Annotated in this window: 55 protein-coding genes (1 of these 55 only partly in view); 23 read left to right on the plus strand and 32 right to left on the minus strand. The window is 62.8% G+C overall.

Annotated elements, in window-relative coordinates; all coding sequences use genetic code 11:
* Positions 1–218 (minus strand): helix-turn-helix domain-containing protein (locus DPM35_RS25850; RefSeq protein WP_146767959.1); only part of this gene is annotated, 218 nt, incomplete at its 3' end.
* Between the two features lie 307 nt (positions 219–525).
* Here DPM35_RS25850 and DPM35_RS25855 point away from each other — a divergent pair.
* Positions 526–753, plus strand: coding sequence for a hypothetical protein (locus tag DPM35_RS25855; RefSeq protein WP_112130047.1), 228 nt, complete (start codon positions 526–528; stop codon positions 751–753).
* Positions 754–795: 42 nt separating this feature from the next.
* Here DPM35_RS25855 and DPM35_RS25860 read toward each other — a convergent pair whose 3' ends face one another.
* Entirely contained in the window at positions 796–1,434 is a 639-nt protein-coding gene (locus DPM35_RS25860; RefSeq protein WP_112130255.1) for a DNA-3-methyladenine glycosylase I, read from the minus strand.
* 218 nt (positions 1,435–1,652) lie between these two features.
* On the opposite strand from DPM35_RS25860, the gene DPM35_RS25865 reads away from it, so the two are divergent.
* Both DPM35_RS25865 and DPM35_RS25870 read left to right on the plus strand, forming a co-directional pair.
* Positions 1,653–2,393, plus strand: a complete 741-nt coding sequence (locus DPM35_RS25865) for a L,D-transpeptidase (RefSeq protein ID WP_112130048.1) — start codon at positions 1,653–1,655, stop codon at positions 2,391–2,393.
* Between the two features lie 470 nt (positions 2,394–2,863).
* Entirely contained in the window at positions 2,864–3,784 is a 921-nt protein-coding gene (locus DPM35_RS25870; protein WP_112130049.1) for a bifunctional 5,10-methylenetetrahydrofolate dehydrogenase/5,10-methenyltetrahydrofolate cyclohydrolase, read from the plus strand.
* 152 nt (positions 3,785–3,936) lie between these two features.
* Here the strand turns inward: DPM35_RS25870 and glcF are convergent, their stop codons facing one another.
* The 6 genes from glcF to DPM35_RS25900 all read right to left on the minus strand — a co-directional run bounded on the left by glcF (position 3,937) and on the right by DPM35_RS25900 (position 10,469).
* The gene (gene glcF, locus DPM35_RS25875; protein WP_112130050.1) at positions 3,937–5,262 is read right to left on the minus strand and encodes a glycolate oxidase subunit GlcF; all 1,326 of its coding nucleotides are present in this window, start codon (positions 5,260–5,262) and stop codon (positions 3,937–3,939) included.
* 10 nt (positions 5,263–5,272) lie between these two features.
* Positions 5,273–5,662, minus strand: a complete 390-nt coding sequence (locus DPM35_RS25880; protein ID WP_112130051.1) for a DUF4870 family protein — start codon at positions 5,660–5,662, stop codon at positions 5,273–5,275.
* Positions 5,659–6,915 carry a glycolate oxidase subunit GlcE gene (gene glcE / locus DPM35_RS25885; RefSeq protein WP_112130052.1) on the minus strand — a complete coding sequence of 419 codons (1,257 nt, stop codon included), beginning with the start codon at positions 6,913–6,915 and terminating at the stop codon, positions 5,659–5,661. The genes DPM35_RS25880 and glcE overlap by 4 nt, the downstream gene beginning before the upstream one ends.
* Positions 6,916–6,991: 76 nt before the next feature.
* On the minus strand, positions 6,992–7,456 hold the full coding sequence (locus tag DPM35_RS25890) for an endonuclease domain-containing protein (protein ID WP_245431642.1): 465 nt from the start codon (positions 7,454–7,456) through the stop codon (positions 6,992–6,994).
* Positions 7,457–7,506: 50 nt separating this feature from the next.
* Positions 7,507–9,003, minus strand: a complete 1,497-nt coding sequence (locus DPM35_RS25895; protein ID WP_112130256.1) for an FAD-linked oxidase C-terminal domain-containing protein — start codon at positions 9,001–9,003, stop codon at positions 7,507–7,509.
* 143 nt (positions 9,004–9,146) lie between these two features.
* Positions 9,147–10,469: a DUF3422 family protein gene (locus tag DPM35_RS25900; protein ID WP_112130257.1), complete on the minus strand. Its 1,323-nt coding sequence runs from the start codon at positions 10,467–10,469 to the stop codon at positions 9,147–9,149.
* Positions 10,470–10,676: 207 nt separating this feature from the next.
* Between DPM35_RS25900 and DPM35_RS25905 the strand changes: the two genes are divergently transcribed.
* From DPM35_RS25905 to DPM35_RS25915, 3 genes are all read left to right on the plus strand, one after another.
* Positions 10,677–11,486, plus strand: coding sequence for a FadR/GntR family transcriptional regulator (locus DPM35_RS25905; protein ID WP_112130054.1), 810 nt, complete (start codon positions 10,677–10,679; stop codon positions 11,484–11,486).
* 21 nt (positions 11,487–11,507) lie between these two features.
* A complete protein-coding gene (locus DPM35_RS25910; RefSeq protein WP_112130055.1) occupies positions 11,508–12,644 on the plus strand; it encodes an alpha-hydroxy acid oxidase in 1,137 nt (378 codons plus the stop codon).
* 63 nt (positions 12,645–12,707) lie between these two features.
* The gene (locus tag DPM35_RS25915; RefSeq protein ID WP_112130258.1) at positions 12,708–13,475 is read left to right on the plus strand and encodes a metallophosphoesterase; all 768 of its coding nucleotides are present in this window, start codon (positions 12,708–12,710) and stop codon (positions 13,473–13,475) included.
* 42 nt (positions 13,476–13,517) lie between these two features.
* Here DPM35_RS25915 and DPM35_RS33150 read toward each other — a convergent pair whose 3' ends face one another.
* Positions 13,518–13,649: a hypothetical protein gene (locus DPM35_RS33150; RefSeq protein ID WP_263481599.1), complete on the minus strand. Its 132-nt coding sequence runs from the start codon at positions 13,647–13,649 to the stop codon at positions 13,518–13,520.
* Positions 13,650–13,984: 335 nt separating this feature from the next.
* A complete protein-coding gene (locus DPM35_RS25925) occupies positions 13,985–14,683 on the minus strand; it encodes a type 1 glutamine amidotransferase (RefSeq protein ID WP_112130056.1) in 699 nt (232 codons plus the stop codon).
* An 87-nt stretch (positions 14,684–14,770) separates the two neighbouring features.
* Between DPM35_RS25925 and DPM35_RS25930 the strand changes: the two genes are divergently transcribed.
* The 4 genes from DPM35_RS25930 (at position 14,771) to DPM35_RS25945 (ending at position 18,878) form a co-directional block, all read left to right on the plus strand.
* Positions 14,771–15,418 carry a hypothetical protein gene (locus DPM35_RS25930; protein ID WP_112130057.1) on the plus strand — a complete coding sequence of 216 codons (648 nt, stop codon included), beginning with the start codon at positions 14,771–14,773 and terminating at the stop codon, positions 15,416–15,418.
* 31 nt (positions 15,419–15,449) lie between these two features.
* Complete coding sequence (locus tag DPM35_RS25935) at positions 15,450–16,184, plus strand: 16S rRNA (uracil(1498)-N(3))-methyltransferase (protein ID WP_112130058.1); 735 nt, start codon at positions 15,450–15,452, stop codon at positions 16,182–16,184.
* 205 nt (positions 16,185–16,389) lie between these two features.
* Positions 16,390–17,763: a glutamate--cysteine ligase gene (locus DPM35_RS25940; protein ID WP_112130059.1), complete on the plus strand. Its 1,374-nt coding sequence runs from the start codon at positions 16,390–16,392 to the stop codon at positions 17,761–17,763.
* 101 nt (positions 17,764–17,864) lie between these two features.
* The gene (locus DPM35_RS25945; RefSeq protein ID WP_112130060.1) at positions 17,865–18,878 is read left to right on the plus strand and encodes a DUF937 domain-containing protein; all 1,014 of its coding nucleotides are present in this window, start codon (positions 17,865–17,867) and stop codon (positions 18,876–18,878) included.
* A gap of 406 nt (positions 18,879–19,284) precedes the next feature.
* On the opposite strand, the gene DPM35_RS25950 is transcribed toward DPM35_RS25945, so the two are convergent.
* Positions 19,285–19,575, minus strand: a complete 291-nt coding sequence (locus DPM35_RS25950; protein WP_112130061.1) for a DUF1127 domain-containing protein — start codon at positions 19,573–19,575, stop codon at positions 19,285–19,287.
* Positions 19,576–19,757: 182 nt separating this feature from the next.
* Between DPM35_RS25950 and DPM35_RS25955 the strand changes: the two genes are divergently transcribed.
* Positions 19,758–20,714 (plus strand): LysR substrate-binding domain-containing protein, encoded by a 957-nt coding sequence (locus DPM35_RS25955; RefSeq protein ID WP_040990655.1) that lies wholly within the window; start codon positions 19,758–19,760, stop codon positions 20,712–20,714.
* 3 nt (positions 20,715–20,717) lie between these two features.
* On the opposite strand, the gene DPM35_RS25960 is transcribed toward DPM35_RS25955, so the two are convergent.
* A complete protein-coding gene (locus DPM35_RS25960; RefSeq protein WP_112130062.1) occupies positions 20,718–22,928 on the minus strand; it encodes a bifunctional diguanylate cyclase/phosphodiesterase in 2,211 nt (736 codons plus the stop codon).
* 119 nt (positions 22,929–23,047) lie between these two features.
* Between DPM35_RS25960 and xseA the strand changes: the two genes are divergently transcribed.
* Both xseA and DPM35_RS25970 read left to right on the plus strand, forming a co-directional pair.
* Positions 23,048–24,613, plus strand: coding sequence for an exodeoxyribonuclease VII large subunit (gene xseA / locus DPM35_RS25965; protein WP_112130063.1), 1,566 nt, complete (start codon positions 23,048–23,050; stop codon positions 24,611–24,613).
* A 7-nt stretch (positions 24,614–24,620) separates the two neighbouring features.
* Complete coding sequence (locus tag DPM35_RS25970) at positions 24,621–25,739, plus strand: DmpA family aminopeptidase (RefSeq protein ID WP_112130064.1); 1,119 nt, start codon at positions 24,621–24,623, stop codon at positions 25,737–25,739.
* Positions 25,740–25,771: 32 nt separating this feature from the next.
* On the opposite strand, the gene DPM35_RS25975 is transcribed toward DPM35_RS25970, so the two are convergent.
* The 3 genes from DPM35_RS25975 to DPM35_RS25985 all read right to left on the minus strand — a co-directional run bounded on the left by DPM35_RS25975 (position 25,772) and on the right by DPM35_RS25985 (position 28,392).
* Entirely contained in the window at positions 25,772–26,023 is a 252-nt protein-coding gene (locus tag DPM35_RS25975) for a DUF768 domain-containing protein (RefSeq protein WP_112130065.1), read from the minus strand.
* A 390-nt stretch (positions 26,024–26,413) separates the two neighbouring features.
* On the minus strand, positions 26,414–26,977 hold the full coding sequence (locus tag DPM35_RS25980) for a GNAT family N-acetyltransferase (RefSeq protein ID WP_181592145.1): 564 nt from the start codon (positions 26,975–26,977) through the stop codon (positions 26,414–26,416).
* A gap of 215 nt (positions 26,978–27,192) precedes the next feature.
* Positions 27,193–28,392 carry an NAD(P)-dependent oxidoreductase gene (locus DPM35_RS25985; RefSeq protein ID WP_245431643.1) on the minus strand — a complete coding sequence of 400 codons (1,200 nt, stop codon included), beginning with the start codon at positions 28,390–28,392 and terminating at the stop codon, positions 27,193–27,195.
* Positions 28,393–28,410: 18 nt separating this feature from the next.
* Between DPM35_RS25985 and DPM35_RS32895 the strand changes: the two genes are divergently transcribed.
* Positions 28,411–28,587 (plus strand): hypothetical protein, encoded by a 177-nt coding sequence (locus DPM35_RS32895; RefSeq protein WP_245431644.1) that lies wholly within the window; start codon positions 28,411–28,413, stop codon positions 28,585–28,587.
* 331 nt (positions 28,588–28,918) lie between these two features.
* Here the strand turns inward: DPM35_RS32895 and DPM35_RS25990 are convergent, their stop codons facing one another.
* Both DPM35_RS25990 and DPM35_RS25995 read right to left on the minus strand, forming a co-directional pair.
* A complete protein-coding gene (locus DPM35_RS25990) occupies positions 28,919–29,512 on the minus strand; it encodes a DJ-1/PfpI family protein (RefSeq protein WP_112130067.1) in 594 nt (197 codons plus the stop codon).
* A 15-nt stretch (positions 29,513–29,527) separates the two neighbouring features.
* Positions 29,528–30,226 carry a GntR family transcriptional regulator gene (locus tag DPM35_RS25995; protein ID WP_112130068.1) on the minus strand — a complete coding sequence of 233 codons (699 nt, stop codon included), beginning with the start codon at positions 30,224–30,226 and terminating at the stop codon, positions 29,528–29,530.
* 224 nt (positions 30,227–30,450) lie between these two features.
* Between DPM35_RS25995 and DPM35_RS26000 the strand changes: the two genes are divergently transcribed.
* From DPM35_RS26000 to DPM35_RS26010, 3 genes are all read left to right on the plus strand, one after another.
* Complete coding sequence (locus tag DPM35_RS26000) at positions 30,451–31,677, plus strand: iron-containing alcohol dehydrogenase (protein WP_112130069.1); 1,227 nt, start codon at positions 30,451–30,453, stop codon at positions 31,675–31,677.
* A 57-nt stretch (positions 31,678–31,734) separates the two neighbouring features.
* Positions 31,735–33,183, plus strand: a complete 1,449-nt coding sequence (locus tag DPM35_RS26005; RefSeq protein WP_425373417.1) for an NAD-dependent succinate-semialdehyde dehydrogenase — start codon at positions 31,735–31,737, stop codon at positions 33,181–33,183.
* A 110-nt stretch (positions 33,184–33,293) separates the two neighbouring features.
* Positions 33,294–34,007 (plus strand): alpha/beta hydrolase, encoded by a 714-nt coding sequence (locus tag DPM35_RS26010; protein ID WP_342633678.1) that lies wholly within the window; start codon positions 33,294–33,296, stop codon positions 34,005–34,007.
* Between the two features lie 182 nt (positions 34,008–34,189).
* Here the strand turns inward: DPM35_RS26010 and DPM35_RS32220 are convergent, their stop codons facing one another.
* Entirely contained in the window at positions 34,190–34,678 is a 489-nt protein-coding gene (locus DPM35_RS32220) for a hypothetical protein (protein ID WP_146767986.1), read from the minus strand.
* A gap of 133 nt (positions 34,679–34,811) precedes the next feature.
* Between DPM35_RS32220 and DPM35_RS26020 the strand changes: the two genes are divergently transcribed.
* The 4 genes from DPM35_RS26020 to DPM35_RS26030 all read left to right on the plus strand — a co-directional run bounded on the left by DPM35_RS26020 (position 34,812) and on the right by DPM35_RS26030 (position 38,712).
* Complete coding sequence (locus tag DPM35_RS26020; protein WP_112130072.1) at positions 34,812–35,477, plus strand: response regulator; 666 nt, start codon at positions 34,812–34,814, stop codon at positions 35,475–35,477.
* Positions 35,478–35,512: 35 nt separating this feature from the next.
* Positions 35,513–36,871, plus strand: coding sequence for a sensor histidine kinase (locus DPM35_RS26025; RefSeq protein ID WP_181592146.1), 1,359 nt, complete (start codon positions 35,513–35,515; stop codon positions 36,869–36,871).
* 235 nt (positions 36,872–37,106) lie between these two features.
* Positions 37,107–37,226 (plus strand): fumarylacetoacetate hydrolase family protein, encoded by a 120-nt coding sequence (locus DPM35_RS32900; RefSeq protein WP_146767987.1) that lies wholly within the window; start codon positions 37,107–37,109, stop codon positions 37,224–37,226.
* Positions 37,227–37,428: 202 nt separating this feature from the next.
* Positions 37,429–38,712, plus strand: a complete 1,284-nt coding sequence (locus DPM35_RS26030) for an AGE family epimerase/isomerase (RefSeq protein ID WP_112130074.1) — start codon at positions 37,429–37,431, stop codon at positions 38,710–38,712.
* Positions 38,713–39,379: 667 nt separating this feature from the next.
* Here DPM35_RS26030 and DPM35_RS26035 read toward each other — a convergent pair.
* Both DPM35_RS26035 and DPM35_RS26040 read right to left on the minus strand, forming a co-directional pair.
* Positions 39,380–41,113, minus strand: coding sequence for a UvrD-helicase domain-containing protein (locus tag DPM35_RS26035; protein ID WP_112130075.1), 1,734 nt, complete (start codon positions 41,111–41,113; stop codon positions 39,380–39,382).
* Entirely contained in the window at positions 41,106–43,214 is a 2,109-nt protein-coding gene (locus DPM35_RS26040) for an ATP-dependent nuclease (RefSeq protein ID WP_112130076.1), read from the minus strand. The genes DPM35_RS26035 and DPM35_RS26040 overlap by 8 nt, the downstream gene beginning before the upstream one ends.
* A 178-nt stretch (positions 43,215–43,392) precedes the next feature.
* On the opposite strand from DPM35_RS26040, the gene DPM35_RS26045 reads away from it, so the two are divergent.
* Together DPM35_RS26045 and DPM35_RS26050 are read left to right on the plus strand one after the other, a co-directional pair.
* Complete coding sequence (locus DPM35_RS26045; RefSeq protein ID WP_073986522.1) at positions 43,393–44,232, plus strand: competence protein CoiA; 840 nt, start codon at positions 43,393–43,395, stop codon at positions 44,230–44,232.
* A gap of 85 nt (positions 44,233–44,317) precedes the next feature.
* On the plus strand, positions 44,318–44,758 hold the full coding sequence (locus DPM35_RS26050) for a Ros/MucR family transcriptional regulator (protein ID WP_073986639.1): 441 nt from the start codon (positions 44,318–44,320) through the stop codon (positions 44,756–44,758).
* A gap of 114 nt (positions 44,759–44,872) precedes the next feature.
* On the opposite strand, the gene DPM35_RS26055 is transcribed toward DPM35_RS26050, so the two are convergent.
* The 12 genes from DPM35_RS26055 to DPM35_RS26110 all read right to left on the minus strand — a co-directional run.
* Positions 44,873–45,121, minus strand: a complete 249-nt coding sequence (locus tag DPM35_RS26055; protein ID WP_112130077.1) for a DUF2274 domain-containing protein — start codon at positions 45,119–45,121, stop codon at positions 44,873–44,875.
* A 12-nt stretch (positions 45,122–45,133) separates the two neighbouring features.
* The gene (locus tag DPM35_RS26060; RefSeq protein ID WP_112130078.1) at positions 45,134–46,351 is read right to left on the minus strand and encodes a TraB/TrbI/VirB10 family type IV secretion system protein; all 1,218 of its coding nucleotides are present in this window, start codon (positions 46,349–46,351) and stop codon (positions 45,134–45,136) included.
* A gap of 11 nt (positions 46,352–46,362) precedes the next feature.
* Positions 46,363–47,391: a P-type conjugative transfer protein TrbG gene (gene trbG, locus DPM35_RS26065; RefSeq protein ID WP_112130079.1), complete on the minus strand. Its 1,029-nt coding sequence runs from the start codon at positions 47,389–47,391 to the stop codon at positions 46,363–46,365.
* On the minus strand, positions 47,381–48,112 hold the full coding sequence (gene trbF / locus DPM35_RS26070; protein WP_112130080.1) for a conjugal transfer protein TrbF: 732 nt from the start codon (positions 48,110–48,112) through the stop codon (positions 47,381–47,383). Before trbF ends, trbG begins: the two co-directional genes overlap by 11 nt.
* A complete protein-coding gene (trbL, locus tag DPM35_RS26075) occupies positions 48,113–49,435 on the minus strand; it encodes a P-type conjugative transfer protein TrbL (protein ID WP_112130081.1) in 1,323 nt (440 codons plus the stop codon).
* A 35-nt stretch (positions 49,436–49,470) separates the two neighbouring features.
* Positions 49,471–50,196, minus strand: coding sequence for a P-type conjugative transfer protein TrbJ (gene trbJ / locus DPM35_RS26080; protein WP_112130082.1), 726 nt, complete (start codon positions 50,194–50,196; stop codon positions 49,471–49,473).
* On the minus strand, positions 50,193–52,643 hold the full coding sequence (gene trbE, locus DPM35_RS26085; RefSeq protein ID WP_112130083.1) for a conjugal transfer protein TrbE: 2,451 nt from the start codon (positions 52,641–52,643) through the stop codon (positions 50,193–50,195). Before trbE ends, trbJ begins: the two co-directional genes overlap by 4 nt.
* Positions 52,637–52,909 (minus strand): VirB3 family type IV secretion system protein, encoded by a 273-nt coding sequence (locus DPM35_RS26090; RefSeq protein WP_112130084.1) that lies wholly within the window; start codon positions 52,907–52,909, stop codon positions 52,637–52,639. The genes trbE and DPM35_RS26090 overlap by 7 nt, the downstream gene beginning before the upstream one ends.
* Positions 52,906–53,217 (minus strand): TrbC/VirB2 family type IV secretion system protein, encoded by a 312-nt coding sequence (locus DPM35_RS26095; RefSeq protein ID WP_112130085.1) that lies wholly within the window; start codon positions 53,215–53,217, stop codon positions 52,906–52,908. Before DPM35_RS26095 ends, DPM35_RS26090 begins: the two co-directional genes overlap by 4 nt.
* Positions 53,218–53,230: 13 nt before the next feature.
* A complete protein-coding gene (gene trbB / locus DPM35_RS26100; RefSeq protein ID WP_112130086.1) occupies positions 53,231–54,199 on the minus strand; it encodes a P-type conjugative transfer ATPase TrbB in 969 nt (322 codons plus the stop codon).
* Positions 54,196–54,609, minus strand: coding sequence for a CopG family transcriptional regulator (locus DPM35_RS26105; protein ID WP_112130087.1), 414 nt, complete (start codon positions 54,607–54,609; stop codon positions 54,196–54,198). Before DPM35_RS26105 ends, trbB begins: the two co-directional genes overlap by 4 nt.
* Positions 54,610–54,729: 120 nt before the next feature.
* On the minus strand, positions 54,730–56,742 hold the 3' portion of the coding sequence (locus tag DPM35_RS26110; RefSeq protein ID WP_112130088.1) for a conjugal transfer protein TraG. It continues 18 nt past the right edge of the window; 2,013 of the gene's 2,031 nt are visible here — the last part of the coding sequence; its start codon lies beyond the right edge, outside the window — the gene reads right to left on this strand; it ends in the stop codon at positions 54,730–54,732.

Raw genomic sequence — 56,742 nt, forward strand, 5'->3', positions numbered from 1 at the left:
AGCTCGGCTGCCGTTGCCCGGCCGTGATCGAGCGGCGCCCGCGGCCGGTCGTGCAGGCCTTCCGGGCCGGTCTCCCGGTAACGTCCAAGCCATTTGTAGCCGGTCTTGCGTGAGATCTCGAAGGCCGCGCAAAGCTGCGTCATCGTCTCCTCACCAGATAGGCACTCCACAACAAACCGAAGCCGTTCATCCATGATGCCAGTCTCTCGCCAAACCATCGCCGGTCCTCCCGGCTGGCGAGAAAACTGTCACCCATCTAATCGGTCCATTCTGTTACCTATCTATCCGGTTCGGACACAGCGTCCTTCTCCCCGTCACTATACGGGGAGAAGTGCCCGGCAGGGCGATGAGGGGCAGCGAGGAGCTAGCGAACATTAGCGTCGGTCTTGGCTTCGGGTGTTTTGAGGTTCCAGCCCATATCTCGAAACAAAACCACACTAAAACGAAACAATTCCGCCACCAGCGCGGCATGCTGCCGACACAATCGACGACCATAAAGCGCGCCGAAACAAGGGGTTCGGGGCCATGACGACGGCTGAAGACATCATCGAGAACGAGACCGCAAGGCTGAGGCCTGCCGGGGTTTCGGCGCTCAAGCCGGCGCAGCAGCCGGCCGGGCCGTTCGAGGTTGCGGCGGCCAAGCCGAGCGCGCGCGACGCGCTGGTGACCGGGCTTTTGGTGATCTACCCGGCTTTCGCGGCGGTGGCGGCGATCCTCGCTGGGTTGTTTTTGGCAGGTGCCAGCAGGGTTTGAGCTTCGCAACCTGACCTTCTCCCACAAGGGGGGAAGAGCGCCCTACTTCGGCCGCTTGAGCTTCTTGCGCTCTTTTTCCACCTCCGCGCGGCAGTAGCAGCCTTCGAGATGGTCGTTGACCAAGCCCATCGCCTGCATGAAAGCGTAGACCGTCGTTGGGCCGACAAAGCTCCAGCCTCGCTTCTTCAACTCCTTCGAGATCCTGACCGACACGGCCGTCGTCGGATTGGCGCGCAGATGCGCGAGGTCGACGATTTCCGGACGCTCGTCCGGGCCCGGTTCGAACTTCCAGAACCAGGCGGCCAAAGAGCCGAACTCGTCGACCATCTCGCGGGCGCGTTTGGCATTGTTGATGGTCGAGACGATCTTGCCGCGATGGCGGATGATGCCGGCATTGCCGAGCAGGCGCTCGACATCCTCCTCGGTGAACCCCGCCACCTTGTCGAAGTCGAAGCCGGCGAAGGCCTCACGGAAATTCTCGCGCTTGCGCAGGATGGTGAGCCACGACAGGCCCGACTGGAATCCCTCCAGGCAGATCTTTTCGAACAGCCGGCGATCATCCGTCACCGGGCGACCCCATTCATGGTCGTGATAGTGGAGATAGTCCGGCAGGTTGCCGTGCCAGAAGCAGCGCGCCTTGCCGTCGGGACCGTCGAGAATGCCGGTATTTTCCGTTGCCATTGTCAGCAGATCCATTCGTTAATGCGCCTCGGCGCCGCTTTTACCGTGGCTTTACCAGATTCCTGAACCGGCCGGTAACCACACCAAAAGGTTTACTGACAAAGCGGCATTTTACGCATTCCGATTCATGTTTTGCTTGCCGCTCCGCGCCAAGGATCGCGCAACCGAAGGGCGCCCTCCCGCTCTCGGCACGAGTTCGACGATCAAGGTGCGTTCCGATGAAGACAGCGTTCTGTTCCCTGCTTGGTGCCGCGGCGATCCTTGCCGCCGGCGCCACGACTACCCTTGCCAATGATCGCTATGCCGACATGCCTCCGGTGATGGTGAGCCCCGACCTTTCGGCGCCCTGGGTGCTGCAGCTTGGCCATGCCCCGGGCATCGTGCGCCCGACCCGGCAGGCGACGCAGCAGCCGCTGCAGCGCCTTTTCCAGACGCAGCCCGACAGGCAGCGCACGGCGGCCGTGCAGCAGCCGGCCAAGCGTATGGTGATGCGACCGCAGATCAACCCGATCTATCTGCCGCAGGAAGTCGCCTATGACGGGCCGGCGAAGCCGGGCACCATCGTCATCGATACGCACCAGAATTTCCTCTATCTGGTCGAGAAGAACGGCAAGGCGCGGCGTTACGGCGTCGGCACCGGCAAGCCCGGCTTCGAATGGTCGGGCACGCACAAGATCACCGACAAGAAGGTTTGGCCGGACTGGCGGCCGCCGGCGGAGATGATCAAGCGCGAGGCGGCCAAGGGCCGTTACCTGCCGACCTATCTCGCCGGCGGCATCGAGAACCCGCTTGGCGCGCGCGCGCTCTATCTCGGCACCACCGAATACCGCATCCACGGCACCAACCAGCCCTGGACAATCGGCGGCGCGGTGTCTTCCGGCTGCATCCGCATGCGCAATGAGGATGTCGTCGACCTTTACGAGCGCGTGAATGTCGGAACCACGGTCGAGGTGATTTAGCCGCAGCGAATTAGCCGGTCAGACAGCGCAGCACTTTTTGTCCGATGCTGTTGCCGTCAAGTCATAGTACGATTCTTCGGGATATGCTTAAGTCGGTAACAGAGTTTACGGGGGACGGGCCGTGTGGGGATACGGCCGGTCGCAAAAGGGCAGCGCGGGCAACCGCGCTGCCCTTTTCGTTTTTGCGTTTCTTTGACGCATGGCGCGCTAGAGCATGTCCCCCGAAAGTGGGAACCGGTTTCGGGATAAAGACATGCGTAAAACCAAAAACCTAAAGCGCATGGAGCGAATCTGAAAGATCGCGACGCGCTTTAGGTCGCCCCGAAAGCAGGCGGATTCGCTTTCGGGGCTGATTTCTCGGCGCTCCTCTGCTATTGCAGTGCACAAAATCTTGATAGTCACGCAATTCCGGACGCAACGCCGCTTACGCGTTTTTTCCTGAATTGCTTGAGAAGGCAGAGGTGCCAGCCATGACCCGGACCGACGACAGCCGCTATCTGAGAGGTGGCCCGGTCGCCCAGCGCATCATCGCTTCGGTGCGCGAAGATGCATTGATCGCGACGGCCGAAGGCTTCCCGCCGAAACTGGTTTCGATCACCGTCGGCGATACCGAAGCGGTCGACGTCTATGTGCGGAACCAGCGCGCCAAGGCTGAGCTTGCCGGCATCGGCTTCGAGGAGCGCCGCTTCGCCGCCGATATCACTGCGGGCGAACTAGAGGCGGCAATTCACGGCCTCAACGCCGATCCGCGCGTCACCGGCATCATCATCCAGCGGCCGGTTCCGGCCCATATCCCGATCAAGACGCTGCAGGCGGCGGTGCATCCGCTGAAGGATGTCGAGGGCATGCACCCGGCCTCGATCGGCAACATCGTCTACAACCAGCTCGATCTGGCGCCCTGCACGGCCGCTGCCTCGGTCGAACTGCTGAAGGAGACCGGCCTCGAGTTGAAAGGGCTGGAGGTTGTGGTCGTCGGCCATTCCGAGATCGTCGGCAAACCGATCGCCTTCCTGCTGATGAGCGAGGGCGCGACGGTGACGGTGTGCCACCACATGACGCGCTCGGTGGCGGCGCATGCACGGCGCGCCGACGCGCTGTTCGTCGCGGTCGGCAAGCCCAGGCTGATCAAGGCGGACATGGTGAAGCCGGGGGCTTGCGTCATCGACATCGGCATCAACTCGGAGGTCGGACCCGACGGCGAAACCCGTATCGTCGGCGACGTCGACACCGACAGCGTGAAGGAAGTGGCCGCCTGGATCACGCCGGTGCCGGGCGGCGTCGGCCCGCTGACGGTCGCGATCCTCTTGCGCAACACCATGGTGGCGCTCAACCGCCAGCGGGCGCTGTACCGCGCCACCTATGGCGTGGCGGACCAGCTCGCGGCGGAATAAGCCGGCACACGCCCCCTCAGCCAGCCTCCACTTCGCTCGGCTGACCTCTCCCGGTGGGGAGAGGAGATTGTCGGCGCCGGCGCTAACCTCTTCTCCCCGCCAGGGAGAAGGTGGGCGCGAAGCGGCGGATGAGGGGGCGCCGACGACGAGGATCACTCTGCCGCCGCAAGCCCTCGCTCGGAAACACCTTCCGGCTTTGGGCCGCCATAGGCCCAGTCGAGCAGCTTGATCGTGTGCACCACCGGCAGCTTGGCGGCGGACGCGATCTGAGTGATGCAGCCGATATTGCCGGTGGCGACAACAGAAGCGCCGGTCGCCTCGATGTTTTTCACTTTGCGGTCGCGGAGCTTGGCGGAAATGTCGGGCTGCAGGATGTTGTAGGTGCCGGCGGAGCCGCAGCACAGATGTCCCTCGCGCGGCTCGCGCACGACGAAGCCTGCCTTGGCGAGCAACTCCTTCGGCTGGCGCGTGATCTTCTGGCCATGCTGCATAGAGCAGGCGGAGTGATAGGCGACGACAGTGCCCGGCTTGCGCACCGGCTCGGGCAGGCCGAGAGCGGCGAGATATTCGGTGATGTCCTTGGCCAGCGACGATACCCGCGCCGCCTTTTCCGCATAGGCCGGATCGAGGCGCAGCATGAAGCCGTAATCCTTGATCGTGGTGCCGCAGCCTGACGCGGTGATGATGATGGCGTCGAGCCCGCCTTGCTCGATGGCGCGGGTCCAGGCGTCGACATTCCGCCTGGCCGAGGCAAGGGCCTGATCCTCGCGTCCCATATGGTGGACGAGCGCGCCGCAGCAGCCCTCGCCTTCCGGCACCACCACCTCGACGTCCAGCCTGGTCAGCAGCGAGATGGTGGTGTCGTTGATGGCGGGATCGAGCACCGATTGCGCGCAACCCGTGAGGATCGCGACGCGGCCGCGCTTTGCTCCCTGCCCGGCATGCACACCAGGCGAGGCCTTTGGCGACACAGGCGGAAGTGACGATGGCGCGAGCTTCAGCATGGCGGCGACCGGTTTCAGGGCCGGCAGTTTTTCGAACAGGCCGATGAAAGGCCGGCCGAGCCCGGCCAGCTTCAGCGCGGCGCGAAAACGGCTCGGGTAAGGCAGCACGAAGGCCAGCATGGCGCGTATCAGCCGGTCGAGCCGCGGCCGCTTGTAGGTCTCCTGGATATGGGCGCGGGCGTGGTCGACCAGATGCATGTAGTTCACGCCCGACGGACATGTCGTCATGCAGGCAAGGCAGGAGAGACACCGGTCGATATGGGTGACGATCTCCTTGTCCGCCGGGCGGCCGTTCTCCAGCATATCCTTGATGAGGTAGATGCGGCCGCGCGGCGAATCCAGTTCGTTGCCAAGCGTCACATAGGTCGGGCAAGTGGCGGTGCAGAAACCGCAATGCACGCATTTGCGCAGGATCTTTTCCGATTCCGCGACACGCGGATCGGCAAGCTGGGCAAGGGAGAAATTGGTCTGCACGCAAAAATCCTTACTGTCCCAGAAGCCAGCTTTGCGGGTTCCTGACGGGCTCGCCCCGTTGCAGCGCCTGGATGCCGAGAATGCAGCGGGCGATAAACCACACGGCGACGGCCAACATCAGCACGAAGCCGATCACAAGCATCATCAGGACCACCGAGATCAGCGCGTAGAGAAGGCCGATCCAGAACGTCCTGATCAGGAACGTATAGTGGCTTTCGACGAAACCGCCGGCCTTGCCGCGGTTGATGTAGGCAAGCACGATGCCGACAATGCCGGTGATGCCGATGACGAGGCCGGCGAGATAGAGGATGTAGATGACCAGCGCGTTGGTCTGGCCCGGCTCCAGCCAGCGATCGGTCTGGCGCGGCGCGCTGCTCGACCCTGGATCGGTATTGCTCATGATGCTGCTCCCTCCGTTGATTGGACGAGAGTAGCAGAGCCGGCGCCCGGCGCCATGCGGCCGGGGTTGAAGATATTCTTCGGATCGAATTCGGCCTTGAGCCGCGCCGAAAGCGCGGCCAGATGCGGCGGCTGCGGTTCGAACACCGGCAGCGCGGCACGATGCGGGGCGGAGGCGCGCACCAGCGTTGCGTGGCCGCCGCCATGCTTGCGGATCAAGCCGCGCAGAAGCTGGGCCTCCGGATCGTCCTCGCGCATGGATAGCCACGCCAGGCCACCCTGCCAGTCATAGAAGGCATCGACCGCTGCCTGCATGCGCAGCGCCATCACCATGTGGTGCGCCGCGGACGGCGTCATCGAGACGCGCCAGACCGGCCGCGTGCCGCCGTCGGCGAAAGGCCGGCAATCGCGGATGTCGCGCCAGATCGCCTTTGAGGCCTCGCCGGCGATCTCTTCCAGCGGCCCGGCCTTGCCGAGCAGTTGCTTAAGCGCTTCGACCCGATAGACGACCGAGGGGCCAAACCCCTCGACGCGCAGCAACGTTGCGGCATCGCTGCCATGCTTGCCACCGGCGACACGTGCGGCGATGCGCTCCGGCAGATGCGCCGCGCTCGACACTTCGGCGCTGGAGCCCAGCGCAAGCGCCATGGCGACGACGGCGGCCTCGTCGAGCAGGCCGCGGATGGCCAAAGTCACTTCCGTTTCCGCGGCTGGCAGCACCTTGAAGGTGACATCGGTCAGCACGGCCAGCGTGCCCCAACTGTTCGCCATCAGCTTGGACAGATCGTAGCCGGTGACGTTCTTGACGACGCGCCCGCCCGACTTGAAGGCCTCGCCACGGCCGGAGACCGCGGCGACGCCAAGGATGTGGTCGCGGGCTGCGCCGGCCTTGAGACGGCGCGGGCCGGAGAGGTTCGCAGCCAGCGCGCCGCCGATCGTCCCCCTGCCCGGTTCACCGCCGAGCAGCGGGCCATAGTCCATCGGCTCGAAGGCGAATTGCTGGCCGTTTTCCGCAAGCAGTCTTTCGATCTCGGCCAGCGGCGTACCGCCCTTGGCCGAGAGCACCAGCTCGGCGGGCTCATAGAGGGTGACGCCGGCGAGCTTGGAGAGGTCGAGCGTGTGCTCGGTCTGCAGCGGACGACCGATGCCACGCTTGGAGCCGTGGCCGAGGATTTCGAGGGGTGTTTCTTCTGCCGCCGCCCATTGGACGGTGGAGAGAGCTTCGGCGGAAGAGGATGGGGTGAAGGTGGTCATGGGTGCACCTTGTTCCTCGCCCCCGCAAAGCGGGGGAGAGGTGGCTCGGGCGAAGCCCGAGACGGAGAGGGGGCCGTCATAGAGCGCTGTCTCCCGTCTTCCTGGCTGCTAAAACAAACCTGAGGTCGGCAGCAACGACGTTTTCAGCAAGCCGCCCTTCCAGCGCGGCAAGGATCGTCTCGCAAACGCTCCTGGTGTTCTTCAAAACGTCGAAGCTCCAGAACCGCAGCACCGAGAAGCCTTCGCCGCGCATGAATTCGTCGCGTCGCCTGTCGTATGAGCTCTCCGCATGCTGACGGCCGTCCAGCTCCACGATCAGCTTTTGGCTTCTGCAGGCAAAATCCGCGAAATACGGACCGATGGGCATCTGGCGAACGAATTTGTAGCCGCCCAGCCTCTTTGCCTTCAGCTCGTTCCAGAGGGTCGCTTCCGCCTGATTATCACCGTGACGGAGCTCGCGCGCTCGGGCGATCTTTTCGGGCGAGCGGCGGCTCGGCTGATAGGGCGTCCCCCTCTCCGTCTCGGGCTTCGCCCGAGCCACCTCTCCCCCGCTTTGCGGGGGCGAGGAACCCAAGTTCTGAGATGCCCCCATCAAAACCTCGGAATATCCGGAAACGCCACCTGCCCGCGATGCACATGCATCCTTCCCAGCTCCGCGCAGCGGCGCAGCTGCGGAAACACCTTGCCGGGATTGAGCAGATGGTTGGGGTCGAAGGCGCATTTGACGCGCATCTGCTGGTCGAGGTCGATCTGGTTGAACATTTCCGGCATCAGGTCGCGCTTCTCGACGCCGACGCCGTGCTCGCCGGTCAGCACGCCGCCGACCTGGACACACAGGCGCAAAATGTCGGCACCGAAGCTTTCGGCCTTGTCGAGCTCGCCCGGCACATTGGCGTCGTAGAGGATCAGCGGATGCAGATTGCCGTCGCCGGCATGGAAGACATTGGCAACGCCCAGCCCGTATTTCTCGGAGAGATCGCGCATGCCGGCCAGGACCCGCGGCAGTTCCTTGCGCGGGATGGTGCCGTCCATGCAAAAGTAATCGGGCGAAATGCGGCCAACCGCCGGGAAGGCCGCCTTGCGGCCGGCCCAAAAACTCAGCCGCTCCTGTTCCGACTGGGAGATGCGGCAGGTGGTCGAGCCGTTGCGGTAGGCGATCGCCTCGACCAGGCCGATCAGGTGGTCGACCTCGACGCTCGGCCCGTCGAGTTCGACGATCAGCAGGGCCTCGACGTCCAGGGGATAGCCCACCTGGACGAAATCCTCGGCCGCGTGGATCGCCGGGCGGTCCATCATCTCCATGCCGCCCGGGATGATGCCGGCGCCGATGATGTCGGCGACGCACTGGCCGCCCAGTTCGCTTGTCGGGAAGCCGATCAGAAGCGCGCGCGCCGTTTCCGGCTTCTTCAGGATGCGCACGGTGACCTCGGTGACGACGCCGAGCAGGCCTTCCGAGCCGGTCATGACGCCGAGCAGGTCGTAGCCTTCCTGGTCGAGATGACTGCCGCCGAGCCTAACCACCTCACCATTCATCAGCACCATCTCGATGCCCAGCACATTGTTGGCGGTAAGCCCGTATTTCAGGCAATGCACGCCGCCGGAATTTTCCGCGACGTTGCCGCCGATCGAGCAGGCGATCTGGGAGGATGGATCGGGGGCGTAGTAAAAGCCCTCCTGCTCGACGGCGGTGGTGATGCCGAGATTGGTGACGCCCGGCTGGGCGACGACGGTGCGGTTGGGATAGTCGATCGCCAGGATGCGGTTGAAGCGGCTCATCACCAGCAGCACCGCATCTTCCAGCGGCAGCGCGCCGCCGGAGAGCGAGGTGCCGGAACCGCGCGGCACGACGCGGATGTTGCGCTCGTTGCAGTATTTGAGAACGCGTGAGACCTGCGCGACAGTCTCGGGCAGCACCACGACCAGCGGCAGTTGCCGGTAGGCGGTAAGGCCATCGCTTTCGAAGGCGCGCATTTCATTGGCCGCGTCGACGACCCCCTCGCCCGGCACGATGATGCGCATGTCGGCGGCGATCTCGGCGCGCCGACGCAGCGTTTCGGCATCTGGCTTGGGCATGGCTAGGCCGGACATCGTCATCTCGCTTGACTGGTCAAAATCTTTTACCAGCCTGATCGTTTTGTTGCAAACGCTGCTTTGGTCGCATCGGACGACGGGCGCAGTGCCCAGCTTCCGCAGCGGCAATCTGCCGCTGCTTCCTCGCATCGAGGGGGAGATTACTCGCCCGGATGTTTCGCCGGCTCGGAATGCATTTTGCGCACCCGGCGCACGCCCCACCAGACGAGCAGGATGGCGACCGGGACGGAAGCAGCGGTGACGACCTCCGGCGCGATGACGTGACCGAAGACCGAGGCGCCCTTGGCGACATAGCCGATGAGGCCGACGACATAATAGGACACGGCGGCCACGGACAGGCCTTCGACCGTCTGCTGCAGGCGCAGTTGCAGCCGGGCGCGGTTGTTCATCGACGCCAGCAGATCGCGGTTCTGCTTCTCGACATCGACATCGACCCAGGTGCGTAAGAGCGTGGTGGCGCGGGTAAGCTTCCGCGAGAGGTTGGCCTGCCGCTCCTCGACCGAGCGGCAGGTGCGCATGGCCGGCGCCATGCGCCGCAGCAGGAAACCCGCCCAGGTGTCAAAACCCTGCACCGGCTCTTCATCCAGCGCCTCCAGCCTTTCGGTGACGATGCCGTCATAGGCGCGGCTGGCGCCGAAGCGGTAGAGGCTGGATGCGGCGTCTGCCTCGAGTTCGGCGGCGAGCTCGGTGAGGTCGGCGAGCAGCGTCTGGCTGTCGCGGGTCTCGACAGCCTTCATTTCCAGCGTCGTCTGCGCCAGGCGGTCCTCGATACGGCGGGCACGGCCGGACAGCGTCAACGCCAGCGGCAGGCCGAGCATGGCGAGCGTGCGGTAGGTCTCGATGTCGATCAGCCGCTGCGACAAGGCGCCGGTGCTGGCCGGCGTCAAGCCGCGATCGAGCACCAGCATGCGAGTCAGGCCGTCGCCGTCCTGGCGGAAATCGGTGATGATGGCGGCGGCGCCGCGTTCGACCAGCGAATAGCACAGGCTGGTCGGATCGAAGCCGGCGATCAGCCTTTCGCTCGCCTGCGTCCATTTGCGGATTTCGAGGCGGATGCCGGAAATCACCGTGCCCGGGGGCGAGAAGCCGTTGCCGAAGGGCGAATCTTCCTGCCCTCGGCCATTCTCGGCCAGCGGCCCCTCCCACAGATAAGTCGAGAATTCCGTATGCCGCTCCCAACGCAGCGAGCCCTTGCCCCATTTCATGGCGTGGTGGCGCGCGTTGCGCTCGGGCGCGGCGATTCCCAGCCGCCGCGAAAGCTCCGAGAGCACGGCATGGTCGACCGCGGCGCCGCCCTCGGTCATGAAGGAAAGCTGGATCAGCACGCGCGGCTTTTCTATCAGCGGATGCGGACGGGCATGGACCTCGCCAATCGCGCCGGGCCGCCCCTCATGCGCCGGAAAGCCCATGACGCTGCCTTGGGTACGCGGCTGGAATTCGAGACTGGACATCTCGTCGGACACGGCTGGTCCCCCTGTTTTCGACCCTTCGTGCAACCCGGTCGTCTTGCGGCAATCGGCGAGACGCGTAAACAGCAAATATTGGCATCCGGCGATAGCGGCGCGCGGCATGCGATCCGACCAGATCGAGCGAATTGGATAAATAATTTGACCAGTTGGCGACAGACGCATTAATCTGGGCGACATACCTTCCGTTCTCCAGGCGCCCCTTTGAGCGACATTTTCTCCAGGATCGAGCATTCGCGTACCGCCGACGAGGTGGTTCAGCAGATCGAGAGCCTGATCCTCGAAGGCGTTCTGCGCACCGGCGACCGGCTGCCCGGCGAACGCGAGCTGGCGCGCCAGTTCGACGTGTCGCGGCCGATCCTGCGCGACGCGCTGAAGGCGCTGGAGGCACGCGGACTGCTGACGACGCGCCCCGGCGGCGGCACGCATGTCGCCGACGTCATTGGCCAGCTCTTCACCAAGCCGGTGACGGACCTCATTTCCACGCACCGCAAGGCGGTGACCGACTATCTGGAGTACCGGCGCGAGATCGAGGCGGTGGCGGCCGAATATGCGGCGCGACGGGCGACGCCGGAGGATCTCAAGCTGCTCGACCGCATCATGGCGCGCATGGAGGAGGCGCACCGGACCGGCGACTTCGACGACGAAGCGGAGATCGACGTCGAGTTCCATCACGCGGTGTGCGAATGCGCGCACAACATCATCCTGCTGCACACGCTGCGCTCCTGCTACCGGCTGCTGTCGGAAGGCGTTTTCCAGAACCGGCTTCTGGTGTTCGGCGTGCCCGGCGCGCGCGACGCGCTGCTCGATCAGCACCGGGCGATCCATACCGCGATCAAAGCCGGCGATCCGGCCGCCGCGCGCAAGGCTGCGATGGATCACATCACCTATGTCGAGCGCTCAATGGCGGAAGCCGAGCGCAGCGGCGACTGGCAGCGGGTGTCGAGGTTGCGCCTCAGGCAACGCTCGGATGCCGGCGATATCGAACCCACACGCAAACGCTCCCAAACATAGACAGTCAAGCGGGGACCCATCATGAGCGAAATCCTCACCATCGCCGACCTCAAGGACCTGGCGCGCCGCAGAGTGCCGAAAATGTTCTTCGACTACGCCGATTCCGGCGCCTGGACGGAGAGCACGTACCGCGCCAACGAAGAGGACTTCGGCAAGATCAAATTCCGCCAGCGCGTGCTGGTCGACATGAGCAACCGCTCGCTGGAATCGACCATGATCGGCCAGAAGGTGGCGATGCCGGTGGCGCTCGCGCCAACGGGGCTGACCGGCATGCAGCATGCCGACGGCGAGATGCTGGCCGCACAGGCGGCGGAAGAGTTCGGAGTGCCGTTCACGCTGTCCACCATGAGCATCTGCTCGATCGAGGATGTCGCCTCGGCAACGAAGAAGCCGTTCTGGTTCCAGCTCTATGTGTTGCGCGACAAGGATTTCGTGCTCAACCTGATCGACCGCGCCAAGGCGGCAAAGTGCTCGGCGCTGGTGCTGACGCTCGATCTGCAGATCCTGGGACAGCGCCACAAGGACGTGCGCAACGGACTTTCGGCGCCACCCAAAATGACGCTTGCCAACATCATCGACCTTGCGCTGAAGCCGCGCTGGTGCCTGGGCATCGCCGGCACGCCGCGCCGCACCTTCCGCAACATCGTCGGCCACGCCAAGGGGGTCGGCGACGTGTCTTCGCTGTCGTCCTGGACGAATGAACAGTTCGATCCGCACCTGTCGTGGAAGGACGTCGCCTGGATCAAGGAGCGCTGGGGCGGCAAGTTGATCCTGAAGGGCATCCTCGATAAGGAGGACGCGCTGATGGCGGCCGAGACCGGCGCCGATGCGATCGTGGTCTCCAACCACGGCGGGCGGCAGCTCGACGGCGCGCCGTCCTCGATCTCGGTGCTGGAAGAGATTGCCGATGCGGTCGGCGACAGGATTGAAGTCCATATGGATGGCGGCATCCGCTCCGGCCAGGACGTGCTCAAGGCGCTCTGCCTCGGCGCCAAGGGGACCTATATCGGCAGGCCGTTCCTTTACGGCCTCGGCGCGATGGGCAAGGACGGCGTCACCAAGGCGCTCGAGATCATCCGCAAGGAAATGGACGTCACGATGGCACTGTGCGGCAAGCGCCTCGTCGCCGACATGGGCAAGGAGCAACTGCGTCGCTAGGGCGTTGTTCATCGATCGGCATTAGGCTTGGCCCCAACCTCCCCTCTTGGGAACATGTCCGCATTGACCGAAACCGGTATCCACTATCTCGACGCACGCGGGGCTGACGGCATGCGGCTCTATGCCATCGGCGATGTGCATGGGCGCCATGACCTGCTCACCGCCATGCACCGGCGCATCGCAAGCGAACTGGAACATGCGCCCGGCTCCGACTGGCGCATCATCCATCTCGGCGACTATGTCGACCGCGGGCCGGACTCCAAAAGCGTCATCGATTTCCTGATCGAGGCGCGCAGGCGCGATCCGCGCAACATCATGCTCGCCGGCAACCACGATATCGGCATGCTCGAATTCCTGGCCGATGCCGAGCCGGACGGCCTGTTCATGAATTACGGCGGCATCCAGACGGCGCAGTCCTATGGCGTGGACCTTGTCCGCGACGCCCATTGGTACGGCAAGGCAGGGGCCGTCGCGCGCGGACACGCCGCGCTGGTGAAAGCGGTGCCGCGCAGCCATGTCGACTTCCTGCAATCGCTGACGTTTTCGGTCAGTTTCGGCGACTTCTTCTTCTGCCATGCCGGAATAAGGCCGGGCGTGCCGCTCGACCATCAGAACCAGCAGGACCTGATCTGGATCCGCGATGCCTTCCACGATCACCAAGAGCTTTTTTCAAAGGTGGTCGTGCACGGGCACACGCCAGTCCCGGAAGCCGAGGTGAAGGCCAACCGCGTCAATGTCGACACGCTCGCGTGGAAGTCGGGGACGCTGAGCGCGCTCGCCGTCAACGGCGGCGACAAACAGATCATCGACGTGCAAGGCAAAGCGTTCTAAGCGCGATCCCGGGCGCGAGCGTGCTCGCGATTTTGTCGAGGCTTAGTTCAGCGAGGCGGTGACGCCGTAGCCGTCGACGGCCCGGTGGTTGGTCGCGGCGTCGGCGGCATAAATGCCCAGGCCGCAGAGCACGATGGCAGACAGCATGACAAAAGACAGGAGAGCTGCTTTCACGGACGTCATCTCTGGTTAAGCTTTCTGCATCTGGGCACGAGGCGGTTACCAATGCGTTGAAACGATAAAATGCGTCTCAATGTTTCGACGATTTCGCGCTTCTAAGCAGATTCTGTATCGCCGGTGTGTCGGCTGGATCACACAAAAGGTTCATGGCGGTTGCACCGGCGATACAAAGCGCGCCCTCTTAGGGGAGCGGCCGGACACAAACCAAGCGAGAAGAGCGTTGTCCCCAGGCGCAGGCGCCGAGGCGTGCCAATTATGCAACGCTGCGTCCGCGCGGATGTGTTGAGATGCGGGTCAGGCCGGCTTCAGCCGACCATCACACACACGCCTTAGATTGTAGCCACCCAGGCGCGGGCAATCGCCAGCCCGGCGGCATCGGCTTCGGGACCATTACCGGCCAACTCATTGTCAAGCCGGTCGTTCCAGTCGGGATGGCGCTCGGCGATCGTTGCCGCGAAGGAGGTGCTCCAGTCGCGCACCATCGGCGTGTCCGCCTCGAAATGGAACTGGAAGCCATAGACGGCGCGGCCGAGGCGGAAGGCCTGGTTTTCGGCCACCGGACTGCCGGCAAGCCGCACGGCATTCTCAGGCAGCGCGAAAGTGTCGTCGTGCCATTCGAAGATCGGGAATTGTTCGGGCAGCGCCGCCAGCACCGGATCCAATTTCGCGGCGGGCGTCAGCGAGACCTTGTGCCAGCCGAACTCGGTGGCGCCGCCGATGTGGTTGTCGCCACCAAACGCGCGGGCCAGGAGCTGGCTGCCAAGGCAGATGCCGAGCACCGAGCGGTCCTTCTCAGCGAAATCGCGTGTCAGCTCAAGGAGCGCCGGGAAATAGGGATATTCCTCGTCTGCCAGCGCATTCTGCCCGCCGCCCAGCACGACCATCGCATCATGCTCGCCTGCATCCTGCGGCAACGGATCGCCCTGGTATGGACGCCGCAGGTCGAGATCGGCGCCCGCTTCGGCCAGAGCGGCACCGACCTGACCGAGGCCGGTATTGTCGTAGTTCTGGACCACCAGCACGCGCATCGAGAATCCTGCTGACATGAAAATGCTGGGGCGAGCGATATCATGCGGCCCGTGTTTCAGCCAAGATGCGGATCGAGAGACAAAACTATGCCACTGCAGAACCGGGTCGATCCCTTCGGCGCCATCCATGCCGTGCCGGAGCGCGGCCTGTTTACCGGCAATCGCGGCATCATCCACGACCCCGAGACGAAAACGCTGTTGAAGAAGCGCTGGGCCTTGCCGGCCTGGATCATCTGCGCGTGCCAGTTCCGAAATGTGCGGCGCGAACCGATGGGCCGTAACCGGCCCGGTGGCAAGGCGGGCTGGACCGAGCTGTTCTTCCTCGACGAGGTGACGGCATTGGCTGCCGGCCACCGGCCCTGTTTCTTCTGCCGGCGCGAACGGGCGACCGATTTCGTCGGCCGCTTCGGCGAGGCCTTCGGGGTTGACCAGCCGCGAGCGCCGATGGTCGATAAAAGGCTGCACAAGGAACGGCTGGCTTCGGGCGGACAGCCGCCTCGCGTCACCGTGTCGGAGCTCGGCGCCCTGCCTGATGGAACGATGATCGCGCAGGGCGACGCTGCCTACGCGCTGCTTGCCGGTACGGCGCGCCGATGGTCGTTCGCGGGATATGCCAGTCCAATTGCCTTCGATCGCCTGGACGACCGGCCGTTGCGCATGCTGACGCCGGCAACCACCATTGCTGTGCTGCGGCAGGGCTTCGCGCCGGTCTGGCATCCGACCGCCGACACTTGACGATATCCATCGCCTCGCCCATTGCTCGGCCATGCGCGCCAACTACAAAATGCAGCGGCTGTTCGTGCCGGACGATCTTGGGCCTGGCCTCGAATTCGATGCCGGACAGCAGCAGAGCCATTATCTCGCCCATGTGCTGCGGCTCGGCGAAGGCGCCGAGGTTCTGTTGTTCAACGGCCGCGACGGTGAATGGTCGGCTGCGATCGCCGCCAGATCCAAGAAGGCGGTCCGGCTGAAAGTGCTGGAACTGCAGCGGCCGCAGCCGCCACTGCCCGATCTCGTCTATTGCTTCGCGCCGCTGAAGCAGGGGCGGCTCGACTATCTGGTGCAGAAAGCCGTCGAGATGGGCGCCGGCATCCTTCAACCGGTCATCACCCAGCACACGCAAGTGGCGAAGCCCGGCATCGAGCGGCTGCGCGCCAATGTCGTCGAGGCGGCCGAGCAATGCGGCATACTGGCGGTGCCGGAGGTGCGTGAAGCAGAGAAGCTGGAGAAGTTGCTCGCCAGTTGGGACAGGGAGCGGCGGCTGATCTTCTGCGACGAGGACGCTTCGACCAACAATCCGCTGCCGGCCCTGCAAGCGGTGAAAGAGAAGAAACTTGCGCTTCTGGTCGGTCCGGAAGGCGGATTTTCCGAGGACGAGCGCAAGATGCTGAGAGCCTTGCCTTTCGTCACCGCAATTCCGCTCGGGCCGCGCATCCTGCGCGCCGACACGGCGGCGGTGGCGGCACTTGCCGCGATCCAGGCGACGATCGGCGACTGGTAAATCAAATGCTGTTGAGGCCTGGCTCAGGATTTTTTGCTTGATCGGCTGCCGGCATTTCGTCCATTTAGCGCCAGCGGCCGTCCGGCCTCTGCAGCACCGCGCATGCTTTTCGACGCACGAAGGGCGCTGTAACACTTAGGAACTGTGCAGGACGCCTGGCGGAAGTCGATGCGGATTTCCGGGGCAATGCGCTCGGAGGGGCCTCATGGCGCGCGACACGACCGATACCCAGCCCATCGAAGGCGTCGACGAACTGGTCGGCTACCTGGCCGCCGGCAACAAGCCGCGCGACAAATGGCGCATCGGCACCGAGCACGAGAAATTCCCCTTCTATGTCGACGGCAACGCGCCGGTGCCCTATGGCGGCGAGCGTGGCATCCGCGCCATTCTCGAAGGCATGCAGCAAAAGCTTGGATGGGACCCGATCATGGATGCCGGCCGCATCATCGGCCTTGTCGAGCCGACCGGCCAGGGCGCGATCTCGCTGGAGCCCGGCGGCCAGTTCGAACTTTCCGGCGCGCCGCTGGAATCGATCCACCAGACCTGTCGCGAGGGCAACGCGCATTTGGCGCAGGTGCGCGAGATCGCCGAGCCGCTCGGCATCCGGTTCCTCGGCCTTGGCGGCAGCCCGAAATGGTCGCTCGCCGACACGCCGAAAATGCCGAAATCACGCTACGAGATCATGACGCGCTACATGCCGAAGGTCGGCACCAAGGGCCTCGACATGATGTACCGCACCTGCACGATCCAGGTGAATCTCGACTTCGAGAGCGAAGCCGACATGCGCCGCAAGATGCAGGTGTCGCTGAAGCTGCAGCCGCTGTCGACGGCGCTGTTTGCCAACTCGCCCTTCACCGAGAGCCGGCCGAACGGGCTGCAGAGCTGGCGCGGCGACATCTGGCGCGACACCGACAACCAGCGTTCCGGCATGCTCGAATTCTGCTTCTCGCCCGATTTCGGCTTCGCCGACTATGTCGAATGGGCGCTCGACGTGCCGATGTATTTCGTCATCCGCGACGGCCAGTATCACGACATGACCCGCTACACCTTCCGCCAGTTCATGGCTGGTGCGGCGCGCAATGAAATCCCCGACGGCCTGCCGACCATGGGCGACTGGGCAAATCACCTCTCGACCCTGTTCCCCGATGTGCGCCTGAAGCGTTTCCTCGAAATGCGCGGTGCCGACGGCGGGCCGTGGCGGCGCATCTGCGCCCTGCCCGCTTTCTGGGTCGGGCTGCTGTACGACGAGCAGGCGCTGGACGCCGCCGAGACGCTGACCGCAAGCTGGACCTATGAAGAAGCGCTGGCGATGCGCAACGCCGTGCCGGAGTTGGGCATAGCCGCGCCGTTCCGCAACGCGACCTTGCGCGACGTCGCCCGCGACGTGCTCGCCATCTCGCGCGCGGGCCTGAAGAACCGCGGCAAGAAGAACCGCGACGGTTACGACGAGACGTCGTTCCTCAACACGCTGGACGAGGTCGTGTCGCGCGGCACGACCAGCGCCGAGGAGATGCTGTCGGCCTACCACACGCGCTGGGGCGGCTCGATCGAGCCGGTGTTCATGGAATATGCCTATTAACCGTCGGCTACCCGCTACGCGGTTGGTTGGTAAAAGCCGCTTCAATCAGTGATCGAAACGAACTAGTCTTTTCCGGCGAGGACACTGCCGGAGGAGACCTCATGCCTTCCCTGTTCGACATTTTTGCCCAAGCCCAGAATGGCGCCGGCATGCAGGCGCTGGCCCAGCAATATGGGCTTTCGATGCAGCAGACACAGGCCGCGGTCCAGGCGCTGCTGCCCGCCTTCTCGCAGGGGCTCCAGCGCAACACCGCCGACCCCTACGGGATGGGCGCCTTCATGACGGCGATGGCGAGTGGCCAGCACGCCAAATATTTCGAGGACGCGACAAGAGCCTTTTCACCGCAAGGCATCGACGAGGGCAACGGCATTCTCGGCCATCTGTTCGGTTCGAAGGACCTGTCGCGCGCCGTGGCGAACCAGGCCGCGCAGGCGACGGGGCTTAGCCAGCAGGTGCTGCAGCAGATGCTGCCGGCCATGGCCTCGATGATGATGGGCGGGCTGTTCAAGCAGACCAACAATCAGTTGACTGGGGGGCAGATGCAGGCCGCCGGCGGCAGTGGCAATCCGCTCGGCGAGATCATCGAGCAGATGATGCGGCAGGGCGGCCTCGCGCCGGCGCCGCAAACGCGGCAGGCGCCGGCGCCCAATCCTTACGGAGAGAATCCGCTCGGCAAGGTGCTGCAGGACATGTTTGGCGGCGGCGCGGCGCAGCCGCAAAGCCAAACACAGCAGGCGCCCAGCCCCTACGGCGACAACCCGCTCGGCAAGGTGCTGCAGGATATGTTCGGCGGCGGCGCACAACCGCAAGGCCAGCCCCAGCGGACGCAAAGCCCCTATGGCGACAATCCGCTCGGCAAGATTTTCGAGGAGATGCTGCGCCAGGGCGGCGGCTTCGGCGTGCCCGGCGGGCAGCCGGCGCCGCAGCCGCAACAGCGCCAACCGCAGCAAAGCGCGCCGCAACAGCCGCAGACCAACCCGAGCGGCCGGCCGCGCAACCCGTTCGACGACATATTCGGCAAGATGTTCGAGACCGGCGCGCAGCAGCGCGACGAATATGAAAAGAGCGTCGGAACGATCTTCGACCAGTTCAAGCGCGACATGGACCGGCGGTGATTGCCGCGGAGCCCGAGGTGTGTCGAGATTCAGGTCAGGCCGAGTCGAAAATGCTGGTTTCCGAGAACCGAAGCGGAGCGTACTTAAGTACGTGAGCACGCGCATGACCCCGAAAATCGATTTCGATTTTTCGGAAGAGGATCATGCGCTAAGTTAAAGTGCTACGTCTTTGCGCGTCCGTCCGGACGCGCGGCGCTGTAGAAGCGCAGGAGACCGGCATTTGCAGGCCGGCCTCACCTGAATATCGGCACACCTTAAAAAAATGCCCGGTCCTGGAGGAGGAACCGGGCAATGTGCAGGCTGGCCGGCGGGGAACCGGCAGGGAGTGTGGGAGCCTGCATGAACTTGGTCGCGCCAAGCGGCGAAAAGGTTCAGCGCGACGGGAAATCCAGGGAAACGCCGCCCTTCAGCCTACCTGATGAGCAAGGTCCTCGATCGTGTCGGCGCGCTCGCTGGCGATGGCGCGCAGCTTCACCGTCGGATCGCGGCCGAAGGGCACGTCGATCGCGACATGGAGGTCGGCGCGCGTCAGGCCGATATCGGCCAGTTCGGCGTCGGTCATCTCGCCGAGGCGATAGAAGGCGCGACGGTTTTTCCAGGCTCGGTAGCTGTTGGCGATGGCATTGACCACAAGCGTCGCAACGGCCGGACGCGTGGTGATGCGCGGGGTCTCGGAGGCGAATTCAATCGTGGTCATTTCAGTCTCTCCTTCCAGGAGTCGAGCGGACGAAACCAGCCAATCGGCGCCTTGGGAGAAGCGCCGTTCCGGTTTCCATTCACATGTTCTCATGTGGACGATGGCAATTTGCCATCGCGCGATTGATTAATCCAACGAATGTTTTTAATCTGTAGCATCAACATCAATGATAGGTTGGACCGATGAAAGCGCCGCTTGACCTCGATCAGTTGCAAACCTTCATCTCGATCGCCGACACCGGCAGCTTCACCCGCGCGGCCGAGGAGGTGCACCGGACGCAGTCGGCGGTGTCGATGCAGATGCGGCGGCTGGAGGAGCGGATCGGCAAGCCGCTGTTCGAAAAGGACGGCCGCACCAACAAGCTGACCGAGGAGGGCGACAGGCTGCTTTCCTATGCACGGCGGCTGATCTACCTCAATCGCGAGACGCTCGCGGCCTTCGACGACCAGCGGCTCGAAGGCACGATCCGCATCGGCACGCCGGACGACTATGCCGACCGCTTCCTGCCCGAGATCATGGCGCGCTTCTCGCGCTCCAACCCGCGCGTCGAGCTGACAGTCGTCTGCGAGCCGACGCCGGGGTTGGTCGAACACATCAAGCGCGGCAATCTCGACCTCGCGCTGGTGACGCATAACGACACGCGCGGCCAGTCGGAAGTGGTGCGGCGCGAACCGCTTTTATGGGTCACCTCGGCCAACCACGCCACGCATGAACAGGAAACCCTGCCGATGGCGTTCGGCCGGCCGAACTGCATCTGGCGGCGCGCGGCTGTCGACGTGCTCGACCGGCAGAGCCGCGACTACCGCGTGCTGTTCTCCAGCTTCTCGGCCACGGTGATCACCGCGGCCGTGCTCTCGGGCCTGGCGGTCTCGGTGCTGCCGGAATGCGCGCTGAGGCCCGGCATGCGCGTGCTCGGCGAGGCCGACGGCTTCGGCCAGTTGCCGGACTGCCGCATCGGCATCATGCGCGGCCAGACCTCGCAGCCGGAGATCGTCGACGCTTTGGCCCGTCACATCGCCGAGAGCCTCGACAACATTTCCGTGCCGGTGAGCGAAGAGGCGGGAAGCTTCGACTTCGCGGCGTTGGCCTTTGCCAAGATGAAGCGGGTCAAGGCAAACCAGATCATGCCTGGCTGGTAGACGTCAGGCACGAACGGCCGAACGTTCCTGGTCGGCTGACGAGACACCCGGCAGGGCAAGCAACTGGCCGGGCTCCAGCGGCGGCGACAGCAGATAGCCCTGCATCTGGTGGCAGCCCATGCCGACCAGCAAGGCCTTTTGCGCGTCGGTCTCGACGCCTTCGGCGGTCACCTCGACCCTCAGCGTCCGCGCCAAGTCGATCAGCGTCCTGGCGATTGCGCGGGCGCTTTCGTCCTCGTCGAGCAGACGCACGAAGGAGCGGTCGATCTTCAACTTGTCGATCGCCTGGCGACGCAAATAGCTGAGGGAAGAGTAGCCGGTGCCGAAATCGTCGAGCACGATGCGCACCCCGGACTGGCGCAGCGCGGCAATCACAGCGCCGATCGTGTCATTGTGCTCGAGCAGAACGCTCTCAGTGGTCTCGAGCTGCAGGCGGGATGGGGCGAGCCCGGTTTCCTTCAGGATCGCGGCGACCTGTTCGGCAAAGCCGATATCGCGCAGCTGCATCGGCGAGATGTTGACCGCGATCCAGGGCAGTTCTGTCCTGGCGGCAAAGCGGCAGGCTTCGCTTAGCGCCCATTTGCCGAGCTCGCCGATGAGGCCGCGCTCCTCGGCGATGGCGATGAATTGCGCCGCGGGCAAGGCGCCGTGCACCTCATGCCCCCAGCGGATCAGCGCTTCGGCTCCCAAAATCCGGCGGCCGTCGGCCGCGAAAACCGGCTGATAAGCGAGCTTTATGCCGCCGTCGCCATCCAGCGCCTTGCGGAGTTCCGACTCGACCTTGCGCTTGCGCAACAAGAGATCGTCCATGTCGCCGGCGAACACCTCATAGCGGCCGCGACCGTTCTTCTTGGCCTCGTAGAGCGCGATGTCGGCCTTGCGCAGCAGGTCGTCCGCGTCCGTCTCCGGTCCGGACGACAGCGCGATGCCGATGCTCGCGCCGACGAAGACGTGGTCGCCAATGAGCCTGAACGGCTCACGCAGCTTCACGAGCAGCCTTTCGGCGATATCTTCAGCACTCCCGGCGTCGGGAATGTCGAGCAGGATCACAGCGAACTCGTCGCCGCCCAGCCGCGCGACGGTGTCGACTTCGCGGATCGTGTGCCTGAGCCGCGCCGCCGTCTGGCGCACGAGCTCGTCGCCGGCCGGATGGCCGAGCGTGTCGTTGATGTGCTTGAAGCGATCGAGGTCGAGGTAAAGCAGCGCCACGCGCGTTCCGTCCTGGCCGGCGAAGAGCAGCATGCGCCGCAGCCGGTCCTCGAACAGCGCCCGGTTGGGCAGGCCGGTGAGCGTGTCGTGGAAGGCAAGATATTGCGCCTGGTCCTGGCTGGTCTGCAGCGCAGTCGAGGCGCGGCGCAATCGGCGCAGCAGGAACACCAGAACGCCGCCGGCCACGAGCAGAGCGATCGCCAAGGCCGGAGCGATCTTGCGCACCAGGGTAAGGCCGGGCCGCAACTGGTCCCAACCGATATAACCGACGATGACGCCACGCGAATCGACCAGCGGCACGGCGGCCGGGCCAACCGGCTCGGACAAGGGCACCAGGCGCGCGCCATCGAGCAGGTATTTGGCCGCGATCTTGCCGATGACGGCATCGTTGATGAACTCGGCCGAGATATGCAGATATTCCGTACCAGGCGCCTGGCTGACGCGATCCGTGCTCGGCACCAGCGGCATGACGCTCAAAATCGCGGGCTTCCCCTGGAGCGAGACGAGATCCTGCACGACCATCTTGGCCGGCTGGCCGGAGGCGTCGGCCTTCGGCGGCTCAGCCAACATGTGGCGCAGCTTGTCGATGGTCGGCCGCAGTTCCGGCTCGTCCTCGCCGAAAGTCGACGCTGCGACGACCTTGCCTTCCCGCATGGCGTGGATCGCATGGTTGGCGGCGTCGAGGATGTAGATCCGGTTGTGGCCGTAGTAGGTGTACATCCAGGTGCTGAGGTTCTCCTCGATCCAGGTCTGATTGCCCGCCCTCACATTGGTGACCGAGTCATCCCAGACCGTCACGCTTTCCTGCTCGCGCTGGACCGTGGCAATCTGGTCGTTCAGACCATCGGCGATGAAAATCTTCTGTCGTTCGAGCGAAGCCTCGTCGGCCTGATTGGCGGCGTAGAAGCCGAAGCCGACGACAATCGCCAAAGTGAAAGCGGCGAGCGTCAGCACGGTCAGCGTGACCTGGTGCGTCAACGGGCTGCTGTTGTGGCGTGCGCTCATGCGTTCCCGGCCGGCTCTCCTGCTGCCTGTCAAAGCAAATCGGGCTTAAAATCACGTTATAATATTAGCGGGGTTTCTCCCTGCTTGACGCGAGCCGATAAGCGTTCCCCAATCGCCAAATGAGTGAAACAGCAACCGAATCACGCAGCAACGCCACCGAATACACGGTGAGCGAGATTTCCGGCGCGCTGAAGCGCACTGTCGAGGATGCCTTCGGCAATGTGCGGGTGCGCGGCGAGATTTCCGGCTATCGCGGCCCGCATTCGTCCGGCCATGCTTACTTCGCGCTGAAGGACGACCGGGCGCGGATCGATGCCGTGGTCTGGAAGACCACCATGGCGCGCCTGAAATTCCGCCCCGAGGAAGGCATGGAGGTGATCGCCAGCGGCCGGCTGACGACCTATCCCGGCAAATCCAACTACCAGATCGTCATCGACAATCTGGAGCCGGCCGGCGCCGGCGCGCTGATGGCGCTGCTCGAAGAGCGCAAGCGCCGGCTGCAGGCCGAAGGCCTGTTCGATGCAGGCCGCAAGCGGCGGCTGCCGTTCATGCCCAAAGTCATCGGCGTCGTCACCTCGCCGACCGGCTCGGTGATCCGCGACATCATCCATCGCATCAAGGACCGGTTCCCACTCCACGTGCTGGTCTGGCCGGTAAGGGTACAGGGCGAGACGACGGCCAGGGAAGTGACCGCGGCCGTCAACGGCTTCAACGCGCTGACGTGGGATGGACCCATCCGTCAACCCGACCTGTTGATCGTTGCGCGCGGCGGCGGCAGCCTGGAAGACCTCTGGGGCTTCAACGACGAAGGGCTGGCGCGGGCCGTCGCGGCGTCCGCCATCCCGGTGATCTCGGCCGTCGGGCACGAGACGGATACGACTCTGATCGACTTCGTTGCCGATAGGCGCGCGCCGACGCCGACGGGCGCGGCCGAGATCGCCGTGCCGGTCAGGGCGGATCTGGAGGCGACGCTCGCCAGCCTTGGCGCGCGGCTCAATGCCTGCGCCTCGCGGCATCTGGAGCGCAAGCGCCATGCGGTGCGCGCGGCAGCGCGCGCGCTCCCCTCGCCCGACCAGTTGCTGGCGCTGCCGCGGCGCCGTTTCGACGATGCGACCAGCCGCCTCGGCCGCGGGCTGACGGTGAATATCGAGCGCAAGCGGGCAACGCTGGAGCGGCAAAGGCTGACGCCGGCGACGCTGTCGCGGCGCCTCAACGAAGCGCGCACGCTGACCGGCCGCGACATCGCGCGTGCCCGCGCGGCGTTCTTCGCCATCGTGCGCGAGCGGCGCCAGCGCTTCCAGCGCAATTCAACCCGCCTGTCGCCGGCGCCGATCGCGCGGCGGCAGAAGCTGCAGGCCGACGCATTGGCCGGACTGTCGCGCAGGCAGGACCAGGCGATGGCACGGCGGCTCGACCGGCTGCGGGCCGCGCTGACACAGGCCGACCGGCTCTTGTCGACGCTGTCGCACAAAGCCGTGCTGGCGCGCGGCTTCGCGCTGGTCAAGGATGCCGACGGGGCCGTCATCAAGCGGGTCGAAGACGTGGCGCCGGGCGCAGCCTTGCAGCTGGAATTCGCCGACGGCACTGCCGAGGCCATCGCCACCAGCGGCGGCGCGCGGCCGAAGCTGGCCGCGAAGCCGTCCACCAAGGCCAGGGAGCCGGGCAATCAGGGCTCGTTGTTCTGAGGACCGCATGAGCAGCCACGATCCGCATCTTCGCACGCCTTCCGGCAAGCCGCGCCTGCGCTCCTTTGGTATCGCGCTCGACGGCACGCCAGGCCGTTTCAACGCCATTACCGACGTGCCGGGCGTGTCGGTGGGCTATACGACGCTGATTTCCGGCGACGGTCCGCTGAAAGTCGGCATCGGCCCGGTCCGCACCGGCGTCACCGCAATCCTGCCGAGGCCGGTCCAAGAGCTCTCAACACCGGTCTTCGCCGGCGTGTTCAGCCAGAACGGCAATGGCGAGCTGACGGGCACGCATATCATCGAGGAAACCGGCGCCTTCAACTTCCCGGTCACCATCACCAACACGCATTCCTGCGGCGTCACCCGCGACGCCACGCTGCGCTGGATGCACAAGGTGCTGCCGGCCGCGCTCGACACAGGCTGGGGCCTGCCGGTGGCCGCCGAGACCTATGACGGCTTCCTCAACGACATCAACGGCCATCATGTCAGCGTCGAGCATGTCGTGGCGGCGCTCGACAATGCTGCCGGCGGCGCCATCGAGGAAGGCAGCGTCGGCGGCGGCACCGGCATGATCACCTTCGGCTTCAAGGCCGGATCCGGCACTGCGTCGCGCGTCGTCGAATGGCAGGACAGGCACTACACGCTGGGCGTGTTCGTGCAGTCGAATTTCGGCCAGCGGCGCAATTTCACCATTCGTGGCCGGCGCATCGGGCAGGAGCTTGTCGGTTCGGCGATCCGCGAGGCGACGGCACGCGCGGAAAAGGGGTCGATCATCGCCGTCGTCGCCACCGACGCGCCGTTCCTGCCGCACCAGATGAAGCGACTCGCCAGGCGCGTGCCGCTCGGCATTGCCATGACCGGCGGCTATGGCTATCACAGCTCGGGCGACATTTTTCTCGCCTTCTCGACCGCCAATCCCGAGGCCGCGCTGGCTCCGTCAGGCCGGACCGGACACGTCGAGTTCATCCCGGACGTCGACATCGACCCGTTCTTCGACGCGGTCGTGCAAGGTGTCGAGGAGGCGATCCTCAACGCGCTGGTCACCAATGAGGATATGACGGGACGCGACGGCAATTTCGTGCCGGCGCTGCCGAAGGACTTGCTGAAGCAGATGTTCGGCTAAGAGATGCCGCCCGCCCGCGCAGGGACGGGCTTTCACTCCGCCGGCTTGTCGGGCCTTGCTTCGCTGCTGCCCTCTTCGGCGGCTTCCTCGAGGCGGGACGCGATCAATTCCTGGATATCGCCGACCTCTTCCTGAATGTCCTCAAGCAGAATGCCTGCCTCGGCAGCTTTGGCGCAGCACTCCTTTGCGAGAGTCTCGGCCTGCTCGATCTTGATCGGCGAATGCTGGCATTGGACTTTCTCGCCAATCCATCCGCGCAAGAACTCGATCGCATGTTCACTCATACTGCTTCTTCCCTGGCGGCAAAGCCGGTTGGTAGCTATGAACGTCCGCATCCTGCAAAGGATGCATGCTCCATTCGAACCGAGTCGCCCCCTGCCGGCAAGACATCTTGCCCATAGGACAAGAGAGCTTGTCCATGGGACGCAGAGCCGCAGGAGTGGAAAAGTTCGAGGTGCACGTTCAGATCATTGAGAATGATGGAATGGTTGGCCGGGGTCGACAGAAGGCCGCCGTCTTTGTTTTTGCTTGCCTTTTTCTAACTTCGACAGCGCATTTGCATCACAAACCGTATCGCAGCTTCCCGGTCAACGCTGCCCCGGCCCGAGCCGGGGCAGGCGCTATATAGTGACATCCTCATGCAATGTCGACTCGGGGCTCCGTTATCCGAAAGGCTACCTCCCAGAAGGTCGCGCTCGAAGGTTCTCAAATGCGTCTCGATCGAGCGCGAAGCGTTCGCAACGCTCCCCGTCGGAAGCGTCAATGAAGTTTTCTGTATGTTTGAAGCCGAACTTGGCCAATATCCGCAGCGATGCCAGATTGCGCACCACCGCCTCGGCCGTCACCTGTTCAAGCGCCAGAGTTTCAAAGGCGTAGCGAAGGACTTCGCACACCGCCTCGCTGCCCAGCCCGCGGCCCCAATGCGCACGCGCCAGCACAAATCCCAACGCGGCCACCTTGGCGTCAGTTGCGCTGAAGGACAGGGTTATCGTCCCGATCGCGTCGGATACTCCTGCTTGGTCCATGGACCATTGAATCGCCTCACCATCAGCGAACCGCCGACGCGAGCGGGCGAACCATCGCGCACCTGCGCTCATGTCGTCGGGAACGGGATCGCCAGCAAGGGAGGCGGATTCGACATCCGTCGCGCGCGCAAACCATGCTGGGATATCCCGTTCGCTCGGCGCCCGAAGCACGAGCCTGGGTGTCGTGAGCTTGGGAAATCGGACTGCTTCCATGGAGAAGCATTGTCGACCCGAGGCGACGCTGATGCAACGGTGCCGGCAGGCCGCGTCCGCTAGAGCGTTTCACCGTTTCACAGAGACGGCGAAACGCTCTGTCTCTTTGTTTTGTCGCAATTTCCAGGCGGAAACCCGCTCACACTTTTCCTGAAATTGCTCGAACCACCAAGGACGGCTGGTGGCCACTGGAGACCGAGGGCGCAACCGGAGGATTATTTTGACGTGAACGGTCCGGAAAGGTGATGTTTGCGCAGCAAGGTGGAGAGCCGGTTCGCTGCCTCGGCGAAGACTTCGCCTTCTGAAAAGAGCAGCGCCTCCCGTTCTTGCGCGGACGCAGCCAGGAGACGCTCCCAGAATCCGGCCACCACAGCGCCCGCACCGGCCAAGTCGGCGGCAACTGCCCGGTCCGCGGCGAGCGCCGCGAGGTGCCGAGGCGTAATGCCGCCGATGCCGGGAGGGACTTTCGCTCCCATATCAACGAAACCCGGAGGCAACGAGCCCTTCAGATTGGTGACGTGACGCTCGGTGATGACCGCGTGGATCTGATCGACCGCCTGCTTGGCGCCGGCGACGCGAGAGGGATGATCGGTGTCGGCCGCGGCATGGGGGAGAAGTTCCAGGCGTTGGCCATAGGCCTCGACCAGTTTGAGATAGGGCAGCATCGGGCCTGATAGCGTGCCGCCGCCCTTGAACAGATCCGCATCGATCGCCGCATGGGAAATGTGTCCTGACGCAAGAGCGCGCTCCAGCGCTGCAACGTCGACCAGCTCGCCGCGATCATAGTTGATAAGCACGGCGCCGTGGTTGAGGAGGGAAAGGACTTCATCTCCGATCAGTCCGGCGTTGGCGTATCGTTGCGCGTCGGGATCGAAAGCACCCAACCCGAGGTGGACCGAAAGCGCGTCGGCGCCGCGCGCCGCGTCTTCCATGGTTGCGGCGTAGTCGAAGCCTTCCAGCTCGATCCATTTCTGGTGACGAGGCCGCGCATGGATAGCGACCCGCATGCCGAAGGCCTGGCCGAGCCTGGCGAATTCCCGGCCGATATTGCCATAGCCGATCACCGCCAACCTTTTGCCTTCGAGCTTTTCGGTCGGGTAGTGGCGCAGGTCCTTTCCCGTATCGAACTGCCCGCCGGCGACCAGGGTGTTGAGCCTGTCCACCGGAAGATCCGGTCTGACTTTCAGCAGCGCCTTCATGGCCATTTGCGCGGTGGCGCGGCTATTGATGCCAGGCGTATTCATCAAAGGCGCTTCGCCGCCTTCTCCGCTGCCTCCGCCCCAGGATGCCGACCCCATATTGCCGGTGCCGGCACCGATGCGCACGCCGCCGAGGCGGAACCTGGTCTCGGCCGGAATGAAGGTCGCGGCGGCGATGACGGCGTCGTAGCGGCCGTCGCCGGCCTCGGCCAGCAATTCGTCGCGCGTGCTCAATTGCGGCTGGTAGAAGAAATGCCGCTTGCCGGGTTCAAGCGCGCCGGCCTTGGCGATGCCCGTCTGGTGGAACACGCCACCCTTGGCTTCGATGTAGGCCTTGACCTCGCTGTGGTCGGGATTGCCATCGGCCCCAAACCGGAGGCCGACAAAATCGCAGATCAGAATATTGGCTGATGTCATGACGCGTCGTTTCCCTGCAGCTGTCTCCGCCTACTCCAATCCGTTATCCGATGGAGCGACGTGAAGCGGCATATCCGGGTCGCAAGCGAGAGATTTGCCGCAGGGATTCAGAATCTGTCGGCCCTGAACGGCGACAGGTCGACTATCGGTTTAGTCGGCAGGAAAGGCCGGCCAGCCTCCAGGTTCGATGGTTCTCGGATTTCCCTGCTGTCGAAGAATGGCCACTCTTCGACAGATGAAAGATTGCAATCGTTGGGTACATGGAGAGGCGCTTTCCATCCAGAACCGGCCACCCGCTCCAAGTCTTTCTGCGTTCCGCCAGATCCTAGCCGTGCCGGATTTCCGTGCCGAGCACTTTCAGGCATTCCCGGATGAAGGCGGCGAGAGCCGTCCAGCCTTTGGCCGAAACCATCGTGCCGTCGACATAAGCCTCAGTCGGAGACAGGTCGATATAGGTGCCGCCGGCGAGTGTCACTTCCGGTTCGCAGGCCGCCAGCGCACCTACCTTCTTGCCGCGTACGACGCCATCGACCGCAATCAGGATCTGCACGCCGTGGCAGATGGTGAAGATCGGTTTCTTCGTTTCGTGGAAATGGCGCACCATCGCCTGAATGCGCTTGTCGGTGCGGATATACTCCGGTCCCCGGCCGCCTGCGCAATAGACGGCGTCGTACTGGTCGAGCTGCTTCTCCGCGTCGGCGAACGTCTTGTTGATCAGGGCATAGTGGCCGAGCTTCTCGGTATAGGTCTGGTCGCCCTCGAAATCGTGCAGCGAGGTCTTGATCACGTCGCCCGCATTCTTGTCGGGGCAAACGACGTGAACGGTGTGACCGACGGCCTCCATCGCCTGCTGATAGACAAAGATTTCGTATTCCTCGGTGAACTCACCGGTCAGCATCAGTATCTTCTTGGCTGGCATGACTTGTCCTTTCGGTTACTCGAAGGCGGGCAGGAGGCGGTCCCGCGAATTCTCAATGTGCACTTGCATCGCCTTTTCGGCGGCATGCGCGTCGCCGGCCGCGAAAGCAGCGAGGATCGCCTCGTGCTCATCCAGCGCTTCTTCGGTGACGCGCGAGTGATACATCAGGCGGAAGATGTGGAAGTGCGTATGCTGGTGGTTCAGCGTCTCGCGGATGAGCTCGTTCTGCGCGAACTCCATGATCTTGTCGTGGAAGATCGCGTCCTGCCGCGCGAAATTGGAATAGCGCAGGCGCTCGTCCTTCCCCACCCGCCGCGCCATCACGCCTGCCGCTTCCTGCAAGATCGCGAGGCGCTCTTCATCCAGCGTTGCCGTAGCCTTGGCGGCGGCAGCGGGCTCCAGCAAAAGGCGCAGTTCGTAAAGTTCATCGAACCGGCGCCTTGTGATCTGCGGGGCCGCGCGATAGCCGATCAAATGGGTCTTCACGACCAGGCCCTCGCCTTCCAGCCGTCCGAGCGCTTCACGGATAGGCGTGTGCGAGACGTCGAATTCCCTGACGAGGTTATCGACGGTAATGCGCGATCCCGGCGGAATCTTCAGCGACATCAATTGCGCGAAGATTGCCTCGTAAACATCGCCCGCCAGGCTGTTGGCGCGCTGGATGCGACCGCTTGAGCGAGCTTCGGTTTCAACCGTCAGGTCGGGATTTTCCATCGGTTACCTCTTGACAGGAGCAAGCCCTAACATGATGCTCCGGTCAATTCAATAGGATATCCTATACGATTTTATAGAGGATACGAACGGATGGGGCTAGGAACCGTATCGCCGCGCTCAACGACGCGGGCAAGAAGCCGACAAAGCGACGGCCTGCGGACTGAAGGCCGCCCTGCCGATGAACACGAGGCTTTCCATCAGTCTCTCTCGAAAGATCTCGGTCCATGACCCTTTTTGCAGCCGCGCGCCTGCCGCGCGAAATTCTCTTCGGCAAAGGCCAGCGCCATGCGCTGCCCGCCATTGCCGGGCGATATGGCCGGCGCGCATTCATGTGCACCGATGAACGGCTCGCCAGCACACCCGAGTTCATCGAGATGCTCGATGGGCTGAAGGCTGCCCGGATCGACACGCTCGTCTACGACCGCACCTTGCCGGATGTGCCGCGCGACAGCGTCGGCGCCTGTATCGCGGCGGCGAAGGGGTTCAGGCCGGACATGGTGATCGGCGTTGGGGGTGGCAGTTGCCTCGACATGGCCAAATGCGCCGGGCTGCTCATCAGCCATGGCGGCAAGCTCCAGGACTATTATGGTGAGTTCAAGGTGCCAGGCCCTGCCCTTCCCCTTATCGCAGTGCCGACCACGGCCGGCACGGGCTCAGAAGTCACTCCCGTCGCGGTAATCTCCGACCCGGAGCGGACGCTGAAGGTCGGCATCTCCAGCCCGCATCTCATCGCCGCGGTTGCGCTGTGCGACCCGGACCTGACGGCGAGTTGTCCCCCATCACTGACCGCCATCGCCGGCGCCGACGCGCTGACGCATGCGATCGAAGCCTTCACCGCGGCAAGACGCGGCGCAGATGCCGATCTGGCGCAACGCCATGTCTTCGTCGGCAAGAGCGCCCTGACCGATCATTTCGCCCTTCTGGCGATCAGGCTCCTGGGCCGCAGCCTCGAAGCCGCTTATCGCGACGGATCGAACGAGAGCGCGCGCGCCGATGTCATGATGGGAGCGTTGGCCGCCGGCTGTGCCTTCGGCACGGCGGGAACCGCCGCCGCTCACGCGGTGCAGTATCCGGTCGGCGCGCTCACCCACACGCCGCATGGCCTGGGCGTCGCGACGATGCTTCCTTATGTGATGCGCTACAACCTGCCGGCGGCAGCCGCGGAGATCGCGGAAATCGGCATTGCGCTTGGCCTGCCCCACCAGGACGGCAACGCAGGTCAGCTGGCCGACGCCACGATCACGGAAGTCGCGCGATTGTTCGATGCGATCGGCATCACGCGAACGCTGGCTGACCTCGACCTTCCCGAGGACAAGATCGACTGGACCGCGGAACAGGCGCTCAGCATCGACCGGCTGATCAAGAACAATCCGCGCCCCTTCGACCTGCCTGCGATGCAGCGCCTGGTCAGGGCTGCTTATAGCGGCGACATGTCGGCCGCGACGATGTGAGGGAGGGGCCCGATTCCAATGAACATTTCGATAGACCTATTCGACCAGGACACCGACATGTCTGAGTATGCCGCGTTTTCGCATGGACTCTACATTGGCGGCAAATGGCGCCCCGCATCCGACGGCCGTGTCATCGAAGTGGTCGACCCATCGACCGAAGCTGTAATCGCCGCGGTCCCGGACGCAACGCTCGCCGACGCCGCGGCGGCGGTCGAGGCGGCGGCACAGGCAGCGGCCCGCTGGCGCGAGACCCCGCCGCGCAAGCGCTCTGAGATCCTGAGGCGCTGCTTTGAGCTGATGACCGAACGCGCCGAGACCTTGGCCGTATTGATCTCCCTGGAGAACGGCAAGGCCCTGCGCGACGCGCGCGGCGAAGTCGCCTACGCGGCCGAGTTCTTCCGCTGGAATGCCGAGGAAGCGGTTCGCATCAGCGGCGAGTTCGGCCTAGCGCCGTCCGGCGCGAACCGGATCGTGGTCGACTACCAGCCCATCGGCATTTGCGTGCTGATAACGCCGTGGAATTTCCCGGCGGCGATGGCCACGCGCAAGATCGCGCCGGCGCTTGCCGCCGGCTGTGCCGTCATCCTGAAGCCAGCCAGCGAGACGCCGCTGACAGCCTACGCGCTCGCCGCCCTGTACGAGGAGGCCGGCGTGCCGCCGGGCGTCGTCAACGTCATCACCACTTCGAATCCGGGACCGGTGACTGCGGCCATGCTGGCCGACGCGCGCGTGCGGAAGCTGTCCTTCACCGGCTCGACCGGCGTCGGCCGCGCGCTTCTTGCCGAGGCGGCGAAGCACGTCATCTCCTGCTCGATGGAACTTGGCGGCAACGCGCCGTTCATCGTGCTCGACGATGCCGATCTCGAGGCGGCGCTCGACGGCGCGATGATCGCCAAGATGCGCAATGCCGGCGAGGCCTGCACGGCGGCCAACAGGCTCTACGTCCAGGCGGGCATCCATGATGCCTTCGCCGAAGGCCTGCGCAAACGCATGGCGGCGCTTGCCATCGGCCCGGGCACGGACCCGGAAACCGAATGCGGGCCGATGATCACCAGAAAGGCCGTCGACAAGATCGATCGGTTGGTCCAGGACGCGGTCGCGCGCGGCGCGAAGGTTCTGTGCGGCGGCGCGATCGCCGAGGGCCGAGGATTTTTCTATCCGCCCACGGTGCTGAGCGACGTGCCGGCCGACGCCGCCATGGCTCACGAGGAGATATTCGGCCCCGTGGCGCCAATCAGCCGCTTCGAGGACGAGGCGGAGGTCATCGCCAAGGCGAACGACACCGAGTACGGCCTTGCGGCCTATATCTACACGCGCGATCTTGCCAAAGGCATGCGCATGGCGTCGAAGATCGAGTCCGGCATGATTGCGCTCAATCGCGGCCTGATGTCGGACCCTGCCGCGCCCTTCGGCGGCGTCAAGCAGAGCGGGCTTGGGCGCGAAGGCGGGCAGAAGCACGGCATCGCCGAGTTCATGGAGGCGAAATACATCGCCGTGACGATCTGATGAGACAGATGGCGAAAGATCCATTCCGCATTCGCGACCATGTCCCCGAGTTCGACGACATCGTCGCCGAAATCGTCCGCCGCAGCGCCGAGACCAGGGCAAAAGTTCCGATGGCCGCCGACGTGCCCTACGGACCCGACGGCACGGAAACTGTCGACTTGTTCTTCCCGCAGGGCGAACGCGACCGCCTGCCGGTGCACATGTTCATTCATGGCGGCTACTGGCGCATGTTCTCCAAGCGTGACTATTCCTACCTAGCAGACACCGTCACCAACGCCGGGGCGATTGCCGTCATCGTCGACTACGCATTGATGCCGAGCGTGAGAATGGCGACGATCGTCGATCAAATACGCCGCGCGAGGCAATGGATACATGACCACATCGCAAGCTATGGCGGCGATCCCGGCCAGCTGACGGTAAGCGGCCATTCCGCCGGGGCGCATCTCGCGACGATGCTCTTTGACGGCAATACCCGGCCTTCAGGCATCAAAGGCGCGCTCCTGCTCGGCGGCATCTACGACCTAAGACCGTTGCAGGAGTCGTTTCTCGCAGCCGAGATCGCGATCACCGACCAAGAGGTTGAGCGGTTCTCGCCGGTCGATCACAGCTTCGATCCGGGCGTGGCGGTCGCGGTATCCGTCGGCGCCGAGGAAACGCCGCCTTTCCACAGTCAGGCCGCCGCTTTCGCAGAGAATCTCGAACGGCAAGGGCTGGTCGTTTCACGCACGAGCCTCGCCGGGGCCAACCATATGAGCAGCGTCCGCGACCTTGGCATCGCCGGCACCGGGGCCGCATCATCCCTCGCTCGCCTGCTGGATATTTGAGGCGGAGCGGGCTTACTGATGCCGCTCGGATCTCGTTCGGCGAACCGAATGTAGCAGGCGTGCCGACGCCGCCGGAATAAACGCTTGCAGAGGTGCCACTGCGAGAAACTACTGATACCGGGAACGTGGATTAGTTCCTCGCAGAAGCCGATATGGATGGCTATCCATACCGCAATGTGACTTCACGCACCCGGCACGATCCCAACATTAGGCCCTCGCAATCGATCGAGCAGGCCGCGCGGACCGGGTCGGGGAGGCTTCAGGCTGTCGGCTTCGCCATTGGCGTGCATGAGCAGGTCGCCACGAATAAATCCGTCGTCGAAATGTCCCTGCACGGTCAAGGTTTCACCGACCACGACGAGTTTGCCATCGTCGCCACGCGGCCCTGTCTCGACCAAGGCTCGACCAGTGTTGTCCTCTATGATGAATTTGTTGCCAAAGACCTCAGCGACCTTCCCCTTCACCGAGACCTCGCTGTATGGGGCAAGCGAAGAGATAGTGGCCGGCTGGATCAGGACAATGTCCGATGGGGGAGCGGCGAGAAGTGCAGCCCCGGCCCCCGCCACAAGGCCAAGCGCAACAAGCCCGGCACCGAATAGGCTTGTCAGGTAGGGGGTACGTTTTTCGGCAACCGTTGAAGAGCCGGTTTCGTTCTCAGAAGCGTTTGACATATTCCTCATCCTTTCTGGTTGGGATGGGAATGGTTGTAGAGCAGTGCTTGAAACCCGGCCTGAACCGCGCCGTTCAGGTCCAGTTAAGGCGGCGAGCCTACCAGCCAGGGATCAGAGAACGAGGCTTGGTTGGATGAAAGTGCTGCTCGTCGAGGACGACTTGTCAATTGCCACGCAACTCGCCGACGCGCTGCGTGCGGAGAACTTCGTTGTCGACGTCGCCCGCAACGGCGAGGATGGCCAGCATCTGGGCGAAACAGGCACTTACGATGTCGCTGTTCTCGATCTTGGGCTTCCCAAGGTTGAGGGTACCGCCGTTTTGAAAGCCTGGCGGGACGCAGGCCGTAGTGTCCCCGTCCTGATCCTTACGGCCCGCGACGGTTGGTCGGAAAAAGTGGAAGGCTTTAAAGCCGGCGCCGACGACTACCTCACCAAGCCGTTTCGCATGGAAGAACTGATCATGCGAATGCGAGCCCTGGTGCGGCGATCTGCCGGGCATGCCCAAACACGCGTCAGTTGCGGCCCGGTCGCCTTCGACGCGCAACTGGGTACGTTCGAACTGGATGGCTTGCCGCTGAAATTGACGGGCCTGGAGTGGCGCGTGCTCTCCAGTCTCATCATGCGCAAAGAGATAGTCGTTGCCCGAGCGGATCTTCTCGAACGCGTTTACGACGGTGACAGCGAAGTCGATTCAAACTCGCTGGAGGTGATTATCGCCAGACTGCGGCGCAAGATTGGCCATGACCTGATCGAGACGGTCCGGGGCCTCGGCTACCGGCTCACCGCAGGCGCATCATGACAAAGATGCCACGTTCCCTTGCTGGACGGCTGCGCTTGGGCGCCATCGTCGGGATGGTGGCTGCGTTGGTTGTTGCGGGGACAGCGATCGCTCTCATCCTTGAGCGGTTCATCATCGGGCAGATCGATCAGCGCCTCGACGGCCAGATCGCGGCACTTTCCACCGACCTGGCAAAAGACGCATCAGGTTTGTTGACCGTCGGCCCGGCCTTGAGCGGTCCTCCGTTTGATCGCCCGGGTTCGGGATGGACCTGGCAAATTGTGGGGCAGGACGGCCGCCTTGCTTCGCCATCCCTACCCGGGCAACTATCGATTCCGGCCCGCAGACAGGGAGGTCGGTTTCAGCAACTTTCCGGCTTTTCCGAGTGGCTTGGAACCGTCCGGTCAATTGGGCGGCCATATCCGGCCGATGGCCCAGGCAACGACGGCGAATATCTGCACTGGCGCATTCTCGATGTCCCATTTGCAAGCGGGACCGTGACGATTGCTGCCACCGCACCATACGCAGCGATCTACGCTCCCTTGCGGGAAACCATGTTTCCCCTCGCATCAGCGCTGGTGGTACTTGGCCTTTTGCTGATTGGCGCCATGATGGTCCAGGTTCGGCTTGGTCTTCGACCGCTAGCACAGCTGCGTGCGGACTTGGCGAATGTCCGCGCGGGAATTCGAACCGCCGTCCCCAAAGACCAACCAAGTGAAATCATCCCCCTTGTCGAGGAGCTCAACAGCGTCCTTTCCGAAAATGCTGAGGGGCTGGCGCGTGCTCGCCGTCACGTCGCCAATCTTGCCCACGGGCTCAAAACGCCGTTGGCTGGACTGAGTTTGGGTCTGGAAGGCTCTTCCGATCGAGAAGCGCCGGTGATGCGCGCGCAACTCGAACTTATGGAGCGACTTATCCGCCATCATCTGGCACGCGCTCGCGCGGGCGCTCTGGCAGGCCCTCCCCGAGCGTCCACCAACGTGTCCGAACGGTTGGCTGATATTACGAACATGATGGCTACCATCTATCGCGATCGTCACCTCCGCTATGAGGGTCCTGCTTCGAGCGATCTTGTCGTCGCCGTCGAACCTCAGGACTTTGACGAGATATTCGGAAACGTGCTCGACAACGCCAGCAAATGGGCGCGATCACGCGTGGCGATAGTCGCCAGCCTCGGCCCAAGGCACGTCGTCATAGACGTCGACGACGACGGACCTGGTCTGGACCCGGTCTCGATCCCTGAGGCCATGCGGCCAGGCAAGCGCATAGACGAGGCGACACCCGGCTATGGTTTTGGCCTGCCGATAGCCTCGGAACTGACGCAGCTTTACGGCGGCGATATCCAGCTCCTGAAGGCCGAGCTAGGGGGCTTGCGCGTCCGGATCAGCCTTCCCAGGCGACAGACTGCGGCCTGATCGGACAAAGCAGCATGGGCGCGATGTATGCAAATACAGCCGTCTGGACTATCGGCCGCTTGGCGACGGCAGCCGTCATCCTGCGCCACTCGCCTGGCCAGCGTAGGTTTGGGCGAGCGCCGGTGCTGTCTTTGCCGTCGGCCGCTCGTTTGATCACGCCCGGCGCGTCAAGTCGCACCTGGATTGGCGGCGCTGGCGCTATGGCCAGGCATTGTGCCGGCGGGCTCAACTCTCCGTGGCATCCCGGCCGCCGGCTGGCGTCCATCCGCATCACGGCGTGGTTATCGGCAAGCCGGCGAAATACATCTCGCAGGCGCAGGCGTTCGATCATATCGCCGGCTATTACGGTCGGTGACGCGAGCGTGACAACTCCGCCCCTTCTCCAGCCCACCCGCGATGGGCTTGGCTCTTGACGATTCCAAACATTCTCAAGGACCATGCACCGATATGATGCCTCGACGGGTTCATTCGGGGGGCTCGTTATCTGTATAAAGGACGCGCCCGCCAATGCGGCGCCGCCAACCGTCAACCCTGTCACGCCCACCAGGAAACATTGAATGCCGGAATTTTCATTTACCTCGTCCAGTCCCGGCGCCTGGCGTGATGCGCCATGGCACCGCTCGTGGCTCACGAAGCAGGCAAATATCCTGTTCGGTCTTTTCGATCCGGTCGCCATCAACCCGCGGGGCGGGTTCTTCGATCTCGATGCGACTGGCAAGCCCCTGCCCGGGAAAGCCGTCAGGCCAATCCACACTACTGCCCGGGCCGTCCATTGCTACGTCATCGCCAGTCTGCTCGGGCGGCCTGGTAGTGATCGCATGATCGATCACGGAATGCAGTATCTCTGGCACGGCCATCGTGATGGAAAGCATGGCGGCTACATGTGGTCGCTCGACGACGACGGGCCCAAGGACGCCAGCAAGCAAGGTTACGGCCATGCCTTTGTGCTGCTTGCGGCATCAAGCGCGAAGCTGGTGGGCCACCCTTTGGCCGACAGGATGCTGGCAGACGTCACGACGGTCCTGAACGACCGGTTCTGGGAAGAGCAGCACGGCGCCATCGCCGAGGAGTTCGAGCGCGACTGGACGCCGATGCGCGGCTATCGTGGCCAGAATTCCAACATGCACCTGACCGAGGCATTGATGGCTGCCTATGAAGCGACCGCCGACCAGGAGTACCTGCGCAAGGCGGAGCGCATCGCGGACCTGATCATCAACCGCCGTGCCCGCGAGTGCGATTTTCGTGTCGCCGAGCATTTCGATGAGCGGTGGGCTATCGACCGTTCCTACAGGGCGGTCAACGAGATGTTTCGTCCGTCGGGGACGACGCCGGGTCATTGGCTCGAATGGGCGAGGCTGGCCCTCCAGCTCTGGGTGCTTGGCGGCAAAAAGCACGACTGGATGCCGTCAGCCGCGGAGATGCTGTTTCGGCGTTCCGTGGAACTGGCATGGGATGGAACCAAAGGCGGCTTTTTCTACACCCTCGACTGGGCCGACAAGCCGTCATTCCGCTTCAAACCCTGGTGGCCGATCGCCGAGGCCGCGGGTGCTGCCTCATTCCTGGCCGAGCATCGCCCAAGCGCCTTCCATGAAGAATGGTACCGGCGCATCTGGAATACCATCGCCGAGGCCTATATCGACCGCGAGCATGGCGGATGGTTCGAAGAACTGGATGAGCAACTGCGGCCGGCGCACTCGCTGTTTGTCGGCAAAGCCGATTTGTACCACGCCCTGCAGGCCTGCCTGATACCGCTCTATCCGGCGCAAGGGAGCCTGACGAACATGATTCGTCAACGCTATGACGCGTCCTCCTCGAAGACTTCCATAGACGGCGACGTCTAAAATCCGGATCGAAAAGTGCGCGGTCGCAATAGGCCGTTATGAAGGAGGAGCAGCGACCAGGATCGCGCCCTTCGCGCGTTCGTCCCTACCATCCGCTCACACCACAATTTGCGACGCAAAATCGCAATCAGACGCAAGGCTTGCGATCGAACCGCCCAATTTAAATCGAAAAATCAGCCGCTTATGAGGGAAAGCGATGGTACCGTTGGCTGGGATCGCTTGGCTACGTATTCCGTTGTTTTTATTATATTTTTTCTATTCGAACAGCGAATTTGTATCACAATAGGTGTCACAAAATGTAGCACAGCTTTCGGCCAAAGCGCCCCAGCCTGCGCTAAGGCAAGCGCTACATAGAGACGTCTCGTGTCGGGCAAGCGAAGGAAATCCAGGAACTCACCACCAAATTGGCGGCTGATGTCTCGAAACCGGTCAAAGACGCCTTTAGAGAAGGTGCTGAAGAGCCTGAAGGCCGCCTGATCGTTAACCCGATAACCAAGAGAGGTGTCTTGGCACTAACCATGATGAATGGTCTCTGCGACAAGGCGAGTGGCGAGGCTTGTTGCCCGACAACACCTCGGAAGCGGACAGCCGCATTGCTCGGTCCGAACTGCTGTACGTGACATCGTATCCGTTATTGGCGCTGCCCTGGGAAGCAGTTTGAACCTTCCTAGAATACCAGTGCCTCAATAGAATCGACGCCGAACCACGCCTGAAGCCTAGACAAGGCTGCATTCGACAGTTCTTGGGTGAACAGTAATGTGAGGCGGCGTTTCGGCCTCGAACAAACCACGTAGAACAGATTGCGGTTCCTCTCAAAGGCTGCTTGCTTGTTCGCGGGAATCACCGCACCGCCCGCCAGCTCCAACATTTCTCCGAAATTATATTGATTCCAGCCCCGACCCAGAATGACCAGAACGTTCTCGAACTCGGCACCCTTGACGCCATGTTTGGTTTCGAACGGGGAGTAGCCTTCGAGGTATTTTCGCAGCGCCTTGACCTCCAAATACGAAACCACCCGAAGCTTTTCCAACTCTGCAAGCGGTCGGGGTTTGTCAATGCCCGCCTCAGGATTGAATGCTGCTAGCGCGTTTTGCAAGTCTTCGACCCTGTCCGGCAATCGTGGGCGTTGCTCTGCCATGAGATGGTCGACGACGTCGCCAATCGACCCGCCTTCCCTAAGCTCCAGGAGTCGATCAAAAGAAGCTGCCCATGCAGCTTTATCTGCCTGACGCCTGAGGAGTGGCACAGTTCCACCCATTGCCTCAAACATGGCGCCATAACGCTTTGCCGAGTAAGCGTCGGCGGCCGGCTCCAAGACGTCTATCAGGAAAGCGATGAGGCGGTCTTCCTTTTTGAGATAGGAGTCGTTGTAGCGGAACGCATCTGCCAGATTCGAGTAACCTTGCTCACTGGCAAGGACTCTGTGGGTCAGCATCAGGATCTTCGTCTGCTTTGGCGAGAGATCCCAGCCATCGGCAATCATCTTCGCTTTTGTGGCTTCGAGAGCTTGGTGAGCGACTTCAGACGGCAGATCGCCGCCCCAATGTTGCCCTGCTTGCCGTTGCCCAACCCAGCCATTGGTATGGAAGATACGAACTCGACCTGGCGCTGCAGGGTCTTTGACAAACTGCGGCAACGCCGGTCGCATCCGGTTGAGGCATCCGACAATCGCATTCACCGAGCGAAAATTCGCCTTCTTGCCGATCGGGGTGACGGCGGCGTCGTTAAGCTCTCCGCATCCGTTGCCGTAAATTTTCTGCCAGTGGTCCCCGAAGAAGCCAAAGAGCGGTGAATTCGGCTGACCAAGGAAGCGCAACTTAAGTGCCTCCACCCAAGCTTTGTCGGTGTCCTGATATTCATCAATCAGGACGATAGGGAACCGGTCCGCCATGATTTTGCGAAACTTCGGGTTCTCCATTAGCGAGATCGTGAGCGGGATGACGTCATCATGGTGTAGCGAGAGCACGCGCTCACGCACGGCACGGTGTCCAAGACTGTATTCGACCCCACGATCGCCTATGCCACCCGCCTCCTGGAGCTTGTCCTGCCAGGCAGGCATCTGCGGCACCAGGGCCTTGAGCTGCTTTTGGAACCCGCCGATGAGGAGCCAGCAAAAAGAGTGATTGGTGTTGCAATAGATTATCGGGTGCTTGTCGGTTCGCGCTTCGATTTCATCCTTTGCAACGTTGGTGAAAGTTATGCAGGCGATCTGCTGCCCCCGCCGCATGAAATCTCTCTCGTGGCGCTTAATCAGATACTTGAGCGCCTCGACCAATGAGTACGTCTTTCCGGCGCCAGCGCCCGCCTCAAGGCGGAAGCTCCGGCCGGCCTGTATGCACGCGAAGACCTCTTCAAGAGCGATGCGGCTCGCCTCTTCGGCAGGAGACTCATGATTACTCAAGGCCCCCTCCTTCCGGAGCGGGTGCTGGCGCTGCCGCGGGTGCTGGTGCTGCTGGTGCAGGCGCCGGTGCGGCGGCGGCTGCTGCTACGATCGCCAGTGCCGGATCAACGGGAGGCACATAGTCGACGGCCAGCCAGCGGATGCCGTCCGTAAGATACTTTGGAGCCACCCAGCCCGTATTCTCAATCGCATATTTCAACGCGAATTCCGATTTCTTTTGCCCTGCGGCCATATCGCGTGCCGCCACTTCTTGTTCTTGGGGCGTGCCTGCCGCGAGGCCGAAAAAGGCTTGATTGGCCAGAATGAAGGCGTCTTCGAAAGTTCGCCCGCAGGGGCCCCCATCTACCTCCGGAACCTGGTAGGCGATGCGCCCGCGTCCATTGGTCTTGTCATCGTCGGATTTGGCCATCACCCCGGCCAGGCTATGAGGATTGTCGTCGAACCACGTTTTCAGGCAAGCATTGCTGGACGCTGTACCAAGGTGGACCGGGCATGCGGCGCCCCCAGGCGCCTCGACGGAATCCAAATCTGTGATGATGAGGTAATGAAGCTCGAGGAAATCGAGCAGACCGAAGAAGAGATGTGCGTAGGCCCCGCCAACCTCCATGATGGTCAGGTATTGACTTGAGAGCTTAATGGCGGGTTCTGCGCCTTCGGCCTTTCCGATGATAACCGGAAGCATGACCCGTTCGCTAAGACCTTCGACAAGGATGGCCTTGTCGGCGAAAAACAGGTCGCAGCGTGTCAGCGTCAGATACTGGTGCAGAAACTGCTTGTCGGGCGCCGGCGTGCTCCCCGGTCCTTCGCGGAGGTCTTTGATCTTGGTCTGCCGAATGCCGGCATCAGCGCCCGGCACATCAGCGCCAAGGAAGTACCGGATACTCTCGAAACCAGCTGCATTGGCGATGTGTGATGAGTGAGTTGAGACCACAAACTGGACGGGCCAAGGGACAGCGCCCGCACCCAGGCCAGCCAGTTGCGTAGCGATCTTGCCCAACTGTTTGATGAAGACTTCCTGCATCTGTGGATGCAGATGCGCCTCTGGCTCTTCGATAAACACAAGATGAACGCCTGGCGTTTTCGGCTCGGCCTTGAACGCTTTGTGAAACTCGACGATCCGGAGCAAAATGAATATCAGATTGCGCACACCCAACCCGTTGTAGGACTCGGGGAGCGTTACGCCGCCGTAGCCGGCATATCGAACCCGGGTAAAATTGGAAAGAAGCTTGCGGATATCGAGGGTTGTCTCAGTCTGCAGCTCTTGGCCGCCCAATCCCGGATAGCCAAAGCTGGTCAAGGTCGGCATCAGGTTCTGCAACTGATTTCCGAAATTGCCGTCGATCTGCGTCTGAAGTCCTTGAACGACTGTGGCAAGGGCCTCCGCGATGACCTTGTCCGCCGCATCTGCCGTTGGCGAGGAGGCAGTGACGAAGAGACCTTCAAGGATCTTCGCGAGAACGTCGGTCTCTCGCGATGTCACATCATCTAATCCACGCTGCGCGTTGATGAACCCGGTCCGAACCAAGCTGCGCAACGCCGCCGGCTGCAACTGCCGGTAATTCGTCGGGTCGTTCGGATCTTCCGCTCGGATCCTGAGGCCAAAGTTGGCGGGTATCCTCTCCCGCAGGCCAACAAGGAACGCCTTGCGGGATGCGTCATCCAATGAACCATCGGCAAGCCCGTCAAAAAGAGCGCCCAGCCCTCCGTCCTTCAGCTCGTAGCGGAGTACGATTAAGGCGTCGCTCACGCCTGGATCAAGATCCACCACGAACGGGGCGAGCGGACCGAGCTCGGGGACATCGGGATCATACGTGCAATACAAGCGCAATTCGATAGCCGGCAGAAGAGCGCGGACTCCATCCTCTTGTTGGCCGGCGAGATGGGCATGGACGGCGGCACAGAATCCGCGGTAGCTCGCGCTGGAGAAATCCTCAAGTTGAAAGGTTACAGGACCATCGTCGAGCAGCCGGCGCATGACCTCTGATAGGGAGGTTTTACCACTATTATTGCGCCCTACGATGAGCGTCTCGGACGGCTCCAAGACGAGACTTACGTCTGACAGCAACCTAAAATTCTTGATTGCGACCTTTTTAATGCGCATATTTACCCCAAGCACTACATTTACCGAACCAGCGAACACCCATGATCTGTTTGATACGGCGCGGCAAGATATTTCGTCACAAAAGTAGCTGGTTAATTTGAACACGTGCGGACTGCGTTCGAGCCTGCCGATTTCCCGACTCCAAGGTCTCCAAACACCTCAAAACATAGGCACAGGCATGCAATACGCATTGGTTGACAATGTTCGTCGAGAGGCCTTTCCCGGTGGCAAGGGCAACTGCCCGTCCTGTGGCTCCGGGATGGTCGCAAAATGTGGCCCTCGCGTGCTCCACCACTGGGCCCATTTCGGACGACGCAACTGCGATCCTTGGTGGGAGAACGAAACCCAATGGCACCGAGACTGGAAGAACCTGTTTCCGGAGCTATCTCGTGAAATCTCACACGTTGCCCCAAGCGGCGAAATCCACCGTGCTGATATCAAGACGCCCACCGGCATTGTTATCGAGGTCCAGCACTCAGCCCTGACCGATGCCGAACGCATCTCCCGCGAACACTTCTATGGCAACCTTGTTTGGGTCGTTGACGGAAGGGCTTTTCGGCAGAACTTCGATATCTATCATCTGCTTCCAGATCCCGCCTCAGACGTAGCCCAGGACGTGGTGTGGTCTAAGGCCGAGCGCCACATGAACGGCGCGAACGCCGGCATGTTCTTTCGGTGGAGCGAATATCTGGCAGAGCGGCCAGGCGCGACGAAGGCCGAAGTCAAATCCGGTCGGATTCATTCCATACGGGAGATTGAGGACGAAGTGCATCGCACATATTGCGGCCACCATCAATTTGACTGGGTGAGGCCCCGACGAACGTGGCTTGATGCCGCCTGCCCTGTCTATATCGACTTCGGGGAAGACTACCTGGTCAAGCTGGAGACCTATGACGAGTCTGGCTTGCCCTGTGTCCGACGTGTTGCAAAGCGGAAGTTTGTGCATGACGTCATGGTGGAAACCAGCGCCGACGCTATTGCGAGGCGTTTTTATCCGCTGCCGCTTAGCTCTATTTGATCGGGCACAGATCTAGGCCGCGATCCCGTTGCACATCGCCGAATTGAGGCCTATGAGCATATATATTGTGAGCTTGGAGCCTGAAATGTCCGAAGAAGCCGGCAACAATCTGATCGAACTTACCGCAGATATCGTTTCCGCTTACGTTCAGAAGAACGCAGTTCCCGTATCCGGACTGCCAGAATTGATCGCTAGCGTTAATTCCGCATTGTCTAATATTGGTCAGGCAGCTTCAGAAGAAGCACCTGCACCAAAGCCGGCAGTTAACCCCAAAAGGTCGGTATTCCCGGACTACATCATCAGCCTTGAGGATGGTCAGAAATACAAGTCGCTCAAGCGCCACCTGGCAACCCGACACGGGATGACGCCCGATGAATACCGGGCGAAGTGGGGACTGGCGAAGGACTATCCTATGGTCGCCCCGAACTATTCGGCAGCCCGATCGGCGCTGGCAAAATCGCTGGGCTTAGGAAGAAAGGCTGCTCCCGCAAAGAAGCCTGTCTCAAAACGTAAGGCGAAAGCCTGAGCTGCAAAAACCCAGTGCAGCAACCGCAGCGAAGGCGGAGCGGCAGTCAGGATCAAGAGCTGTCGTGCCTCGAAAAAACGGCAGCTCATTGTATCTGACGTCTGTCGGAGCTGATTACCGTCGTTGCTTCTCCGGCACGGCGCCAGGTAGGCCTTCCTTTCTGGCTTTGGAAAATGCCCGATCGCCTTCCAGGTATCCGACCAGCATAAAGGGAATTAGTTCAGCCACGGTTTCGGACTCACCGTAGGTCTGACGGTAAAGCGCCGCATAGTCGTTTAAGGCCTGGCTCAGATCGGCGCTGACGGTGATGGTGATCTTGGAGGGTGTGCGGTCCGGAAGCTTTCCAAGTTTCAGGGTCGCCATGATTGCTCCTATTCAGCTTCCGTAGGGCCGCAGCACAAGATCCTTGTGCACGACGACGCGCAGCGGCCAACCGGGACGGACGGTTATTGTGGGTTGAATATTGAGGTTCCTTTCGGTGATTCGCTGGCCGGCTCGACTGACATTCTGCTGGGCGGATTCGCGGATTGCCTTGACGAGATCGCTCTCGTTGTCTCCGAGACTCAGCTCTGTGCCGACGCCCAGCAATGTGGCTACCGCCACCCCCTTGATCAGCTGCCATGTGTGGAAATCCACCTCGTCCTCAAGCCCCGCATAGCCAGCAGTGTCCGTCGCGGGCAGATTATCGATTTCGATTGATGAGCCGTTCGGCATCACGATGCGTTGCCAGACGAGCAGTGCGCGCTTTTGTCCGAAGGCGACGACGCTGTCATATGTGCCGATCAGGCGGGAGCCCTGCGGAATAAGCAGTATGCTGCCGGTAATGGTATCGCTCACATTCTCGGTAACCTGGGCGACGACGAGACCAGGCAAGTCGGAATTGATACCGGTGATCAGGCTTGCGGCGATCACGCTGCCGGCCATCAGTTGGTACGGCGAAGCCGGCGTCTGCAGCGCATGCGGATTGTAGATCCCAGATACATTCCGCTGACTGGTAAAATCGAGCTTGCGCTGTTGATTGTTCTGATCGCCCTCGGCCGGGGCCACAGAAGCCGAATCGCGTGGTGCATCGGACTGCGCAGGGGTCACCTCAAAGGGCGAGCGCATTCCCTGCCCATTGGCGTTGGCATCCGTTTGTTGATGCCGGTCTTCGATCCGGAAGAGGACTTGTGATTCGCGCGCCTCGATCGCCTGCTGGGCAAGCCTCTGCTCTTCGGCCGACACTTCCTGGCCCGGCGCGATACCAAGCTGACGCTGGTGCTCAAGGATAGGACGACCGAGATCGCCTGGCAGCGGCGGTCCAAGCACCGGCGCCTTCGGCTTAATCCCAGAATAGTCCTTGGGTAGCGTCTCGAGTCCCTCGGCCCTTGGCTTACGGTCAGTGTTGTAAAGCTCTTCCGCCTGCTGCTTCAGACGCAGTGCCGGCCCTTGCAGCGCCATCATGGTGACACCCAAGATGGTGCCTGAGCCCACAGCTGCAATGGCGACTATTATGCCGCGCCTGAAGCGCACGGCACGGCGAGGTGAGCCCCGCAGCTGCAGTTGCTCGGGATCGAGTTTCGGCGGAGCGCTGGGGCGGGAAGTCTCGGTCATGAATTCTCCCCTCACCTGCCGATCCGCGAAAACAGCGAGATTCGCCGCGGCGGCTGCCGGCCATCGGTTCTGGTGATGCGCACCACCTGTTGCTGCTTGGTGCCAAGGCGAAGTTCGGCCGCGGCAAAGAGGCGGTCTACGATGTAATAGTTGCCGCGCATGCGGTAATTGACGAGTTGACTGTCGCCGTCCGCACCGACGACAAAGAGCGGCGGCGCTTCGCCTTGATCGATGCGACGTGGGAATTCGATATAGACCTTGCTGCCATCGTCGAAGGCGCGCGTCGGCCGCCAGGGCGGCGTGTCGCCGGTGATCGAATAGCGAAAGCGGATGTTTTCCAGCGCCACGTTCGATGCCACCGGCATCGCCGCCTCGGCCTGAGCATTGCGGCGCCGCAGCGCAATGATCTGGTCCTCGCTGTAGGTCCAGGAGATCGCTGCCATGGCGGTTTTCTCGGTGCTTTGAAGCTGCAAGTGATAGGATCGCCTGTCCGTCGTGATGACCAGATTGGTGGCAAGCCCTGGCGCAAACGGCTTGACCAGCACATGGGTACGCTGACCATCGCCGGTGCCGCTTGTCGTGTCGCCAATCACCCAGCGCACGGTGTCGCCGGCTGACACCGAGGTCAGCTTCTCGCCTGGCTGCAGGGCAATATCGCTGACGCGTTCCGGCGCGGCGTAGAGCTGGTAGAGCGAACCGTCGGCAAAGGGGTAGACCTGAACCGCGTTGACATAGCCAAATTTCGTGGGTTGCTGCGTCGCTGCCTTGTTGGCGTCGGCGACCCGCTCCTCAGGTGAGCTCTTGTCTTCGACCGCCTTGCCGGGTGCGGGCTGCAACTGACCGGGCAGCGGCAGAGGCTTTGGCACCTCGACGACCTTCACCGGCTTCTCCGGCGCCTTCTCGATCGCAGCCGGTTTGAAGTCGGTCGCGTCATAAGAGATCTGGGGCGGCGGCGCCGACTTCGAAGCGCAGGCGGAAAGGACAGCAGCCGACGTCGACAGAATCAGCACGGCGCGGAGCGATTGGGTTCTATTTGTCATTGGCGGGCTCCTTCGGGGAAACAGATGTGGGCGCGGCACTGTCGAGCTCTCGCGACCAGTCGATGGCGTTGATGAAGACGCCGAGCGGGTTCTTACGCAGCTGATCGGTGTTCGTCGGCGGGCGGATCACGATGGTGAGGATCCCGGTCCAGCGCGTTGTGCTGGCGAGGCTGCCGCGCTCAAAGACCTGTTCGGTCCATTTGACCTGGAAAGAGCTGTCGGAGGCTCGGACCACGCTGGTGATTTGCACCGACACGCTGCGGGTGCCGATCTGACCGAACGGGTCTTTCGCCTTGGCATATTCGTTGAGGAAGAGCGCTGCCCGGTCGGTGGCAAAGTCATAGGCCGACAACCAGTTTTGCCGCACCAGGACCGGGTCAGTGGAGATCGAACGGACATTCTGAATGAAACGGCCAAGATGCCAGGCGATCTGGGCATCATCGGGCTGGTAGTTTTGGATCGCCGGCGCGACGGCGCGGGTTTCGCCGAAACGGTTGACCTCGACCACGTAAGGCACGACGCGGCTTTGCATCGACTGCCATACGAGGCTGCCGGAGAGCCCGGTCGCCAAAGCCAGGCAGCCAAACGCCATCAGGCGCCAGTTCCTGGCCTGCACGCGCGCCGTTCCGATGCGCTCGTCCCAGAGCTGGCCGGCCTTCTGGTAAGGTGTTACGGGCTCAGGCGTCTTTCCGTAACGCTGAACGGGTCGCTTGAAGAGCATCTAGTCTTCCTTGTCGTTGAGAGAGGGATTGGCGCCGCTTCCGCCCCGATCTCCATCGCTCACGGCCTGCGTTGCGGCATGACGATGGGCACGGGCGGTCTGTTGGGAACGCAGACGCCTCGCCCAGGCCGGCGCGGCGGCGGGGGCTGCATTGGCGGGCCCTGTAGTCATGGAGCTGGTTGGCGTGCCGCCGGTCGCGGTCCAGGCAGCATCGCGACCAGCATCGGCGCTGCGCCGGAAAGGTCCTGCTGCTGATCGCAGTCCTTGCATCGCAGCGCCGCCGGCGGCGCCGGCAACGCCCTGCAGCCCAGCAGCTACCCCGGACAGGCCTGATTCGGGCGATGTTGCACGCCCCATCTGCCAGGATGTGAAAGCTGCCGACCCCATGGTCGTGCCGGCACGGACAGCAGCAACACCGCCGCCTGTCGCCATGCGCGCGCCGGCAAAGGCAGCACCTCCAGCGACGAGCGCTGAACCAGCCGCAGCCGCGGTGGTTCCGAGCGCCGCGCCTGCGCCGAGCTGCGGCGCGCCGGAGACAAGGCCTGAGGCAATCCCCGGGCCGAAGATACCGAGACCAAGCAGCGCCAGCGCGCCCAACACCTGCGACATGGCGGCGGCCAGGTCCGGCTCCTTGCCTTGCAGCGCGGAGGCAAACTCGCCGAATAGTGTTGAACCGATGCCGACGATGACGGCAAGCACCATCACCTTGATGCCCGACGAGATTACATTGCCGAGCACGCGTTCGGCCAGGAACGCCGATCGGTTCCAGAGCGCGAAAGGCACCAGGACGAAGCCGGCCAGCGTGGTCAGCTTGAACTCGAGGATGGTGATGAAGAGCTGGATGGACAGAATGAAGAAGGCAATGAGGACCAGGAACCAGGCCAGAAGCAGCACGAAAATGGTGAGCGCGTTTCCGAAGATTTCAGGAAAGCCAAGAAGCTGGCTCGCCTGGTCGAGCAGCGGCCAGGCGCCCTCAAATCCGGTCGCGGCAATGCGGCCCGGCCGCAGGAGATTGTCGGCGGACAGATTGCCGGCCGAAGCGTTGATGCCGAGGCCGGCAAAGGAGCGGTAGATGATGTCGGCGAGGTTCTTGAAATTGTTCAGGATGAAAGCGAAGGCGCCGACATAGAGGACCTTGCGGAGAAGCCGGCCAAGAATATTGGGCTCGCCGCCAAACGCCCAGACCAGGCCAGCCAGCGTGATGTCGATGCCGATCAGGATGGTGGTGAGGAAGGCGACGTCGCCCGAAAGCAGACCGAACCCGCTGTCGATATAGCGGGTAAAAGTTTCCATGAAGCGATCGATGACCGAAAGGTCGTTCATGTCGCCATCTTCCTCGTCTTCTTGAAGAGTTGCGATCAGTTGCCGGGATAGGCCGTGCCAGAGCCCAGGAAGCGCTTCGTCGTCTCGCGAGCGGCTTCCTCGGACTGCGCCTTGCGCGCCGCATCCTCGGCTTCAGCCCGGAACTGCGTCGCAAGGAGCGTCTGGATCTGCATCTGCTGCTTGGTCGAAAGCGCGATCAGCTGATTGGTGGCCTGGCTTGCCTCAAGCGCGCCGGCAGCACCTTGGCTGCGATTGACGAGATCGGTAAGCAAGTCGCCGTCGCTGCGAACGTTCTCGACGATCTGCGACTGAACACCCATAGTCTGGCGGAAGGCCTGCATGGCGCTTTGCCATCGGTCGCGCGCGGCGCTCGCCACATCGCTGACCTTGATCGTAGCGTCGTAGCTTTCCGGATATTGCTGGCGCCACTGGCCCTGGAGCTTGTCGAGGTCAAAGCTCAGGCCACTCGCCTGATCCATCAAACCGTCGATCCGCTGGAGCGAACCGGTGAGCTGACCCACGGAGGAAAAGTCCAGGTGCTGAAGGTTGCGCGCCATGTTCTGCAGCATGATTGCCTGGTTCTGAAGCGACTGGATCTGGTTGTTGATCTGCTCCAATGCGCGTGCCGCCGACAGCACGTTTTGCGTATAGTTCGATGGATCGAAAACGATGAGGGCATAGGCCGGCTGGATGTAGTCGGCCATCGGCTTGGCGATCAGGGAAACGGTGACCAGGCTGGTGAAAAGGCGGCGTCCCATCATGACGATTGCTCCTTGTCTGGCTGCGGGAATTGCTGGAGAAGCTCGGCGGCCCAATCCAGGCCGCGTGCTCTCAGGAAGCGGGTGGCAAAGCTGCCCTGCCCGCCTTCGGACAGGATCGTGTCGATCAGGGCCTGAGTGGCTGGATCGGAAGCGCCGCAAAGCGCAAGTGCGATGGGACCCAAGCCCAGTTCGAAGAGACGATTGCCGCGGCGGGACTGCAGATAGTAGTGGCGCTTCGGCGTGGCACGGGCGATCAGCTCGATCTGCCGCTCGTTCAGGCCGAAGCGCTCATAGGCTGCCCGCGACTGCGGTTCGACCGCACGATCGTTGGGCAAAAAGATGCGCTGCGGGCAGCTCTCGATGATTGCGGGCGCGATCGACGAGCCAGCGATGTCCGCAAGCGACTGAGTGGCGAAAATGACCGAGACATTTTTCTTGCGCAACACCTTCAGCCATTCGCGGATGCGGGCGGCAAAAAGCGGGTTGTCGAGATAGACCCAAGCCTCATCGAGAATGAGCAGCGTAGGCCGCCCATCGAACCGCTCCTCGAGCCGATGGAAGAGGTAGGTAAGCACCGGCAGCACAGCGCCTTGGCTGTGCATCAGTTCCTCGGTCTCGAAGCACTGAACATCCGAGATCGCCAGTCGGTCATCGTCGGCATCGAGAAGCCGCCCGAAGGGACCGTCGAGCGTGTAGGGCATCAATGCTGATTTCAGGGCATTGGACTGAAGCAGGATACACAGGCCAGTGAGCGTGCGTTCCTGCGCAGGCGCGGTGGCGAGGCTGGTGAGCGCCGACCAGATCGCTTCCTTGGCCTCCGGTGTGACGGTGACGTTCTCATGGGCGATCAGGCCGGCGATCCATTCGGCCGCCCAGCTGCGGGTTGCCTCATCGTCAATGTCGCGCAACGGCTGGAAGGCAAGCGCACCGTCCGCGCCCAGCGCGTGGTGCTCTCCACCCATCGCATGTGTTGCCGCGCGCGCCGAATTGCCTTTGTCGAAGACATAGACATGAGCACCGGCGTAGCGGCGGAATTGCAAAGCGATGAGCGCCATCAGAACCGACTTGCCGGCACCGGTCGGACCGACGACCAGCATGTGGCCGACATCGCCAATGTGAGTGGACACCCGAAACGGCGTCGAGCCGCTGGTCTCGGCGAAGAAAAGCGGAGACGATTCTGTCCTGGTGACCTTGGCCAGATGTTCGTTATCCGCCGGACCGGCCCACACCGACGACAGTGGCATGAGATGGGAAAGATTCAGTGTGTGGATGAGCGGCTGGCGCACATTGGCATAGACATGACCCGGCAGCGAACCGAGCCATGCCTCGACCGCATGGACGCTTTCACGGATGGAGGCGAAGCCGAGCCCGTTGACAATGCGCTCGACGGCGCGAATTTTCTCTGCTGCAGCCTGGTGTTCCTTGTCCCATACCGTCACCGTTGTGGTGAGATAGCCGAAGCCGACGTGATCGCCTCCCAACGCCTGCAGGGCGGCATCGGCATCGAGCGCCTTGTTGTCGGCATCGCTATCGACGAGAGGGACTGGTTCGTTGCTGACCACCTCGCGCAGGATGGCAACGATCGACTTGCGCTTGGCAAACCACTGCCGGCGCAACCGCGTCAGCGTCTTGGTCGCTTCCGTCTTGTCGAGCGGGATGAAGCGCGTTACCCAACGATAGGCGAAATCCTGATGGTTGAGCGCGTCCAGGATTCCGGCACGCGTTGCGTTCGGGAATCCGAGGATGGTGAGAGTGCGCAGATGCTGTTCACCCAGCATCGGTTCCAACCCGCCGGTAAGTGGCGCATCGACCAGCACGCCGTCGAGATACATCGGCGTTTCCGGCACCGCGACCGGATGCCGGCGCGTCGAGATTGTGCTGTGCAGGTAAGTCAGCGTCTCGGCATCATCGAGCGCGCGCACCTCCGGCATGAAGCCCGAGAGAAGATCTAGAACCCGATCAGTCTGGTCTCGAAACCATGCCAGCTCTGCACGCCAATCTCTTGCCATTCCCGAACGATGGGAGTCGACGAGCGCGCTTTCTGCCCGAGCCTGGCTGTCTGGCGCCGGCATGAAGACCGACGTCAGATGGTAGCGACTCTCAAAGTGCGCGACCTTGCCTTCGAAGGCGGCGCGTCGTTCCTCGTCGACTAGCCAAGACGCCGCGTCGGGAAAGCGCGAGGTCGGATAGCCCAATGCCTCGACCCGCTCGGCCTCGAAGAACAATGCCCAGCCGGAGCCCAGCCTCCTCAGCGCATTGTTTGCCCGTGCGCAAATGCCGACAAGTTCGGCTTCAGTCGCGCTTTCGAGATCGGGGCCACGAAACCGCAACGTCCGCTGGAAGCTGCCGTCCTTGTTGAGCACGATGCCGGGCGCGACTAGCGCGGCCCAGGGCAGATGATCGGCAAGCCGATCGGCTTTGCCGCGGTATTCGGAAAGCTTCAGCATGCAAGCCAGCCCCTCTGCCGAAGATGACGGACGAGCACGCTGGCAAAGTCCGGATCGCGCCTTGCAGCAAAGACAGCGAGCGTATGTCCTGCGACCCAGAGCACCAGGCCGGCAATCCACTGCTGCAGGCCAAGGCCAATTGCCGCGGCCACGGTGCCATTGAGGATCGCCACCGCTCGCGGCGCGCCGCCAAGCAGGATCGGCTCGGTCAATGCCCGATGAACTGGAATCTCGAAGCCTTCGATATGCTGCTCTCCGCTGATCATCCCACAAGTGCCCCGCCACCGAAGGAGAAGAAGGAGAGGAAGAAACTCGAGGCCGCGAAGGCGATCGACAGACCGAAGACGATCTGGATCAGCCGGCGGAAACCGCCTGCGGTGTCACCGAAGGCAAGCGTCAGGCCGGTGGTGATGATGATGATCACCGCGACGATCTTGGCGACCGGCCCCTGTACCGACTCCAGGATCTGCTGAAGCGGTTGTTCCCAAGGCATGCCGGAACCGGCCGCATGGGCCTGGCCTGTAAGAAAAACCGCGAGCGCGATGGACGAAAGAAAGCGAAGCTTCTTACGCATGGGGTGTGACCTTTCAAAGCTGTTGGAGTTGCGGAAGCGTGAGCGGGGTGACGGCGTAGTCGCCGCTGCTGTCGAGACCAGTGACCTCGGCAATCGCGTCGATGCGGCGCGAGGATCCGCGCCCGGCGATGAAGACGATGAGATCGATGGCGTCGGCGATGAGCCGGCGGGGAACGGTCACGACGGCTTCCTGCGCGAGCTGCTCGATGCGGTAGAGGGCGGAGCGCGCTGAGTTAGCGTGAACGGTGGCGATGCCGCCGGGGTGCCCAGTGTTCCAAGCCTTCAACATATCGAGCGCTTCCGCGCCCCTGACTTCGCCAACGATGATGCGGTCCGGTCTAAGCCGCAGCGTCGAGCGCACGAGATCGGCAAGCGTGACTGAGCCCCGTCTGGTTCTCAGAGCGACACAATCCTTCGCCGGGCATTGCAGTTCGCGCGTGTCCTCGATCAGGATCACCCGCTCATTGCATTCGGCGACTTCTGCCAGCAGCGCATTGGCAAGCGTTGTCTTGCCCGACGATGTGCCGCCGGCAACCAGGACGTTGCGCCGTTCCCGGACCGCCTTCCTCAGCGCGTCCCTCTGCAGCGGCAGCATGACGCGATCGGCGACATAGTCGGCTAGCGTATAGAGTTTTGCCGCTGGCTTGCGGATGGCAAAACAGGGCGCCAGCACGACAGGCGGCAGCAAGCCTTCGAAGCGTTCGCCCGATGGCAATTCGGCGCTGACGATCGGATTGTCCTCATGCGCCTCGGCGCGCACATGGGAAGCAACGAGGCGGATGATGCGTTCGGCCTCGGAAGGGTGCATGTGCACGCCCGTATTGACCCGGCCCTCTCCCAGCCGGTCAAGCCGCAGCGCACCGTCCGGATTGACCATCACCTCGACGACCAATGGATCGGTCAGCGCCTCGGTGATTGCGCGACCCATGGCGGTGCGCAGCATGGTGCGGCGGCGATGATCGATTTCGGGATGGGAACTCATCCTTCCCCTCCTCTGCCGTTGTCGCCGCCAAGAGCACGTTTTCCCGAAGCGATCTGCCGACCGACTTGTTCGACGAACTTGTCGAAGCGCTCCTGCGCAATCGCCTGCGTCGCCTTATCTGGGACCGGCGTGTGTGCGTGAAGCGTGATCGAAAAGCGGATGAAGAGCGCCAGGCTTTCCAGGACAATCTCGACTTCGCGCCTGACATGGGCGAGGTCGCGGGAAAGGCGATCGAGCCTTTTCCCGTACCGCTGGTCGAGCTCGTTCTCGCCACGCCGCTCGATGAAGGCCGCGACCGCTTTTGCGACAATCGCCGATTTGGTCGCCGATGGATCGCGGCTGAGGTTCTCCAGCTTCTCGCTCAGAGCGGGCTCGAGCAGAAACTGATGACGGATGCGATGGGACTTCATGCGGCTCGTTCCAACGGGTCAGCGCGACTGCGCCGGCGGCGGGAAAGAGCATCGTCGAGATCATGGAAATCGTTTATGGGCGTTATCTACGCCGAGATACGCCTGAGGTGCGGAACACGTTCAGAAGCCGGGGATGATGTCCTTATCGTCGCCCCTTCCTTCGTTGAGGCCGTAGGCACGCGCTGTGGTCGAAATCCTGTCCATGACACGCTTATCGGTGGGTGCCTCGCTGTCATCGTCCGTCGGATTGAACAGGTCGTCTTGTTCAGGTTCTTTGACGCCGGCGGTGTGTTCTTCGGGCAGACCTGGATGGCGTTGCTGCTGAACGCCGCCCTCGTCTTCGGTTGCCGCACTGGCGCCTTCGTCACCAACAACAAGACGGCGATCCCCAGCGCGTAGCTGTCCGCTCCAATCATCAGCGCGCGGGGCGGGACAGTCCGCATAGGATCCGTCGCGCAGCACTGGCGAAGGCAGCACGCGCTCGGTGAAATTCTGATCCTCGTAGTAGCGGAGCTTCTTCGCGCGGATCGGTGGTAGCCCCGAGACCAACACCAGCTCATCAGAGGGCGGCAACTGCATCACCTCGCCCGGCGTCAACAGCGGGCGGGCGGTCTCCTGGCGGCTCACCATGACGTGCGAAAGCCACGGCGCCAGCCGATGGCCAGCATAGTTGCGCATCGACCTCAGTTCTGTCGCAGTTCCGAGTGCGTCCGAAATGCGCTTGGCCGTACGCTCGTCATTGGAGGAAAAGGCGATACGCACATGGCAGTTGTCGAGAATGGCGTTGTTCTCGCCATAAGCTTTTGAAATCTGGTTCAAGGATTGCGCGATCAGGTAGGCGCGGATGCCGTAGCCGGCCATGAAGGCCAGCGCGGTCTCGAAGAAGTCGAGGCGGCCGAGCGCCGGGAATTCGTCCAGCATCATAAGAAGCTGATGTTTGCGGCTCTTCTTTGGATCGCCCTCCAGCCGCTCCGTCAGCCGCCTCCCGATCTGATTGAGCACCAATCGCACCAGCGGTTTGGTGCGCGAGATATCCGACGGGGGCACGACAAGGTATAGCGATATCGGCCGCTCAGCATCCATAAGGTCGGCAATGCGCCAGTCGCAGGCGGATGTTGCCGCGGCCACCGTCGGATCGCGATAAAGTCCAAGAAACGACATGGCGGTCGAAAGAACGCCCGAGCGCTCGTTTTCTGATTTGTTAAGCACCTCACGGGCCGCCGAGGCCACGACCGGGTGGACCTGTGGTTTGTCCACCGTGCCGAGGTGGTTGGTCGTCATCATTCGCTGCAGTGTTGCGGCAAACGAGCGTTGAGGATCCGACAGGAAGGTGGCGACACGGGCAAGCGTCTTTTCCTCTTCGGCGTAGAGCACGTGCAAGATGGTGCCCACCAGGAGTGAATGGCTGGTCTTCTCCCAATGATTACGTCGCTCCAGCGCGCCTTCTGGATCGACGAGGATGTCGGCGATATTCTGGACGTCGCGAACCTCGTTCGGGCCCCTGCGCACTTCCAGCAACGGATTGTAGCGCGCCGATCTTGGATCTGTGGGATTGAATAGAAGGCAGTGCGAGAACTTCGACCGCCAGCCGGACGTTAGTTGCCAGTTCTCGCCCTTGATGTCGTGAATGACGGCCGAGCCAGTCCAGGAAAGAAGCGTTGGAACCACCAGTCCTACACCCTTACCCGAACGCGTCGGGGCAAACGCCATGACATGTTCCGGCCCGCCATGGCGCAGATATCGGTCCTTCAGCTTGCCGAGGAAAACGCCGGCCGGCCGAAACAGCCCTGCCTTCTCAATCTCCCCCACTGCGGCCCATCGCGAGGAGCCGTAGGTCGTTACCAGCCCACTCTGCCGAGCGCGCCAGAGAGAACCGGCGATCGCAGCGGCGCACCCCAGGAACCCACTGGCACCCGCAAGCGCGCCGGCCTTGTCGAAGACCTCCGGCGCATAAGCATCGAAATGGAACCACCATTCGAAAAGTTTCCAAGGCTTGTATATGGGCCAGCCAGCCACCACGAACCATGGCGCGCCGAGGGCTGGCTGATCGCTCAGCATGCGGGCGCACCATTGTGTTGCTGTCCATACGCCGGTGGCGACGATGACTAACACAATGACGATCTGCCCAATCAG

Source organism: Mesorhizobium atlanticum, from assembly GCF_003289965.1.
Lineage (GTDB): Bacteria > Pseudomonadota > Alphaproteobacteria > Rhizobiales > Rhizobiaceae > Mesorhizobium > Mesorhizobium atlanticum.

Coding starts and splice junctions, on each gene's coding strand:
- DPM35_RS25940 (WP_112130059.1), top strand. CDS start 16,390: ATGGCGCGCGACACGACCGATACCCAGCCCATCGAAGGCGTCGACGAA.
- trbF (WP_112130080.1), bottom strand. CDS start 48,112: ATGCTCTTCAAGCGACCCGTTCAGCGTTACGGAAAGACGCCTGAGCCC.
- DPM35_RS25945 (WP_112130060.1), top strand. CDS start 17,865: ATGCCTTCCCTGTTCGACATTTTTGCCCAAGCCCAGAATGGCGCCGGC.
- DPM35_RS25950 (WP_112130061.1), bottom strand. CDS start 19,575: ATGACCACGATTGAATTCGCCTCCGAGACCCCGCGCATCACCACGCGT.
- DPM35_RS26045 (WP_073986522.1), top strand. CDS start 43,393: ATGCAATACGCATTGGTTGACAATGTTCGTCGAGAGGCCTTTCCCGGT.
- DPM35_RS26005 (WP_425373417.1), top strand. CDS start 31,735: ATGTCTGAGTATGCCGCGTTTTCGCATGGACTCTACATTGGCGGCAAA.
- DPM35_RS25980 (WP_181592145.1), bottom strand. CDS start 26,977: ATGGAAGCAGTCCGATTTCCCAAGCTCACGACACCCAGGCTCGTGCTT.
- DPM35_RS26010 (WP_342633678.1), top strand. CDS start 33,294: ATGGCCGCCGACGTGCCCTACGGACCCGACGGCACGGAAACTGTCGAC.
- DPM35_RS25925 (WP_112130056.1), bottom strand. CDS start 14,683: ATGCGCGTGCTGGTGGTCCAGAACTACGACAATACCGGCCTCGGTCAG.
- DPM35_RS25970 (WP_112130064.1), top strand. CDS start 24,621: ATGAGCAGCCACGATCCGCATCTTCGCACGCCTTCCGGCAAGCCGCGC.
- DPM35_RS26040 (WP_112130076.1), bottom strand. CDS start 43,214: ATGCGCATTAAAAAGGTCGCAATCAAGAATTTTAGGTTGCTGTCAGAC.
- trbL (WP_112130081.1), bottom strand. CDS start 49,435: ATGAACGACCTTTCGGTCATCGATCGCTTCATGGAAACTTTTACCCGC.
- DPM35_RS25975 (WP_112130065.1), bottom strand. CDS start 26,023: ATGAGTGAACATGCGATCGAGTTCTTGCGCGGATGGATTGGCGAGAAA.
- trbG (WP_112130079.1), bottom strand. CDS start 47,391: ATGACAAATAGAACCCAATCGCTCCGCGCCGTGCTGATTCTGTCGACG.
- xseA (WP_112130063.1), top strand. CDS start 23,048: ATGAGTGAAACAGCAACCGAATCACGCAGCAACGCCACCGAATACACG.
- DPM35_RS26095 (WP_112130085.1), bottom strand. CDS start 53,217: ATGCGTAAGAAGCTTCGCTTTCTTTCGTCCATCGCGCTCGCGGTTTTT.
- DPM35_RS26055 (WP_112130077.1), bottom strand. CDS start 45,121: ATGGCGACCCTGAAACTTGGAAAGCTTCCGGACCGCACACCCTCCAAG.
- DPM35_RS25895 (WP_112130256.1), bottom strand. CDS start 9,003: ATGTCCGGCCTAGCCATGCCCAAGCCAGATGCCGAAACGCTGCGTCGG.
- DPM35_RS25990 (WP_112130067.1), bottom strand. CDS start 29,512: ATGCCAGCCAAGAAGATACTGATGCTGACCGGTGAGTTCACCGAGGAA.
- DPM35_RS32220 (WP_146767986.1), bottom strand. CDS start 34,678: ATGTCAAACGCTTCTGAGAACGAAACCGGCTCTTCAACGGTTGCCGAA.
- trbJ (WP_112130082.1), bottom strand. CDS start 50,196: ATGATGGGACGCCGCCTTTTCACCAGCCTGGTCACCGTTTCCCTGATC.
- trbB (WP_112130086.1), bottom strand. CDS start 54,199: ATGAGTTCCCATCCCGAAATCGATCATCGCCGCCGCACCATGCTGCGC.
- DPM35_RS26090 (WP_112130084.1), bottom strand. CDS start 52,909: ATGATCAGCGGAGAGCAGCATATCGAAGGCTTCGAGATTCCAGTTCAT.
- DPM35_RS25870 (WP_112130049.1), top strand. CDS start 2,864: ATGACCCGGACCGACGACAGCCGCTATCTGAGAGGTGGCCCGGTCGCC.
- trbE (WP_112130083.1), bottom strand. CDS start 52,643: ATGCTGAAGCTTTCCGAATACCGCGGCAAAGCCGATCGGCTTGCCGAT.
- DPM35_RS26000 (WP_112130069.1), top strand. CDS start 30,451: ATGACCCTTTTTGCAGCCGCGCGCCTGCCGCGCGAAATTCTCTTCGGC.
- DPM35_RS25935 (WP_112130058.1), top strand. CDS start 15,450: ATGCGCGCCAACTACAAAATGCAGCGGCTGTTCGTGCCGGACGATCTT.
- DPM35_RS26105 (WP_112130087.1), bottom strand. CDS start 54,609: ATGAAGTCCCATCGCATCCGTCATCAGTTTCTGCTCGAGCCCGCTCTG.
- DPM35_RS26030 (WP_112130074.1), top strand. CDS start 37,429: ATGCCGGAATTTTCATTTACCTCGTCCAGTCCCGGCGCCTGGCGTGAT.
- DPM35_RS25880 (WP_112130051.1), bottom strand. CDS start 5,662: ATGAGCAATACCGATCCAGGGTCGAGCAGCGCGCCGCGCCAGACCGAT.
- DPM35_RS25995 (WP_112130068.1), bottom strand. CDS start 30,226: ATGGAAAATCCCGACCTGACGGTTGAAACCGAAGCTCGCTCAAGCGGT.
- DPM35_RS26020 (WP_112130072.1), top strand. CDS start 34,812: ATGAAAGTGCTGCTCGTCGAGGACGACTTGTCAATTGCCACGCAACTC.
- DPM35_RS26060 (WP_112130078.1), bottom strand. CDS start 46,351: ATGACCGAGACTTCCCGCCCCAGCGCTCCGCCGAAACTCGATCCCGAG.
- DPM35_RS25860 (WP_112130255.1), bottom strand. CDS start 1,434: ATGGCAACGGAAAATACCGGCATTCTCGACGGTCCCGACGGCAAGGCG.
- DPM35_RS26050 (WP_073986639.1), top strand. CDS start 44,318: ATGTCCGAAGAAGCCGGCAACAATCTGATCGAACTTACCGCAGATATC.
- glcE (WP_112130052.1), bottom strand. CDS start 6,915: ATGACCACCTTCACCCCATCCTCTTCCGCCGAAGCTCTCTCCACCGTC.
- DPM35_RS25855 (WP_112130047.1), top strand. CDS start 526: ATGACGACGGCTGAAGACATCATCGAGAACGAGACCGCAAGGCTGAGG.
- DPM35_RS25955 (WP_040990655.1), top strand. CDS start 19,758: ATGAAAGCGCCGCTTGACCTCGATCAGTTGCAAACCTTCATCTCGATC.
- DPM35_RS25910 (WP_112130055.1), top strand. CDS start 11,508: ATGAGCGAAATCCTCACCATCGCCGACCTCAAGGACCTGGCGCGCCGC.
- DPM35_RS25865 (WP_112130048.1), top strand. CDS start 1,653: ATGAAGACAGCGTTCTGTTCCCTGCTTGGTGCCGCGGCGATCCTTGCC.
- DPM35_RS25960 (WP_112130062.1), bottom strand. CDS start 22,928: ATGAGCGCACGCCACAACAGCAGCCCGTTGACGCACCAGGTCACGCTG.
- DPM35_RS25930 (WP_112130057.1), top strand. CDS start 14,771: ATGCCACTGCAGAACCGGGTCGATCCCTTCGGCGCCATCCATGCCGTG.